Genomic DNA, 57,671 nt, shown 5'->3' on the forward strand with positions numbered 1-57,671 from the left:
CATAATAATAAACTTAAAAAAGCTATAATAAAAATATCAACAATACCTGAAAATAGATATAGTCTATATTTATTAATTGTTTTTGCATCCTTTGATAATTCTTCAAGAAGAGTATCAATATCACCAAAAGATTTAATGGCATTGTTAAAAGCTTCTTTTTCATCTTTTCCATTATTAATATATTCTTCAGTTTTCATATATAAATAATTTCTAAGCTCTTCAATCTGATCACTAACTTTTTGGGTATTAGGATATTTATTTTTTAATTCATTACAAAAATCATCTATCATAATATTTTCTCTTTTATACAAGATATACGATATCTATTCAATATCAAGAAGTTTATCTATTATCTTTTTGGTAAAAAGCCATATATCTCTTTCTTCTTTCAAAAACTTTTTACCTTCTTCTGTAATCTTGTAATATTTTCTTCTTCCGCCCTGACTTTCATCTCCCCAGTAGCCTTCTATCATCTTTTTACTTTCAAGCCTTCTTATAGCACTGTACAAAGTCTGACCATTAATCTCATATTCTCCATTAGTTTTATCAGTTATCAATTTAGAAAGCTCATAACCGTAAGAATCATTATCTTTTAAAAAAATGCAAAACTACAGCATCTATATGACCTCGTATAATATCGCTTTCTATATACATTATATTCTAAATCCTCATCAAATTAATAATTATAAATAAAAGTAAAGTAAATGTATAAATTTGTCAATAGCTATATTTTATAGGCTATATAACAATTTTTATTAATACAAAAAATAGGCCTGAAATTTATAACAACTTCAAGCCTATTTAGTACACAATTATAATATAATGATAATTACCACCATTTTTTATTTAAATCTGGTTTTCTTATATATTCTGGAAGAACTAATTCTTTTTTATCATCATTAGTAGTAGTATTGTTATTATTTTCAGGTATATACCTAGAATCACCTCTCAAATAAGAAGCTATATTTTCATATCCATTATCATAAGCCAAATCAGCAGCTGTATAACCGTCTGTGTCTTTTATATTTTTATCAGCATTACATTTTTCTACCAATGCCATAACACTGTCCATATTACCATAGGCAGCTGAATAATGCAAAGCAGTATCCCCAGTAGAATCTTTTATATTAACATCAGCTCCTCCATCCTGAACCAAAGACACTAAAGCATCAGAATTATCTTCCAAAGCAGCATAATGTATAGGGTACATACTTTCATTGTTAGCTATATTAACGCTTGATTTATCAGAAGAAACTATATTTTTTATAACATCAGAAGAAGCATACATTGCAGCATAATGAAGTGCAGTATTTCCGTCAGAGTTTTGTATTTTTGTATCAGCACCATATTTTAAAAGTACAGTAACTGTAGAAGGATTATCTTTCATAGAAGCCCAATGCAAAGGAGTATCATTTCCATTATTATCTGTTTCATTAACTAATGTTTTATCTTTTTCTAATAATAATATAACCGCATCATCATTTCCATTAGCTGAAGCTACATGTATAGGCATAGCTCCGTCTACATCATCTCTTGCTCTTATATTACATCCAGCCTCTATAAGAGTATATATTATATCAGCATTTCCTATATATGAAGCAGTTATTAAAGGAGTAGCTCCTCCCAAATACCAATTATCAAAAGTAGCCTCATAAGGAAGTTTTACTTCTTTATTAATATCTTTATAAGAAAGCAAAGCCTCTACAGAATCTAGGCTATTATTAATAACAGCTAAATGCAAAGGAGAATATCCGTTTTCATCTACGAAGTTAGGATTAACACCCTCTTTTATTAAAGTATTTATAGCTATTATATCATTATTTTTTACAGCAACTAAAAGTTCAAGCTGTTTAACATCAAGAGGCTTTTGTTCATTATTTTGTGTATCATATCCAGCAGTAGCGGGCTGTTCTGGAACAGATTCTTCAGCTATTTCACCTTGCATATTTTCATCTATAGCTTCTCTCTCCTCTGCCTGAGCAATTGTATCTCCTTCTAAAGTTTCTTCTTCCACATTTTCTTCTGTATTATTATCAGCAACAGATGTTTCATCATCAGTTACTTCTTCAGCGTCCTCTCTTGCTATATTTCCAGTTAAATAATTTCTAACATCATCACGTCTTGCATAATATACAGGATTATTTCCATCTTTAGTTAAACTCTCTTTATCAGCACCCAAATCAACAAGAGCCTGAACGGTCTGAAGTGAAGAGAAAGCAGCAGCATAATGAAGAGCAGTCCAGCCATCTGCATCTTTTGCTTCTATATCTGCACCATTTTCCATTAATAATTTAACTGTATCTGGCTTATCTTTCATAGCAGCCCAATGCAAAGGAGTATTTCCTCTATTATCTGTATCATTTATTGTAGTAGGGTCTTTCTCTAAAAGTATTGATACTACTTCATTGTTTCCGTTAGCTGATGCCATATGTATAGCCATACTTCCGTCAACATCATCTCTGGCTTTAATATCGGCGTTATTATCAAGCAAAGCTTTAACTATATTTGCATCGCCTATATATGAAGCTAAAATCAAAGGACTTGCTCCGCCTAAATACCAGCCGTCTATACTTACCTTCATATCTAGTTTGGAATTAATATTTATATTTTCATCTTTAAGCAAAGTATTTACAGTGTTTAAGTCTTTATTATAAATTGCTCTATGTAAAGGAGTATACCCTTCTCCGTCCAATACATTTATATCTATATCTGGAGAGCTAGATAATATATTTGATACATTATCTGCGTTTTTTTCATTAATAGCATTAAACAAGCTAGTTTCATTGGTTGTTAATGCGAATATAGAATAACTAAAAGTTAAGAATATAGCTAAGAATTTAATACGTTTCACTTCTGATACTCCAATTTTATAAATTATCAATAATAAGTATATTAGATAATAAATAAATATCAAGTACAATAAAAAATTTATACATAAAATTTTACTTTAATTAATTTTTTTATAATAATTAATTTTTTATAAAAACAATAATTATAAAAACTTGAAATAAAAAGTAATTATGATAAAATATTTCATAAAAATAAGGAATGAGGTCTCCTTAGATTATTTACATTATCAAATAATCAAACCGCTTAATATTTATTTCCAGATAAAATATAAAAGCTGATGACTTCTGCAAATTTATGATTTTTTTATGTATTTGCAGACAGCAGTTTTATATTTTCTAAAATCTTAAATTCATAATAAAAAATCAAATACTATTAAAAAGGATTTAATCTTATGCTTCTTAGTTTGGCATTAATATTTTTATGCGGAATGCTTTTAGGAAAAATATTTTCTCTATTAAAACTTCCTTCTCTTTTAGGGCTTATTATAACTGGAATTATATTAGGTCCATATTGTTTGAATTTATTAGACAGTTCAATACTTTCAATATCAGCAGATTTAAGAGAATTGGCTCTTATTATAATTCTTACGCGTGCGGGTCTTAATCTTGATATAGATGACTTAAAAAAAGTAGGACGTCCTGCAATACTAATGTGTTTTCTCCCTGCAAGTTTTGAGATAATAGGAATGGTTTTAATAGCTCCAAAATTTTTTAATATTACTTTATTTGAAGCAGCTTTAATGGGTTCGGTTGTAGCTGCTGTTTCTCCTGCTGTACTTGTTCCTAAAATGCTCAAACTTATTGATGAAAGATATGGTACTAATAAAAGTATACCTCAATTACTTATGGCAGGTGCTTCTGTTGATGATATATTTGTAATAGTGTTATTTGCTTCTTTTACTTCCTTAGTTAAAGGCGGAAGTATTTCAGCACTTGATTTTTTGAAAATACCTACTTCTATAATATTTGGGCTTTTAATAGGTGTTATAATAGCATTAATACTCACAAAATTTTTCTCACGCTTTCATATAAGAGACAGTGCCAAAGTTGTTATAATATTAAGTATATCATTTATACTTGTAACAATAGAGAACTCAATCTCAAAATTTTTTAATGGTATTATAGGATTTTCTGGTCTTCTTGCTGTTATGAGTGTAGGAGCATCTTTAAAAGCTAAAAGATCAGAATTATCAAAAAGGCTTTCTTTAAAATATTCCAAACTTTGGGTAGCTGCTGAAATTATGCTTTTTGTACTTGTTGGTGCTGCTGTAAATATAAAATATGCTCTCAATACTGGCTTTACTGGTATTTTACTCATATTCGCTGTATTAATTTTTAGAATGCTTGGGGTTTTGATTTCTCTAATAAAAACTAATTTAAATAAAAAAGAGAGAATATTCAGCATGATTGCCTACTGTCCGAAAGCAACTGTACAGGCTGCAATAGGCTCAATTCCTTTATCTTTAGGTTTTGCTTCAGGAGAAATCATACTCACTATAGCAGTACTTGCAATACTTATAACTGCCCCTTTAGGATCTTTTGCAATAGAGTTTTTTTATAAAAGATTATTAGAGCATGAATAATTATTATAAAGACTTCTTAAAAAGAATTTTTATATACCTAGATAACTATAATTTGGCAAATTTTAGTTATCTATGAATGTAATTACCATATTATATATTTTTATTAATAAACAAAATATGTTTTAAATATATAATAGTTATCTTATTTCGTATAATAATAGTTAATCAGCCGCATATCACTTCAGATACTTCCTCACTTCGTTCGGTAGCGTTGACATTTTATAAGAATAAACAGTGCTGTGAGAAAAGCTGCCTGCAAAGCGTCACGAATGAAGATGAAGGAAAGCTCGCTTTTGACAAACTTAAAAATTTTAAGAATATCCTTTTTTAGGAAAATACTAAAAAAGAATATTCTGACTTATTTAATTATTAACTTTAAATAGTAAAAATTATTCTTCTGCACCCAATTCTTTAAGTTTTTCTATTGCCTCATCTTCATCAGCATAATATAAAACTCCGTCTCCGTCCTCATCTGTACTATTTATATCAAAACCTAAATCTCTAACTAAATATTCAAATACTTCTGTATTATTATTCAAAGCAGCCATATGAAGACCGTTTGCATCATACATGTTTTTAGAGTTTACAACATCAGGATCAGCCTGCACAAGCATTTTTATTACATCAACATTTCCAGTACCGCAAGCCCATAAAAAGGCATTCCAGCCGTCATCATCTTTTACGTAAGGGTCTGCTCCATTGTCAAGCAAATATTTCATTATACCTAAATCTCTGTAGAATACGGCAAATATCAAAGGCGTAGCACCATTAGCAGCATAACTATCATTCATAAAATCGCTGTATATACTATCATCGCCATAATAAGACTCATCAATATCTTCACCTTCTTCTATCAATTCCATTACTCTCTTTAAACTATGATTTTCTATAGCCTCAAATATATCATAGTCTTCGCTGTATTCCCCTTCCTCTCTGTTGGCATAGGATAAGGCAGAGTTCATATTAACAAATTTGCCCTGTATCTTTACAACATTAGTATAAGTTTTATGATAAATATTATCTGGATTACTTACATACACAGAATTATTGCTTATACTTACACTAACCTCTTCTTTTTTCTTGCATGATATAATAAAAATAATTGATAATAAAGAAATTAACAATATATTTTTTAAAACTTTTATTCTTTTCATAAACACCGCCGTATAGTAATTAATAATTTGTGAAGTATTATACAATAAAAACAAATTATTTTCTATAAAAAATTAAAAAATCTCGCTTCAAGGCTCTAGCAATAGACATTGCTAGACGCTTGATTTTTTAATATATTTATCTTGAAACGCGAACTATTTTTTATTAATTATTAATAAAAATTGCCTAATTAAAAAATTAAAAAATCTCGCTTCAAGGCTCTAGCAATAGACATTGCTAGACGCTCGATTTTTTTATATACTAAAAATTTTTAACTTTGTCAACTGATGCTCTTTATATAGAATTATCAACTTTTTTGACGCACAAAAAAGTTGCTGCCACAGGCACGCTTCGCGAAAACGCAAATACTACAACCTTATATTATTACAATACGTATTAAATGTATAGTAATACCTGAAATTTAGGTTAAAAATGCAGTCTTTTTGGTTCTTTTGGTCACAAAAAGAACTAGGGGTGTGGGGGCAAAGCCACCACAAACAATAAAATTAAAAATCTAAATTTTGACAAACTTAAAAATTTTCAGTATATATTAATGTATTACACAATTTATATTATTTGGCACCAAGTTCTTTTAATTTTTTTATTGCCTCGTCTTTTTCAGCATAATCTAAAACTCCGTCTCCATCCTCATCTGTACTGTTTATATCAAAACCTAAATCCCTAACTAAATATTCAAATACCTCTGTATTATTATTTAAAGCAGCCATATGAAGTCCGTTTTCATCATAGACATGTTTAGAATTAACTAAATCAGGATAAAACTTTACAATCATTTTTATTACATCAACATTTCCAACAGCGCAAGCCCATAAAAAGGCTTTCCAATTGTAAGGGTAATCATCTTTAGTATAAGGATCAGCACCTTTATCAAGCAAATATTTCATTATACCCAAATCTCTATAAAATATAGCAAACATTAAAGGAGTAGCTCCGTCAAGATAATAATAATCATTGAAAAAATCGCTATATTTTCTCTCACCGCTATAAGTTTGATTTATATCTTCACCTTCTCCTATTAATTCCATTACTCTTTTTAAGCTATGATTTTCTATAGCTTCAAATATATCATAGACTTCGCTGTATTCTCCTTCCTCCCTGTTGGCATAATAGAAAGCAGAGTTAATATTAATAAATTTACCTTGAATCTTTACAACATTAGTGTAAGTTTTATGATAAATATTATCTGGACTGCTTACATACACAGAATTATTGCTTATACTAGCCTCTTCTTTTTTCTCGCATGATGTAATAAAAATAATTGATAATAATAAAGAAATCAATAATATAGTTTTTAACACTTTTATTCTTTTCATAAACACCGCAATATAGTAATTAATATAATTTGAGATATTATAGCATAATGATTAAAGAATTAAAAATAAAAAAATACCACTCATAAAATGAATGGCATTAATTTTCTATTATCAAAAATAAATTATATAGCCTCAGAACCGCCTATAATATCAAGAAGCTCATTAGTAATATGTTCCTGTCTTGCTCTGTTCGCTTTATTTTTCAAATCAGTAATTAATCTTTCAGCATTATCAGTAGCATTTCTCATAGCAATAGAGCGTTCAGCATTCTCTGATAAAAATGAACTTGTAAGCATAAAATAGAAATATGTTTTTATAGCCATAGGCACAATCTCTTTTAATACATCTTCTATATTAGGCTCTATCACATAATCAAGTTTTTTCTTAATTTTATGACCTTCTATATCCTCTTCATCAGGTATCATAGGTATTAAACTTTTTATTTTAGGTATATGAACCACCCTTGTATAATACCTAGTATATATTACTTCAACTCTCGAAGCATTATCCACAGCATATTCATGCATGAAACGCTGAACTACTGTAGCACAGTCATCAAAAGTAGATTCTTCATCTATACGGGGATATTTTCTAGCTATTGGTATACCTTGCTTTTCAAAATATGCCTCCCCCTTTTTACCAAGCACATGAAGCTGAACCTCTCTTCCATGTCTGTGATGATGTCTTATCCTCTCCATAGCCTCATCAAAAATTTTAGTATTATAAGAACCGCACAAACCTCTACTTGAAGTTACAACAAAAAGTATAATATTTTTTATTTTCTTTTTCGGAGCAAGAAGCGGATGCACATGATCCATATCAGAATGCGAAAGGTCTTCTACTATTCTGTTGAGTTTTTGAGTAAAAGGACGCATACCCTGCTCTACTGTAAGTATTTTAGCAGTTCTTGAACGTGCTATCATATCCATAGTCTTTGTGATTTTATGTGTGCTTGTTACAGCTTTAATTCTTGCTTTTAATACATTAAGTTTCTCTGCCATAATCAAAACTCCAAATTAATTAGAATTTTCTAAATCTTTATATAGTTTATCTATTATATCATTATCAATATTTTCATCAAACTTGCGTGCAAATAAATTATCATTAATATTATTCTTTAATTCTTCATAATCTTCTATAGTAAAAGTTCTTGGTGAAAACCCGCCTGTATTTGGACGAGACCAGTTTATATATCTAAGTTTATCACTTATTATTTTATTTTGAAAATCAGTATTAAGAAGCAAACTCTGGAAAAAACTTTCATCAGCAAAAATTGTAAAATAAAATCTTCTTACAAACTTTGGATTTAATTTAATATAATTTATTATATATTCGGCAGCATTTTTAGTTAAATTCCACCACTGAGAACCATAATATATACCATTAGCAAATTTATATCTAAATATATTTTTTGTTAAAAGTGCAAAAATATCCAATATTCTTTTATTTATCAATTTTCTTACAATATCACTAAAATAATAATTTTCAACTCTATCTACAAAAAACTGATGTGAATATATATTTCCATCATTATCTTTTATTTTTGCATAATCCAAATATTCGTTATTATTACCATCAAAAAACTTTATGATATCATAGTTACTTTTAAGAGGCACATCCTGACCACTTATAAAAATATATCTGTCATAATCATTTTTTAGAGCTTCTTTCATCAAAAATAAAGTCACTTTTATTGATGAAAAATCAGCATAATATAATTTATATTTTTTATATATTTTTACATTATCAAAACTTTTTATATTTAATTTTGACTTTTTATCAATATGCACATAAATATCAAAATCTTTTTTAAGATGATTAATTAATCTTAATAATTGACTTTGATTTTTATGTGCCGATATTAAAATACAAATTTTACTCATAAATTAAAACTTAGATTTAAACTCTTCTATAACCTTATAAAGGCCGTCCATATCTTCTATATCTTTTTTCTCTCTAATATTATCAAGTACACTAGGCTTATCAGCTTTAATGTATTGTAATAATCTCCATTCAAACTCATGAACTCTGTCAACTTCAATATTATCCAAGAAACCTTTAGTAGCTGCAAATATAACAACAACCTGTTCTTCAAAAGGTATAGGACTGTATTGTTTCTGTTTTAATAATTCAACCATTTTAGCACCTCTGTCTAATTGTGCCAAAGTAGCCTTATCAAGCCCAATACCAAGCTGAGAGAAAGCCTCCAAAGATCTGTAAGAAGCAAGGTCAAGCCTTAAAGTACCAGCAACCTTTTTCATAGCTTTAGTCTGAGCATTACCGCCTACACGAGAAACGGATATACCAACATCTATGGCAGGACGCACACCGCTCATAAACAAACTGGTAAGCAAATATATTTGTCCGTCAGTAATAGAAATAACGTTAGTAGGAATATAAGCTGATACCTCATTATCCTGAGTTTCTATGATAGGAAGTGCTGTTAAAGAACCTCCTCCTAATTCATCACTAAGTTTAGCTGCTCTTTCAAGAAGTCTTGAATGCAAATAGAAAACGTCTCCGGGAAAAGCCTCTCTTCCGGGAGGTCTCCTAAGAAGTAATGATATCTGCCTATAAGCATTAGCTTGTTTAGTTAAGTCATCATATATTATTAAAGTATCTTTTTTCTGCTCATACATAAAATATTCAGCCATAGCACATCCTGCATACGGAGCTATATAAAGAAGCGGAGCAGAATCAGCTGCAGTAGCTGCAACTACTATAGTATAATCCAATGCCCCATGCTGTCTTAATGTATCAACAACACCTGCAACAGTGGAAGCCTTTTGTCCGATAGCTACATATACACATATTACCCCAGTACCTTTTTGATTAATTATCGCATCAAGAGCAATGGAAGTTTTACCAGTACCTCTGTCACCAATAATAAGCTGTCTTTGACCTCTTCCTACAGGAGTCATAGAGTCAATAGCTTTAATACCTGTCTGAAGCGGCTGTTTTACCGCCTGCCTATCAGCAATACCAGGAGCTGGAAACTCTATCACTCTTCTTTTATCGGTAGTAACTTCACCATGTCCGTCTATAGGTACCCCCAAAGGATTAACAACTCTTCCTAAAAGAGCTTCCCCTACTGGAACTTCTAATATTCTTTTAAGTCTGCTAACTTTACTTCCCTCTTTAATGCCGTAATAATCGCCCAAAACTATAGCACCGATAGTTTCTTCTTCCAAGTTAAAAGCAAGTCCTACCGCACCGCTTTCAAAAAGTATCATCTCATTAGCCATAACATGCGGAAGTCCAATTACTCTTGCAATACCGTCTCCTACTTCTACAACTACCCCTACTTCATTCGGAGTAAAATCAGCTTTATAATTCTTAATCTCTTCTTTAAGAACTGCTGCAATTTCACTAGCTTTTATATTCATAATCAATTCCCCAAATGTAAAATATAATCAATTATCATTAGAAATAGAAGTTTTTAATTCTCTAAGTACTCTTCTTATACTGTAATCATAAACAATATCTTCTATCTCTATTACAATACCGCCTATAATATTTTCATCTGTATGAAATATAAAATGAACATCTCTGTCCTTAATCATATTTCTAATACATTCTTTTAATTTTTCTATATCATCTATATTATTTATATCAGATGCCATTGTAATTCTAGCCACTGCTATATTATAGTATTCATTGCATAAGTTTTCATACTCTACTATTACAGCAAATAAAGTATGAATTAAATCTCTTTCTATTAATATAGCAATAAGATTAAAAGTCTCTTCTGATATTTTATCTGCATATACCTTTTTTAAAATACGCATTCTCAAATTGCCGTCTATAAAACTAGATTTAAAAAAATCATATACATCTTTATCAACAAGCAAAGAAGAATAAACAATATCCAAATCGCTTTTAATTACTTCTATTTTTCCAGCATCAGAAGCTACATCAAACATTGCCTTAGCATAATTTTTAGCACTGGATTCATTTTTTGTTATACGTGTGAATCTGCTAACCTTTTCTTTGGTGCTCTCTTTCATCACCTCTTTTTTTAAATCTTTTAGAATGCTATCAGCAATGGACTCCATAAGCATAATCTCCTACAATATTTAAGATTAATTAATTACCGCGTGTAAATTTACTTTGCAATAAATCTATCTGATTTTTTATACTATAATCATAAACTGTAGAACCAATATATACTATTATGCCGCCTATAATACTCTCATCAATCTCTGTTTCATAAGATATTTCATTACTGGAAAAACATTTCACTGTATTAATAATATCTTCTATTGTTTTATCATCAATAGAATAAGCTGTAATAATACGTACTCTCACTATATTATTATAATCGTCTACTATATCTTTGTATAAATTAACTATATCAGGCAGTACATCTATGCTGTCATGTTCTGCCAATATAGAAACAAAAGCATAAGTTTCTTTAGAAAGCAAAGGTTTTAATCTTTTATCTATTAATTCTTTTTTATCTTTCTTAGAAATAAATTTATCAAAAAAATAATTCCTTATATCAATATCCTGAAATAATTTAGAGCATTCACTAAGTTCATTATATATTTCTCTTATCATTCCAAGCTCTCTGGCTATGTCAAATATGGCATTAGCTGTGGGCTTTAGTATTTCTAATTTTTCACTTTCTCTCATGATACACTTCCTAAACACTTATGCTTTTTATAAGTTTATTATTTATTGTTATCTTTTCCTGCATTATTAATAAACTCATTAATTATAGCCTGATTATCTTCCTTATTGATATTTCTTTTAAGAATAGTCTCCGCCATAACAACAGCAATATCAAGTGCCTGTTTTTTAACACTATTCATAGCCTCTTCTTTAGACCTGTCTATTTCAGACATAATTTTGTTTTTATTAACTTCTGCTTCTTCTCTAGCATTATTAATAATTTTATCTCTAATTCTATTAGCCTCCACTCTTGCATTTTCTATAATAGCACTGGCTTCAGCTTTAGCATTATCAATCTGCTCTCTGTATGCTGCCAAAGATTTTTTAGCATTTTCTCTAGTTTTTTCTGCTTCTTCCAAATCTTCCTGTATTTTATCAGCACGGGCATTCAAGCCTTTCAAAATTATTTTCCAAGTAGAAGCACCTAATATAGCAAGAACTAGTAAAAATGTGATCCAAGTCCAAATAATAATACCGGGATCTATTTTTAAAAGTGCCATACATATACCTCCAAATATTTTTATTTAATTATTTTGTGAATAATGCAAGAATACAAATAACTAAAGCAAATAAACCTACACCTTCTATCAAAGCTGCCGCTATAAGCATTGCTGTCTGTATTTTTCCAGAAACTTCAGGCTGTCTTGCTATGCCCTCAACTGCTCTAGAACCTATAAATCCTATTCCTAATCCTACTCCTATAGCTGCAAGTCCTGCTCCAATTGCTGCTCCTAATATAGAAAGTTCCATTTTTTTATTCTCCTTTTTATCATAAAATTATAATTATTTAAATTAAAATTATTTATTATTAATGCTCATCACTAATAGCAATTCCAATATAAACTGCTGATAATAATGAGAATATATAAGCTTGTAAAACCGCTACAAACATCTCAAGTACATATATAAATGCCAAAAATAATACGGCAAAAGGTGAAACAAGTAAAGTTCCAGACATAATAATCAAGTATGGTATTACTATCATCATTATGTGTCCGCCTGTAATGTTTGCAAAAAGACGTATAGCAAGAGCAAAAGCCCTGTTAAATAATGTAATAACCTCTAATACCCATATTATAGGTATAAGCGGTATAGGAAGCCCTTTAGGTACTAACGAAGTCCAATATCTTATTATACCTTTCTTTCTAATACCTGCAAAAATATAAACTATAAATACAATTACTGCTATAGAAGCCGTAAACCCTATATTTGCACCAAGACCGCCTGCTATATATGAATGACCTCCATTTTCTGTAGGAAACTTTACAGATGCTGGTATAAGCCCCAATATATTTGAAAATAATACAAATAAAAACACTGTCAGACAAAAAGGCACATATTTTTTGCCCTCTTCTCCCAGTGTAGCCCCTATTACATCTTTATTCATATAGTCTATTAAACCTTCTAATATACTTTGTAAATAGGTAGGTCTTCTGAAAGGTCTTTTTAACTTATGAGCTAAATATTTCATACTTAAAACAGATAAAATACCTGCTAAAGTTATTAATATAATATGCTTTGTTATCTTGAAATCAAAATTAATATAATGACCTAATCTTATAGGAATAGTATAAAACGGATCAGATGTATTATCTGTTATCTCTTCCATTATATAATCATTAATACTTTCAGCCCCATATACTATATCAGATGTAAATATAGCCGCAACAATAAATGTTAATACAAAAATTTTCCTTAAAAAAATTACTTCTTTAATCATAATAAACAATTACTACCCTTAAACTTAAGAAAATTTCTTTGATTCAATTAAAAAATAAAAATAATTTCAAATAATTGTATAACTATTAAATAAAAAATCAACTATTATTACCTATTTTTATTTTTTAATCAAAATAAAAAAATCAAAATTTATCCATAGCTTCAGTTTCACTTGTAAATATTGGGAAAAAACTTGTTATTTTTGTAAGCTCAAACACCTTTTTTACAGGTTCTGTAACTTTTACAAAACATATTTTACCATTTACCTTCTTAAAAGTACCAAGTGCCGAAATAAATACTCCTATTCCGCTGCTGTCTATATAATAAACATCTTCCATATCTATTATTATTTTCTTGGCACCAAGCTCTATTTGGGAAAAAATAACATCTTTTAAATCTGATGAAGTATATACATCTATATCTCCATCTAATTTTAGTATAGCAGTGTTATTTTCAAGTTCTTTAACAGAAACTTCCATAAAAAACTCCATTTAATTCTCTTAAACTTCTTATATGTTAATATTAACCTAAATAATATTTTTTACAATAGTTAATTCAAAATATTTTTAATATGTATAAAATGTATAATTATTCGTACGTATAAATAGTATGATATCAATTTATACAAAAATTTTGTAAAATTTATCATACAATATCTATTGACAATAAAAACTAATTGTAATAATATTGATTCTAAAATAAAAATGACACTAGTATCATTTTTATTTTTCATATTAAATTTAAAATTAAGAGGTGAACGCCAAAATAATACAATGCCTAAAGTAAATCAAGAGTATTTTGAAAACAAAAGAAAGATAATATTAGAAGCAGCTATGAAAGTTTTTCTAAAAAAACCTGCTTATAGTGTTACAATGAAGGATATTATTAAAGAAGCAGAGTTAAGTCAAGGAGGGGTTTATAAATATTATTCAAATATAGATGATATTGTTGTTTCACTTTTAAATAGCAAAAAAACTAATATAAATCCTAAAGATATCATAGAAAAATATAATAATGAACCTGAAAAAGTTATATTTGAATTATTTGAATACTTTAAGAAGTTTTTTTTCATTACGGCAAGCGAATTTGGTAAAATAATGTTTGAACTTCAGCCAATCTTTTTTAATGATAAAAAAAGATTTGAAAAACTTAAAAAAAGCATAAATAAAGATGTTAATTTATATTTTTGGCTTACTGAATTATTTTTATTTATAGATAAAAAGATAGAAGAGAAATATTTTGTGCCAATAGCTGAACATAATGATATTTATATGCAGATTATAGTAACTATAGCAGGTATAGGAACTGAATTAATATTAACTAAATATTATGATTTTGATAGAAAACTCTATTATTATAGAGATAACATGGAACAAAATAGAAATTTAGAGATTAATTTGAACAATTTAATTGATAATTTGTGTAAAACTGTATTATATTTACTTGGAAGCAAATACAGTTTTGAGAATTTAAAAAAAACAGAAGAGTAACTTACGTATATTTAGATAAGGAGTGCTAATGAAAATTAAGATAGAACTTACAATATTTTTATTAATGTTTTTTACTGTGAATATTTTATATTCTCAGACCAATACATTAACTTATGCTGCATATATGGAAACTATAAGGGATCAGATTCCAGAATTAAAAATAAATGCTGTTACTGAAACTAATGCTGAAATGAATCTTCTTAGTGCTAAAAGTTCAGGAGATGTTAATTTATCTGCTCAGCTTGGTGCTGTAGGAAAATACGGAAGTTTATCAAGCGGAAGTACTGCTTCAACAACAGCAGGTCCTACTGTAGAAGCGGCTGGAATACAGGCTGGAATCGGTGTAGGATCATTAATACCATATAGCGGAACTACTTGGTCTGTTAATTTAACTCATAGCTCTTTTTTGGGTGGGAAATTATACCCAGACGGTGTTAATTCTGTAGATTTTAATAATTATCTGCCTTCTCTAACAATAGAAGTTACCCAGCCTCTTTTGAGAAATTTTTTCGGTAAATTAGATAGATATCCAATTAAAGATGCAGAATATGCTCTTGCCATAGCAAAACTTCAAAGAAAATTAGATGATGCAAGTGTTATAGTATCATATCAGAAAATTTATTATCAATGGATAATGTATGAAAAACTACTCGCATACTACAGAAGTATGTATATCACTGCAAAAAGATTTGAAAATCAGATGAGAGACAGATATAACAACGGACTTATAGATAATGACTCATATCAGAATGCAAGAACTCAAACTATGGTATACAGTGATTATTATGCTCAGAATCAGGTTTATTTAGAAAGTCTTTTAGCAACTGTGAGTTTCTTTATGCCAGTAACTAATATAAAACCAGATCATACCACTTGGGATGCTTATTTAGATTTGGGAAGCAATATGCAGATGGAAAGCGTACCTTTTGCAGACAGTGTAAACGGACAAATTGCATATCAGTCAAAAATAAGAGCAGAATATACACTTGAGGCTATGAAAAATGGAACTTTACCTAATTTAGACTTAGTAGGAAGTGTTAGTTTAAATGGACTTAGCCCAAACAGCGACGGATATTTTCAGTCTTTTGGAAGTATGACAAATGTTGACTTCTTTGCAGGAGTTCAGTTCTCATACCCTATAGGAAACAGAGCAAATAAAGCTCAGTATCAAATGGCTGAAAACTCTTTATACGGAATTATAGCTCAGTATGATCAATTAGAAAAAGATTTTAATACTCAATTACAAACATATATTTCAAGATTTAATGCCTACAAAAATTTAATAGCAAGCAAGCAAATGCAAATAAGGGCTATTAATTCTAGAATAGCAACTCAGCTTCAAAAATTAGATCAGGGACGTTTGGAAATTGATGATTTGCTTACATCAAGATTAGACTTAGTTGCTACGCAAACAGAACTTTTAAATCTTCAGTACGAGTTTATAACAACTATATTTGATTATAGGGCTCTGCTTGCAATTGATTATGAATAAAAAAACTTTTTAGCAATTTTCATAAGGATTTAGAGGAATAAAATAAAAAATCATCTGGAGGTTAATTAAATCATTAGCCTCCAGATGACAAAATCTTTTAAATTTTTAATTTAATAAATAAAATAAAAAATAGGAGTGCAGTAATATATGGAAAAAATTATAGTATTTTTTGCCAAAAAAACTATGCTTGTAAATATAATAGTATTAGCTATATTATTCGTTGGAGGTTATTACTATTTTAACTTACAAAAAGAATCAATACCTTCAACTGATTTAGACAAAATGCTTGTGGCTGTAACATACCCCGGAGCTACTCCTCTTGATGTAGAGCAGAACGCTGTTATACCTATAGAAGAAGAACTTCAGGCTATAGCTGGTATAGATGAATATGAAACTACAATTATTGAAAATGTTGCTATAATATTAGTAACATTAGATGAAACTCTTCCAGACAGACAGCCTGTTAAAGATGAAATATTCAGACAAATGCAGAACGTTCCAGACTTGTCAGAAGATGTTGAAGAGGTTACAACTTATGACTTAAACCCTAATAAAATGTCTATATATACATTAGCTGTACACTTTAAAGAGGGTATGGAAGGTGATGAGAGAGAATTATTTGATGTAAGCCAGTGGCTTGAAAATGAGCTTGTAAGGCTTGAAGGTGTAGGCGAAATAAGAATAGACGGAAGAACTGACCCTGAAATTAAAGTTTATGTAGACCCAATAAAAATGAGGCAGAACTATATAGCTTTAAGTGATGTTGTAAATGCTCTTAGTGTAAGAAATGTAAGAGCTACAGGCGGTGATATGGAATCTGGAGGAAAAGAACAAACTGTTGTAACTTACGGAGAGTTCCAAAATCCATTAGAAGCAAGCAATGCTGTTATACGTTCTACTTTTAATGGTCAAAGAGTAAGAGTTAGTGATATAGGACATGTTGAAGAAGGATTTGAAGATAAAACCGTTTATATGAGAGTAAACAAATCTCCTGGTTATTCTTTATCAGTAGTAAAAAATGAAAATGCGGACATTCTTAAAACTATTAATGTGGTAAACCAATACTTAAAAGATAATGCTGACTTAATACCAGATAATATTCAGGTATCTGTTATGGGAGATAATTCAAGAACTATAAAATCTCTTTTAAGTATTGTAACTTCAAACCTTATTCAAGGATTTATAATCATATTTATAACATTAATAATATTCTTAGACTTTAAAAGTGCTATGTTTACAAGTTTGGGTATGATTATTACTATGTTTTCTTGTTTTATATATATGCAAATAGCAGGAATAACATTTAATACTATGTCATTAGCAGCTATTATTACCGTACTTGGTATGATAGTAGATAACTCAATAGTAGTATCAGAAAATATATTCAACTTCAAACAGGCTGGATATAAAGGACTTGAAGCAACAAGGCTTGCTGTAAGCGATGTTGTTATGCCTATGGTAGCTTCTACTCTTACAACAGTTGCAGCATTCTTCCCTATGCTTACAATAAGCGGTATGATGGGTAAAATATTAAATCTTTTCCCTAAAATAGTTATATTTACTCTTGTTGTAAGTATGCTTCAGGCTACTTTGCTTTTGCCTAATCAATTGCAGGACAAAGAAGATAAATATAAATCATATAAGCCTAAAAAGAAAAGTAAATTTAAAAACCCTCTCGATTTTGACAAAGATGCACTATTTGATAAAATGAAAATACCTTTTGGTGTAGCATTAGAAAAATTAATTCATATAAGATATATTGTAATAGGTTTCTTTGTTGCCCTTCTTATAGCTTCAATATTTTTGGCACAAAGTAGTTTCAAAAATTTTGTACTTATATACGACACAAGTGCTGATACTATAGTTATCAATATAGAAATGCCTACTGGTACTACTAAAGAAGTTACAACAAAAGAGATTGCAAAAATAGAAGATGCTGTTTTAAATGTAGTAAAACCAGAAGAGCTTGTTGCTTTATATTCACTTGTAGGAAAACAGGTTGACCAAGAGGTTGTTTCCGAAGAAAAAGGAAGTTTGGCTGGTATTATGGTTTATTTAGTACCTGCTGCTGAAAGAAACAGAACTGCTGATGAGCTTGTTGCTTTAATTAACGATGAAATAGATAAAACTGATATAAGACAGACTGTCCCTATATTTAGTATGAATACAAAAGGAAGTATTGACCCAGGAGATCCTGTAGATATAAAAATAGTAGGAAACGATACTGAGCTTGCTAAAAAAGCTAAAGAAGATATAAAAGCATTTTTAGCTACTGTTCCTGGAGTTATTAACATTGATGATGATGACAAAGTCGGTAAAGAAGAATTAAGAATTATGCTTGATTATGATAAAATAGCAGAACTTGGCGTTAATGTAGCTACTGTAGCTAATGAAGCTAGAACTGCCTATTATGGTACCGAAGCTACTTACATACAGGAGCTTGAAAATAAATTAAACTTCAGAGTAGTATTTGATGACAAATATACTTATGATACACAATATCTTACTAATCTTCTAATACCTAACACAAGCGGAAGACTTCTTTATCTTCATAATTTAGCAACTATAGAACCCGCAGACGGTCTTGCAACATTAATGCACTATAATGGACAGAGAACAATAACTATTACAGCTGATATTGAATATGGACAAAATACATCTCAGCAGGTTATGAATGCTGTTAGAGAAAAATATAAAGACTTCTCAAAACAATACAGAGGATTAAAGCTAGAGTTCGGTGGTGAAGCTAAAGAAACTGTTAAAGCGTTAAAACAGTTAGCTTTCAGTTTTGCTATGGCATTTATATTCGTATATATTGTATTGCTTTTACAGTTAAACAGGTTTATACAGCCTATTATGATAATGATAATTATTCCATTTGGTTTAATTGGGGTATTATTAGGTTTTGCTATACACAGAATGCCTTTATCATTTATGGGCGTAGTAGGTATTATTGGTTTGGCGGGTGTTGTAGTAAACAATGGTATTATACTTGTTGACCTCATTAACAAAATCATAGATGAAGGGGTAGAAGGAGGTAAAAAAGGGGTTGCCAAAGCTATTGTTGATGGTACTAAACAGCGTCTTCGTCCTGTATTTTTAACTACAGTTACTACTGTTGTAGGGCTTTTACCTACTGTATATGGTATAGGCGGCAGAGCCGACATTATTATTCCTATAGTTATGGCATTAGCTTATGGGCTTTTATTTGCTTCACTTCTTACACTCATATTCTTACCTTGTATGTTTATGATTATGTTCGACTTGAAATTAATAAAAATTCCTCCTACTAAAAATCCTTCAGATGAGATTACCACTACTATAACAACTACGGCAAATTAATTTAATTCTTATAAAAAATAATTATTAATTAATCCCTGATATTTTAATAAATATCAGGGATTATAATTTTCATATAAAGTTTAATTATTATTTATTTATGATAGTTGACAATTTTTCTATTTATAAATATTATTATTAACAAAAAATTAATATACTTTGAAGCTGATTAAATGAAGGAGCTCAATAAAATTATGGCTAAGACTATTAAATGCAAATCTTGTAAAACTGTAAATGATAAATATGCAAAACAATGCCGTTCATGCGGTACATTACTTTATCCTGAAATATCATATAAAAATGCAGCAATAGTTACAATTGTGTTAGACATTTTTTTTACTTTTGTATATCTTTTTGGAATATATCTTTTTATTGTTAATGCCAATAATAATGAAATACCTAAATATATTACTATACTTCCAGCCCCAAATACACTGCCTTATTTTTTAATAATAGTTCTATTTTTAGTATTTGCTGTTACTAAGATACTTTATATATTAAATGTATTTGTATTAAAAAAAGATATCATATTTACTATAAGACGATTTAGTATGTTTATTGAAGCGGTTATAATGTTTCCTATTCAAACGATACTGGCATTATATTTTTATGAGCCTGCTACAAATCAGGATAAAATAGTAAAAAAAATGGATTAAACTTATGCCTTTAAATATATTAAAAAGCATAAAAAGTGCTTATAAATTTATCAATGAAAATAAAAACTCTTCTTCCATTTCTTCAATTGCATTAATACCGACTATGGGAGCTTTGCATGAAGGGCATGTTTCATTAATAAAAAAAGCGAAAAAAGAATGTGATGTAGTAATAGTAAGTATATTTATTAATCCGCTTCAGTTTACAAAAGTAGAAGATATAGAAAAATATCCAGAAGATATAAATAAAGATAAGCAAACTTTAGAAGAATTAGAAGTTAATGCACTATTTTTGCCGTCAGTAGAAGAAATGATACCTGATAATTATAGCACATATATAAATATGGATAATATATCTTCAATAAAAAGACCGCTATATTATAAAGGAGCAGTTACAATAACAGCCAAACTTTTTAATATATTCTATCCCACACATGCTTATTTTATAGAGCATGATTATCAAAAAATATTTTTAATAAAAAAAATGATAAAAGATTTTGGATATAATATATCAGTAAAAACTATACCTATAGTAAGAAATGAAAACATGCTCGCTTTAAGCAGTTTAAATAGCCTATTAAGTGAAAGAGAAAAAGAAGAAGCATCAGTAATATACAAATTATTAAAAGAAGCAAGAGAAGAGTTTAAAAAAGCAAGTACAAAATCATCTTACTTAATGGATATAATAAAAAATAATCTACGTTCTCATAAAATGTTAAAATTAGAATATATTGATATTGTTGATAAAGATACTTTAACTAGCGTAGAAACTGCCGCAAAAAACTCTATTATATTAATATCCTGCTACTGCGGATCTACTAGATTATTAGATAATATGCCTTTGAAATAATATTATATAGTTTCATATTTTACATCTATAATAATTATAGTAAAATAAAAAGTAGAAAATAAATACAAAATACCAACTGACAATTCAAAAAAATATTATATTATATTTTTTTACTTCCGAATACTAAAAAAGATTATTACTACAAAATAATTATGAGGTGTATTATTTATGTTTAAAATTATTATTCAGAGAGAAAAAGAATATCAAAATGTTTCTAAACCTAAGTCCGATAAAAAACCTGAAGGTTCTACCGTTGGAATTTTGTATATATTAGATGAAAAATGCAACAATATTTTCAACTGTTTTACTTTAGAAAATATAGGTCCTTCCACCGATGAAAAAGAAAAAGATAGAAGAATTATTGCTAGAAATTATAAATTAGAATGGACTGTTACATCGCTTAATGGTGTTGTACCAAAAGAATATAATAATAAAGCACTTCTTATCACATGCGATGATGTACTTCCTTCTTTTAGGAATAGAAGAATATTAATACATGTAGGAAATTATCCTCAAGATACTTTAGGGTGTATACTTCTCGGGGCTGTAAATAATGATAATGGAACAATAGAACAGAGTGTCAAGGCAGTAACAGAATTTTATAATATAATAAATAAATATGGAGCAGAAAATTTTGTTATTGCTATAAATGAGATAAAATAATAACTTGCTGAAAAACAAATAAATATTTATACTATAGTATTTTTATAAAGAGTGAGCTATTTTTTTAATTAGTAAAAAATAATACATACTTATATTTTAATTAAAAGAATATAAGTAGTTTAAAAACAAGTATATTATAAAAGCTGGGATTCCCAGCTTTTTATTAAATCTTTTACACATTATTAAATATTCTTACCTAGCCCCTTTATCATAAGGAACTCCTGATGCTTTTGGTGCCTGTGAATTTTTAGAAGTAAATGCAAGCACTATTATAGTTGTTATATAAGGTATCATTTTATATATATTATTCGATATAGGAAGATTTGCAAGTATAGGTATTCCAGAATAAGCAGAAGCTAAAGTTTTCATAAGTCCAAAGAAAAATGCAGCATATAATATCTTCATAGGTTTCCATTGTCCAAATATTAATACTGCCAAAGCCAAGAAACCATATCCTGCTACAGTGGCATTAAAGTTTGTAGAAGTAGGTATAACAAATACTAATCCTCCTAAACCACCCAAAGCTCCTGATATGGCAACACCTATATAACGCATTTTATAAACATTAATACCTACAGAATCTGCTGCCTGAGGATGCTCTCCGCAGCTTCTTAGTCTAAGACCAAATCTAGTTTTATAAAGCAAAAACCAAGATAATGCCAATATTATAAAACCTATATATGTTGTTATATATGTATTTTTAAAAAATAATCCACCTATTATAGGAATGCTTCCAAGTATAGGTACAGACTCTATTCTAAAATTATTAACAAAACTTATCTGCTGAACTGTTTGAATAGCTCTTGTTACATATATAGCAAAAGCAGGAGCAAATATATTTAAAGCAGTACCGCTTATAACTTGGTCGGCACTCATACTAATAGCAGCATATGCATGAAGAAGAGAAAATATTATACCAGCTAAAGCAGATATAATCATAGCAAGAAATAATGTAATAGCAGGAGGAAAATTAGCCCCTAATCTGCTTATAAAAAATATACCCGCAAAAGCTCCTATTATCATTATTCCTTCAAGAGCAATATTAACAACACCGCTTCTCTCAGAAAACATCCCCCCCAAAGCTACAAGTAAAAGCGGAATAGAAAAAAACATTGTCTGCTGAACTAAAAAATAAATTGTATCCATTGAAAATCTCCTTTTATCTAAAGTAGCTTTAAATATTTACTCATTAGCATTTTTCTCTTTTTTATTTAGCTTTTTAGATATAAACCCAACAATGGATTTAAAAAGCAAAGCAAAAGCACTAAAATATATAATAGAAGCAATAATCATCTCTATAATCTCTGGGGTAAAATTATATATCTGCATATAAAATCCTCCCACAGTAATATGAGCAATAAAAATCCCCGCTATTAATATACCTATAGGGTGAGAAAGTCCAAGCAAAGCAATAGGTATACCCATAAATCCTTCTTCAGCAAGTACATCAATAACCTCTATATGCTTACCTACACCAGAAAGATATAAAAGTCCTCCTCCTAATCCTGCCAAAGCACCAGCTATAACCATAGAAAGAATTATATTTCTTTTTTCGTTAATACCAGCATATTTACTGGCATCTTTATTAAATCCGCATGCTTTAAGCTCAAAACCAAATGTAGTTTTTGAAAGTATTATATATACTATTATTACAACTATCACAGCAATGAAAAAACCACCATTAGCACTTGAACCTTTAAATATCACATTAAGTCCCATAGTAGGCATTGTTGCAGAAGGCGGAATATTCTGAGACTGATTTTTAAGCATATCATAAACTGTAAGTGTAACAAGGTAATTAACCAAATACATACCAATATAATTCATCATAATGCTTGAAATAACTTCATTAACATTGAAATGAGCTTTCAAAAAACCGGGTAAATAAGCCCAAAGCCCTCCAGCTATAAAAGAAACAAGCAAAGCAATAACCCAATGTAAAGCAGGAGGAATAAATGTACATTTAATAGCAACAAGTACCGCAGCATAAGCACCAACTATAAATTGACCAGGAGCTCCTATATTAAAAAGACCATTTTTAAAAGCAAATCCTACAGAAAGTCCTGTGAGTATTAAAGGTGTAGCAGTATATATAACTTGCCCCATTCCTCTGCTTCCTCCAGAAAAACCACCCGAAAGTATTGTCATAAAGGCTGGAAAAGCATCATAAACATTACTTACTAAAAGTATTATAAGCCCCAGAAGCAACCCTATAATAATAGCAAGAAAAGAAGAGAATATATTAATAAATCCTTCTTTCTCCAAAATACTAGCCAATTTGTTTTTGAAATCCATTAAGTACTCCTTTTATAACAATACATTATTAATATTTATGAAACTTGTTCGTTAATAAGCTTATGGCATTCTAACGAATGTCAGGAACTCACAAGTTTTTTACTTCTTCTATACTCAAGCCTGTTAATTCGCTAATAAGATTAATATCCATATTTTTATTTTTCATATTGATAGCCAATGAATATTTTTCCTTTTCTATACCCTCTTTTATACCTTCCTCTCTTTCTCTTTTAAGCATTATAGTCTGTCCGTATAAAAAAGCATCTCTGGCATTATAAACTTCCATCTCTTCTTTACTTGATATAAATCTCTCATATTTATCTATTACTTTAGGCATAATACTATTAACCTCCTTCAATTTATCTTTTACTTCTTCCAAATCTTTTACAGTAAAAAACTCTATCCAAGATAATATTTTATTTTTCTTAATATCATCTGTATTTGAATTATATAATATTTTTATAAATCTTGGTATTTCTATAATATGCATTTGAATAATATCCAATGACACATTATGATTTTGAGTATCTATAAACTTAAAACATCTATGAGCTTTACCTTCATCATAAAAATCCATATTAAAATTTACAAAATTAATGCTTATAACCTGACTAATAATATCATAAGATTCATTCTCATTAAGTTCGCTTACTATATTTTTTGCTATATAATAATATATTCTCTTTACAAAATCTATATTTCCAGAAAGCTGTATCTCTATAATAATTTTTTTATTATCTTTAGTAATTGCTTTGACATCTAAAACAGACTCTTTAAGATTAATATTTTCAGGCAGATTATGAGGATTGATTATTTCTAAATTATAAACTTCTTCAAACCCTGAATCTCTAAGTACACAATTAACTATATTTTCAAGTATGTCTTCATTACCAACAGAACCTAAAAGATAACGTACGAAATAATCATTCATTCTATTTATGCTTCTCATAAAAAATAAACCAAAAATAATATAAAATTAAATATTATGCACTCCTCTTAGAGCCTGCCATATAAAGACCAAGTTCATTAATAGTTAAATCCTTATTAAGAACATTAGCTACTATCTCGCCCTCATATATAACTAATATCCTATCGCTTAAATTCATTACCTCATCAAGCTCTAATGAAACAAGTAAAATAGCCTTTCCATTATCTCTTTGAAAAATTAATTCTTTATGTATATACTCTATAGCACCAACATCAAGGCCCCTTGTAGGCTGAACTGCTATAAGTAAGTCTGGATTTCTGTCTATCTCTCTTGCTATAATTATTTTCTGCTGATTTCCTCCAGACATGCTCCTTGCTATAGTTTTAGAGCCTTCCGCACTTCTTATATCAAACCTTTTTATTAGTTCATCAGCATAATTATTTATTTCTTTAAACTTTAAAAATCCGTTTTTTTGAAAACTATCTGTAAAATATGTTTGAAGTATAGTATTTTCTGCAAGAGTATAATCAAGAACAAGTCCATGTTTATGCCTGTCCTCTGGAATATGCCCTATACCGCTTAATGTTTTTTTTCTTATAGATAAATTAGTAATATCTTTACCATTTAATGTAACAGTTCCGCTTGACATCTCCATAAGACCAGTAAGAGCATATATAAGCTCGCTTTGCCCATTTCCGTCAATACCAGCAATGCATACTATCTCTCCAGAATGTACATCAAAAGAAACATTTTTTACTAGATTTTTTTCGCTTTTATTATTAAGAGATTTAACATTTAAATTTTTTACAGAAAGTATTATATCTTTAGGCTTAGCTTCAGTTTTTTCCACTACTAAAGATACCTTTCGTCCTACCATCATTTCTGACATCTCTTCTTTAGTAGTGCTTTTTACATCAATAGTTCCTATATATTTACCCTTACGAAGAACAGAACATCTATCAGCAACCTCTTTAATTTCGTTTAATTTATGAGTAATAAATAGTATAGATTTACCTTCTTTTACCAATGACTTCATTATTTTCATAAGCTCTTCAATTTCATTTGGAGTAAGTACAGCAGTAGGCTCATCAAAAATAAGTATATTATTATTTCTGTATAGCATTTTTAATATTTCTACCCTCTGCTGCATACCTACAGTTAAATCGCTTATAAGAGAGTCTGGATAAATTTCAAGCCCATAAGTTTTGCTTAATTCCATTACTTTTTTTCTAGCATCATCAACCTGAAGTATTCCATGCTTCACGGTTTCAACTCCAAGCATAATATTTTCCAAAGCAGTAAAATTATGTACTAATTTGAAATGCTGATGTACCATACCAATACCTAATTCATTTGCCGTATTAGGATTATAAATATTTACCTCTTTTCCATTAACTTTAATAATGCCCTCTTCCTGCTTATAAAGTCCAAATAATACGCTCATTAAAGTGGATTTTCCAGCTCCATTTTCTCCAAGCAAAGCATGTATTTCACCTCGTTTTAACTGTATAGTAATATTATCATTAGCCACTATTCCCTTAAAACGTTTTGTAATATTAAGCATTTCAACTACATATTCTGAATTTTCCATATCTTTTATACCTATCTTACTATTAACTATTAAAAAAAATCATAAAAGAGATACCAACAATATAAAATGTCAGTATCTCCTAAAATTAACTAATCTCAATTATTGTATAAAATTAACTTTTACTGTATCTAAAGGCAATTGATTAATGTCTTTAGCATCTTTGTCCGTAAGAACTTTTATTTCTCCCACTACCATTCTTTGATATATAGCATCATAATCAGCTTGTGTAAATTTTTTAAATCTTGAAGTTTTCATAGGAAGCCCTATACCATTAACTTTAGCGTCAAGTACAACAGATTTTCCGCCCGGGAATTTACCATTATAAAAATCATCTATAGCATTATACACAGATTCACCTAGCATTTTCATAGCAGAAGTAATAACTGTATCAGATTCAGCACTTTGATCTATATCAACACCTATAACCAAAGCATTATTTTGTTCAGCAGCACTCATAACAGAGTTTCCAGCTCCTCCTGCAGGTGCAAATATTACCTGCACTCCGCTTTGATACCAAGAAGTAGCAAGAGTCTGATTTTCAGGAGTAGCATTAAAGTTTCCTATATATGTATAATTAATTTTCACACTTCCAGAAGACATTTCTTTAGCTGCATAATTAGCACCTTGTACAAATCCGTATCCAAATCTTATAACAGCAGGCACAGCCATACCAGCCATAACTCCCAAATTAGTATATCCTTCCTTTACTATAGCATATCCAGCTAAAAATCCAGCCTGCTCTTCAGCATAAAGCACAGAATAAACATTAGTTTCTATTCTAAAATCAGTATATGTTCCGTCCTGAGGAGTACCATCTAAAAGTACAAAAGCAACATTAGGGTGAGTATCCTGAGCTCTGTATACTGCAGGTTCAAATAAAAATCCGGGTGTTACAACTAGTTTTGCACCTGCTGCTACTGCCAAATCTATAGCATCAACATATGCGTCAGTTGTTTTTTGAGTAGGCTGATAATATTTATGAGATATTCCTTTTTCCTGAGCATACTGTGTCAAACCTTCCCAAGCACCTTGGTTAAAGGATCTGTCATCTATAGTACCAACATCTGTTATCAATGCTAGTTCATATCCTCCAGATTTTTTTCCGCCTCCGCATGAAACAGTTACTATAAAAGCTGTAACTATAATTATTGAAGTGAGAAACTTTTTCATATTTCTGTCTCCTATTTTTTATTATTTATTGCTCAATTTTTATTAAAGCCTAAATTAATATTTACTTTATATAATCTACGTTTACTATATTTAAAGGTAAATCCTTAACACTTTTTGCATCTGTATCTTTTAATACTTTAATATTTTTATTTACAAGAAGTTTATATATATAATCATAATTATCCTTAGTAAATACATTAAACTTTGAAGTTGTCATAGGAAGTCCTATTCCATTAACTCTTGCATCTAATATTACAGTCTTTCCGCCGTCAAATGTTTTATTATAGTATGAAGCAACAGCATTATAAACTGACTCTCTTATCATTTTCATAGCTGAAGTTATAACAGTAGGCGATTCAAAACTCTGATCTACATCAACTCCTATTACCAAGCCATTATTATTTTCAGCTGCACTCATAACAGAATAAGCAGCTCCTCCTGCAGGGGCAAATATTACCTGTGTACCGCTTTGATACCAAGAAGCCGCAAGAGTCTGATTTTCAGGAGTAGTATCATAATTACCTACATAAGTATATTTTATATTAATATCACCTTTTTTAAGTTCTAATTCATTTGCAGCATAATCAGCACCCTGTAGAAAACCATAGCCAAATCTTACAACTGCAGGGTGAGCAACTCCTCCTATAACACCTAAATTGGTATATCCTTCTTTAACTATAGCATATCCTGCTAAAAAACCAGCCTCTTCTTCAGCATAAAGTATAGCTATTGTATTATCTTCTGTTCTATAATCAGTATAAGTACCGTCCTGAGGCTCTCCATCTATTAATATAAAGTTTACATTTGTATAAATATCCTGAGCTTTATATATAGCAGGTTCAAACTGATACCCCGGAGTTACTATTAATTTAGCACCTCCTTTTACAGCAAGCTCTATAGTATTTAAATATGAATCTATATCTTTATCTGGAACTTTATAATATTTATGAGTTATACTATAAGTCTGAGCATAATCCTTTACCCCCTCCCAAGAGCCTTGATTAAACGATTTATCATCAACACTGCCCAAATCTATTAAAACAGCTATTTCAAAACTATTTGTGGTATTATTTTTTTCTTCTTTGCCGCATGAAAATAAAAACAAAGATACTGCTAATAATAATATTTTTTTATACATAATCCTATCCTAAACTATTATTTGTTTTTTATTTCTTATCTTTTGTTCTATTTCTTATCTTTTCTTATCTTTTTCTATTAAAATTTTAATAGATTCTATAATCAAATCTATTGCTTCTTCTCCTGTATAATCTTTTGAATCATTAATATTATTTTTCACCCTCTCCTGATTGTGAAGAACAAGCATAGCAGCACCAGTACGTACATTTTTGGAAGCTCCAACAGCAAAAAGCGTAGCAGATTCCATTTCAGAAGCCAAACAGCCTGCTTTAATATAACTATCCCATTTATATAAAAGCTCTTTATCAACAGCCATACTCTCTGGAGCATGCTGAGCATAAAAAGCATCTTTACATTGTACAACACCTACATGACTTTTTGTTTTTATTTTTTTAGAACCTTCAATCATAGCTTCAAGCACATCAATATTAGGCACACAAGGAAACTCTTTAGGTATATAATTATCCATAGTTCCGCCGCCTTTAACAGCACCATTAACTATTACGACATCCCCAGGTAAAACTCCAATATTCATACCGCCGCAAGTACCTACACGTAAAAAAGTATCAGCTCCAATCTTTATAAGCTCCTCTAATGCTATTGCAGTAGAAGGTCCTCCTATACCATGAGACACTGCAGAAACTTTAACTCCGTTTATATATCCTGTATAAGTGGCATATTCTCTATAATCAGCTATTAATTTTGCATTATCAAATCTTTTAGCTATTTTGGCACATCTTTTAGGGTCTCCAGGCATTATAATATATCTGCCTACATCCCCCTTTTTTAATTTTAAATGATGAACTAGATTTTCATTTTCTTCATAATAGGCTTTAGGAAACATATTTAATTACCTCTTTTATCTTTCTCATCTAATAAAACTATAGCTTCTAATGCAGTTAATATCATATTTTCTATATTATCGCTATATTCAAGATGAGTACCCATTCTCTCTATCATGGTATTTTCTACTATATGCATTATTCCTCCTGCACGCACTTTTCTTAAAGAAGCACATGCAAAAAGGGCAGCACATTCCATCTCTGAAGCTATTGCCCCGCATAATGTATAGTATTTAAGATTATTTTCAAATTTCTCTCTGAAAAAAGAATTCTCAGGCTCCAATTCTCCGTAAAAGCAATCCTTACTATGAACAACACCTATATGATAATTAGCATTTATTTTTTTAGCAGCGTCTCTTAAAGCAAACATAACATCAGTATCAGCAATAGCAGGATATTCAAAAGGTATATATTCTCTTGTAGTGCCTTCATCTTTGATTGCAGCCTGAGCTATAGCTAAATCATTAGGCTTTACCTTAAGACTAAGTCCTCCAGCTGTACCTACTCTTATAAAAGTATCCGCACCTATATTTATAAGCTCTTCCATAGCTATTGACGCAGAAGGTCCTCCAATCCCTGTAGAAGTTACAGAAACGCCTATACCTTTATATTTGCCTGTTACAGTAACGTATTCTCTGTTATCAGCTTTAAGAACTGCATCATCTAAAAACTTAGCAATATAGCCTACTCTTTTAGGGTCGCCTGGAAGAAGTACATATTTAGCAGCATCACCTTTTTTTAATTTTATATGATACTGAAGAAGTCCCTGTTTATTGGCCTCTTCATCATAAAAAGCCTTTATTTCTTTTGCTGATTCCATAATTTATACTCCATTTTTATTAGAGAAATATTTTATTTTTTTTCTGCATTTACTATAGCAATACCGCTGCTTGTACCAAGTCTGTTTGCTCCAGCATTTATCATTTTTATAGCATCTTCATATGTTTTTATTCCGCCTGACGCCTTTACACCCATTTCATTTCCTACAGCCTCACGCATAAGTTTTACATCATGCTCAGTAGCTCCTGCTGAAGAAAATCCTGTAGAAGTCTTTACAAAATCAGCCCCGCATTCTTTAGCTATTTTGCATGCCAAAACCTTCTCTTCATCTGTTAAAAGACAAGTTTCTATAATAACTTTTAATACGCTTGCAGAACAAGCATCACGCACCTTTTTTATATCACGTTCAAAAAGGTCTATTTTTCTGCTTTTTAGAAAACCGATATTTATAACCATATCTATTTCATCTGCACCACTGTCAATAGCAAATTTAGCCTCATAAGCCTTAGCCTCTTTCATCATAGCTCCCAATGGGAAACCTACAACTGAACAAACTTTTACATCAGAATGCAGAAGAAAATTATAAGCAACATTTACATAAGCGGAGTTAACGCATACAGAATAAAATCCATATTCTTTTGCTTCTATACATAACTTCCTTATATCATCTAGTGTTGCCTCTGGTTTAAGAATGGTATGATCGATTAATTTACTTATACTGTTCATTTTTTTCACCTCTGTTTCATATCATATAAAATATCACTCTATTTGTCAAATTTATTATGTATAAAAGACGAATTTATATATCTTATACACTTATAGTATAATAAATTAATTTGTTTAAATCATGTAAAATATAGAAATAATTTATTGATTTTTGGTTATGATAAAATACAAAATGAAAGCATCAAACACTTTCATTTTGTATTTTATGTAAACATTATCCTTTTACAACTTTTTTTATTGCTTCTATAACAATATCCTGCTCTTCTTTAAGAATATCATTATCTATAGGCAAAGCTATATTATGTTTTGAAGCATACTCAGATACTGGCATATCTCCTTCTTTGTAGCCCAATTTTTTTACTAAAATAGGAGCTAAATGTATAGGATGAGGATAATAAAGTGCTGTAGGAACTCCTAATTCAGCTAATTTTGCCCTTATTTCATCTCTATTATTTTCTACCTGTATAACATATTGTGCATGAACACTTTGAGTATATTCTGCTATTTCTGGTACTTTCACAATGCCTTTTAACTGTTCATTATAATATTTAGCGGCATTTCTTCTATATGCCATATCCTCTTCAAAACCTTTAAACTTCTCAAGCAAAATACCAGCCTGCATATTATCTAGTCTTCCAGTAGTACCCAATTTTACATGATTCATACCGCCTTCATCACCATGATGACGTAATTGTTTGAGATTTTTATAGAACTCTTCATTATCTGTAAATACCATTCCACCGTCTCCGAAACAGCCCAAAGGTTTTGCTGGAAAAAATGATGTAACAGCAATATCTCCCAATTTTCCAGAGCATGATTTTATATTTTTGTAGCTTGCCCCAAATGATTGGCAGGCATCTTCTATTACAAAAATATTGTTTTTTCTAGCGATATCAAGTATAACATCAAAATTAGCACATTGACCGAATAAATTTACAGGTATAATAGCTGCTGTATTTTTGTTTATTAAACTTTCAAGTTTTTTTACGTCCATATTGAAATATTCATCAATATCGCATACTCTCACTTTCATACCTAAAAATGAAGGAGCTTCAGCAGTAGAAAAAAATGTCATAGCTGGTACTATAACCTCTTTATTAGAATGATCCTCACCAGCATTAAAGCCTAATGCCAAAAGTGCAAGAACCAAACCAACATGTCCAGATGAAACACCTACCGCATATTTTGCCCCTGTATAATTTGCCAATTCTTTTTCTAATGTTTCTAATTCTTCACCAAATACAAACTGACTTCTCTCTATAATAGAAAATATTTTTTTATCGATTGCTTCTTTTCTTTTTTCATATCCCCTGTAAAGATTCATATATTTCATAAAAAATCCTTTATTTATATAAATAAATTGAAATTAAAATTTATATAAATTGTATTCAAATTATAATTATTGTCAATAGATTTATTAAAAAAAATATTATTAATAGTAATATTTTAAAAATACAGAGTAATAATTCTTGAAATACACGTTTTATTTTACTATACTATAATGTACTGATAATTTAATAAGAACAAGCGGAAATTGATTATGAATATGTATGTTAAGGATTGTCCCAAGCGAACAGAAAAAATATTATTTATGAAAAAAATACCCAGTGATAAATTATTAATACCAAAAATTTCTAAAGACTTTTTGGATATGCTCCATTCAAACGGTATAGAACAATGTGATGCTCTGCAAATAGCATTTGAAGAAGCACTTACCAATGCCATAATACATGGAAACAAAAACAATTATAATAAAAATGTATATTTCAATATCAATATAGATAATGAAAAAATAGAAATTATAATAGAAGATGAGGGTGAAGGATTTGATTATTTTACGGCTATGATAAACCTTACAGAATCACAGGAAAATATTTATAAAGACAGCGGAAGAGGTATATTCTTAATTTCTCTATATACAGATGATTTTTACTTTGAAGATAATGGAAGAAAAATAGTAATGATTAAGTATAGAAATTAAGAGGCAAATCTTTTTTATTATTTTTTATAAAATAGAGTAAAGAAAATAAACTGCTTAAAATCTCTGACATAGGAAAAGAAAGCCATACCCCAGTCATATCAAAAATATATGATAAAATAAATATTAATGGCATTATAAATATAAATCCTCTTAAAATTGATATTATAAATGAAGGCTTGGCATTATCCATAGCACTGAAATATACACAAGTTATAATATTATATCCTGCAAATATAAAAGCTGTAAAATACATACGAAGTCCATTAACTGATATATTCTGAAGAGTTACATTGTTATCTTTGTTAAAAATAGAAGTTATACTGTCTGCAAATATGAAAGTAAAAATATACACTATAATAGAAACTAAAGATGATAAAATCAAAGCGTATTTATATATTTTGTTTATATTATTGATATTGCCGTAATTAATGCTTATTATAGGCTGTATACCCTGACCTATACCCGTAAATATTGCTATAATCACCAATGCTATATTAGCTATTATTCCATATGCTGCTACCCCAACATTTCCAGCTATATTAAGTATTACTATATTAAAGGCTATCATAACAAAACCTGATGACACTTCTGTAATTAAAAAAGAAATACCTAATAAAGATATTTCAAAAATATTTTTTAAGTTTATATTAGGTTTTACTATAAAAAAAGTATTTTGCTTTTTAAAAAATATACTTGATAATATAATAATACTTACAATAGGAGAAAAACCTGTGGCAAGAACAGCCCCGAATATACCCATTTTTAGAGGAAATATAAATATATAATCAAAAATAATATTAAATAAACTCCCCATCACCATAGCAAGCATTGCAAGTTTTGGGTGATTGTCATTTCTTACAAAGCCTAATAAAACATTATTAAGCATAAACATAGCTGAAAATATAAATATCACTTTTATATATATGTCTGTCATGGCAAGTATTTCATCTCTAGCCCCAAGAATATATGCAATATCTTTTGTAAAAAATAAAGCTATAATAATAAAAAATAAATAAGCTGCAAATACATATATCAAAGCATTGGTAAAAACAGTATTTGCTTCATTATCTTTACTTTGAGTTTTTAATATAGCATACTTTGTAGCAGAACCCATACCAATCATCAAACCCAATCCGTTTATAAAGTTAAAAATAGGTATAGCTATATTTAAAGCAGTAAGCCCATCGGCACCGATTCCCCTAGCTACAAAAAAAGTATCCGCAAGTATATAACATGAAAGCCATATCATTCCAAGTATATTTAAAGATACATATTTTATAAATAAATTAAATATATTCATAAGTAATACTCCGTAAAATGCATAAGTATTCAATAATAAAAAAACGTTTGCTTTCATGCTCTCAAAATATACAGCATGAAACAAACGTTTTAAAAAATTTATCTTGTGACAAATTATTTTAATATTTATAGCAATAAATAAGAATCAAAATTACAAGCTATTTTTTATAATTATAAATAAAAAAAATTATAAGTCAAGAATTATGATTAATAATAGAGTTGTTTTTTAAATACTTGACAAGATTAACTATAAAATCGTATAAATTACATATTAGACATCAAAATATTGTTATTTTAAAATATTTTTATAGTAATTACAATTATTTATGTAATACTTTATACAAGAAGTCTTTAACTCTTTCATGCTTAGGATTAGAGAACAACTCATTAGGCTCTTCATCTTCAAGTATTTTTCCGTCATTCATAAAAAGTATTCTAGTAGCAACATTTTTTGCAAATCCCATTTCATGAGTAACTATAAGCATAGTCATACCTTCTCTTGCAAGCTCAACCATAACGTCCAAAACTTCTTTAATCATTTCAGGGTCCAATGCTGAAGTAGGTTCATCAAAAAGCATAATGTCTGGTTCCATTGCCAATGCCCTTGCTATGGCTATTCTCTGTTTTTGACCGCCTGAAAGTTTATTAGGGTATACATCTTTTTTATCTACTAGTCCTACTTTTTCTAACAATTCAATAGATTTTTTTTCTGCATTCTCTTTTGAAATCTTTTTTACTTTCATAGGAGCTAAAGTAATATTTTTCATAACTGTTTTATGAGGAAACAAATTAAAATGCTGAAATACCATTCCAAGTTCCTGACGCATAAGGTTAATATCAGTATCTTTGTCCATAATATTTTTGCCGTTTATGATAATGTCTCCTTCCGAAGGCTCTTCAAGACGATTAATGCATCTTAAGAATGTTGATTTACCGCTTCCAGAAGGTCCTATTATAGCAATGATTTCACCTTTTTTTACATCAACATCTATACCTTTAAGAACTTCCAGTTTACCGAATTTTTTATGTAAATTTCTTATCTTAATCACTTTCTCTCAAACCCTCCTCAACTTTTCTCATAAACATAGCAAATATTGAAGTTAGTATAAAATATATTATCCCTACAGCAATTAAAGGTTCAACTCCTCTGTAGGTTTGGCTTGTAATGATATTAGCAGATCTAAGAAGGTCAACTCCTCCTATAAACCCTACAACAGAAGTTTCTTTAAGAAGTGCTATAAACTCACTTACAAGCGGAGGAAGTATCTTTTTTATTGCCTGCGGTATTATAATTTCCTTCATAGAAAGAGAGTAATTCATACCCAAAGCTCTGGCTGCTTCCATCTGTCCTTTATCCAAACTCTGTATACCAGCCCTTATAATTTCAGCAACATAAGCTCCAGAGTTAATACCGAAAGCAATGGCTGCTATAATAAGTATAGGTGTGTCTCTTAAACTATCAACAAATACCACATTAGCCCATATCATAAGCTGTACAACAACTGGAGTTCCTCTTAAAATATTGACATATAAAAATGCTATTTTTGAAAGAGGATTAAAATTACTAAATTTTTTCGAGTTTTTGAATGGATAAAATTCTGAAAGCTGAAGCAAAGCTATAAAAATACCTAGTATAATACCTATAATAGTAGCAAGGGCAGTTGTTCCTACAGAAAATATCAATCCTTTTATAATATAGATGTATCTACCATTGGATATGAATATTACTTTAAGAAGTTCCAAATATTCAAGCATATAAACAAACCTTTATAGAAATATATCTTCTCTTTAAGTTTTTTATATATAAATATTTTAATTTATATTATCAAAATTAATTAAAAAATAAAGAGAAGACATATATATATTTTAATTATAATTAATTTGCAAAATATTTATTGAGTAAAGTTTCATAAGTTCCGTTTTCATTAATAGTTTTTAGAGCATCATTTACTTTAGTGAGAAGTTCGGTATCATCTTTTCTCATGGCTATAGAATACTCTTCAGTAGCAGAATCAGTTTCTATTAATTTTAATTCTTTATTTTGAGCAACATAATTTTTAGCAGGTTCATAGTCTAAAACCACAGCATCAACTTTTTGTGATTTTAATGCTAATATAGTTTCAGAAGTAGCATTGAATTTTTGAACTTCTACATTAGTCATTTCACTAACCAAAATATCTCCAGTATATCCTAATACAACCCCAACTTTTTTGCCTGCAAAATTATCAAAAGATGATATATCAGTATTATTTGAAAGTACGACTATAGACTGTTTAGAATTATAATAAGGTTCAGAGAAATTAACAAACTGTTTTCTTTCTTCTGTTGCAGTCATACCTGCTACTATAAGGTCTATTTTTTTAGCTTCTAAAGCTGGAAGAAGTCCGTCAAACTGCATGTCTACAACTTCAATTTCAGCTCCTATTAATTTTGCAATTTCATTTATCAAATCTATATCAAAACCAACAATATTATCACCTTCTCTATATTCGAAAGGTTCAAATTCAGCATTTGTTCCTACATAGAGTTTATTTTTATCCTCTTTTTTCTGACAGCCTATAAATACGGTTAAAATAATAGATATGGCTATAATTATTCTAAAAAGATTATTTTTAAACATGGCGGGCTCTCCTAAATTATTATAGTGTGAATTAATTAAAAAATACTATATGTAAAAATTTTTTATTTCAAATAATTTTATATAATAATATAAAAAAGTCAAGGTAAAAATAAAAATACTAATCATATAACAAAATATATTATTAACTGTTTAAAATATAAAGAAAATAAATAAATTTGTATAAAAAAACTATATAATATATAATTCTAACAATTTATAAAAAACAGGAGTATTAATGCGGGGTTCTGCTGTAGCAATAATATTTATAGTAGTAAACATAATAGCAGTAAGTATATTTTTAATAGTATCTACAACATCTATTAAAACTTCTATATTAACAGAGGAAAAATTATCAAGAGAATCTTTAAACACTATTATAGATATATATTATAAAAAAATATAGCATCTCAAAATTATTATAATGCAGTATCTGTTATACCAAGAATAGATATATATACGCTTCATTCATTAAGTAATTATATACAGAGGGTAAAAACTATAGAAGCCGATGCTACACTTATAGAAAAACCATTAACATTTCAGGAATATCAGTATCTTCAGGCTAGAATAACAGAAAATATTGATAAAATTAATTATACAGCAAGAAACTATCCAGTTCTTAGAACCAATCAGAATTATATAACAGCATTAAGCGAAATGCGTCCTATAATAGAAGATGAGAAAAAATCTATTTCACTTTATAACAATTATGTTGCTGAATATAACAAATTAACTACAACTCCTCCTTCAAGTATAGTGGCTGGAATAATGGGAAAATTTCCTTTTTTAAGATTTGAAACGGGTACTAATATTATAGCACAAACCGCACATATGTTTCAATAATTATTAATAAAATATAAAAAATAATATTTATTGTATGTTATTGTATTTGCAAAAAATGTAAGTTTTACTATAATATAAACATGATGCAGAGCAAATATATGGAAACATACAAACTTTATGAATAATATAGAAGATTTAAAAAATCTAAAAAGAGTAACTCAGAAAGAAATAGCAAAAAGACTTGGAATAAGCAGAACTACTGTTGCAAGGGCTATAAACGGCAGTGAGTTTATTAAAGAAGAAACAAAATCAAAAATACTTGAATTAGCCTCAAAGCTCAATTATGAAAAAAATTATATAGGAAGTTCTTTAGCAAATCAAAAAGAAAAGATTGTTCATTGTTTAGTAGCATATTCTTTCAATGAGTTTTATACCAGCGAAATTATACGCGGATTAAATACTGTATCGAAAGAGTATTCAATATACAATTATAATCTAAAAATAACAGCTACAGAAATACATTCCCCAGATAAACAAATAGAACTACTTAAAAAAATATTAAAAGAAGATGATATAGACGGACTTATAATAACACCATTAAATAGAGATGTTATTTATGATATTTTAGAGCCTTATTTTAATAAGATAAAAATAATATCTATAGGAACAAGACTTTCTGAAAAGATTGCCCATGTTGGTCCTAATCATATAAAACAAGGTGCTATGGCAGCTGGTATAGTTTCTAATATGCTTAGAGATGATGAAGGACTTCTTATAATAGATAATGGTGATGATAAAATATCTTCTGGAATGTATTTAGAAGGTTTTTTAGAGAGAATAAAACATACAAATATAAGTATATTAGGTCCCATATTATGCGGTAATATAGAAGACAGTATTTACACAATCAAAGAAATGTGTGTTAAATATGATATTAAAGGTATTTATATAAATAGATACGCTCAGGAAATATACGATATAATAGACAAAAATATATTAAATGGTAAAAAAATAGTTACACATGGTATGGCAGGAAGTATAAAATCATTAATAAAATCTGGTATAATATCATTTACTATTATGGAAGAAGTATTTATGGAAGGATATGATGCGGGTAAAATGATGTTTGAAATGATATATAAAAATCATATAACTAATAATTGGAAAGTATCTGATTCTAAAGTGATATTTTTTGAGAACTTAAGTATTTAATTTTATTAGACAACTATATATTCATACATTACACTTACTGCTTGCATAAAAAATTTATTTGATAATTTCACTTGATAAAATTAACATATTGTGATAATATATTTAAGATATATTATATGATGTTATATCTGTTTACTTTTTCAAAATTAGAAATTAAATAATATTAATAAATTTATTAGGAGATATAAAATGGAGCAAAAGATAAGATTAGTAGAAGCAAAATATAAAAAAGAAGCTATTTTGCCTTTTGAAATAGGTGATACAGTAAAAGTATGGGTTAAAATTATAGAAGGCGACAGAGAAAGATTACAAGCCTATGAGGGTACTGTTATTTCTATACGCGGTAAAGGAATTAATAAAAGTTTTATAGTAAGAAAAATCTCTTATGGTGTAGGTGTTGAGAGAATATTCCTTCTTAATTCTCCTAGAATAGATCATGTTGATATTATACGTAAAGCTAAAGTAAGAAGAGCTAAACTCTACTATTTAAGAAAGAAAGTTGGTAAAAAAGCACGCTTAGTAGAAAGATTAGGCGTGAAAATTCCTAAACATTCAGATTTGATTAAAAATACTGCAGAAGAAAATAAAGCTGAAGAAAGCGATTCTTCAAAAGCAGAATAATGTTTTTTAATTTTGTTATTTTTTAAGGAGAATTTTTATGGGTTATAAAATAGTTGCCAAAGAACAATGGTCAGAAAAAGTATTTATGATGAAAGTTGTAGCTCCTGATATAGCTAAGCATCGTAAAGCAGGTAACTTCATCATTTTCAGATTAGATGAAAAAGGCGAAAGAATACCGCTTACTATAGCTGATGCTGATACAGAAGCTGGAACTATTACTATAGTAACTCAAAGTATAGGATATTCTACTTCTAAACTTATGCAGCTTAAAGTAGGTGATGAAATATTAGACGTTATAGGACCTTTAGGTCAGCCTACTCATATCGAGAAAAAAGACGGTATAGTTTTAGGTGTAGGAGGCGGTGTTGGTATTGCACCTTTACATCCTATAATGGAAGCTCATCATAAAGCTGGAAATAAAGTTATCTCTATATTAGGTGCTAGAGATAAATCACTTATCATTATGGAAGATATGATGAGAAAAATATCTGATGAAGTACTTATTTGTACTGACAATGGAAGCTATGGAGAAAAAGGGGTTGTTACAAATATGATAGAAAGAATCTATGACAGAGGAGATAAAATATCTGAAGTTATAGCTATCGGACCTGCTATTATGATGAAATTTGTAACTATACTTACTAAAAAATATAATCTTCCTACAGTTGTTAGTTTGAACCCTATTATGATAGATGGTACTGGTATGTGTGGATGCTGCAGAGTAAAAGTTGGCGATCAAACTAAATTTGCATGTGTTGAAGGTCCTGAATTTGACGGACATTTGATTGATTTTGATCTTCTTATGAAAAGACAGGCTATGTACAAAAAAGAAGAGCATGAATGTAATTTAAAATTGGCTAATTAATTTTTATTAAATTTGTATTTAAAAGTTATAGTCCAAATTGGGCTATAACTTTTTTATTTATGCGGTATATACCTAAACAACTATAATTTGTCAAAAATTAATTTTTTAATTTTAAATATTTGCAAGGTTTCACAGTCATAATACAGTTCTTTTATGACGTCTATACACCACACTCTGCGTGCCACAACTGCAAACGAAGGAAATACTATTAAGTATAGGTGTATGCGGCAAAAAAGCTGATAATTCTATATAATATGCACCAATTGACAAAATAAAATCATTCCAATATAAAATATAATCTTTCGCTACTACGCAGAACGAACCACAACTATAATTTAAAAATAATAAATTAAAAACTTATAAATATTAATAAAACAAGTCTAATAAAAAATATTAATTTTTTACAATTTTATGTAAATTCTAGGCTTAAAATGATAAAAAACTTTGTTTAACTATAAGCATATAAATAATAATGATTAAATAACGGAGTTTTTATATGCATACAAAAATATATTCAGAAGCTCTTTACGGAATAGAAGGAATACCTATTGTAATAGAAGTTAATATATCAGAAGGATTGCCTAAATTTGATGTTGTAGGACTTCCAGACCAAGCAGTTAATGAGGCTAAAGAAAGAGTAATAGCAGCAATAAATAACAGTGACAGATTTTTTCCGCCAAAAAGAATAACTATCAATTTAGCACCTGCCGATATAAAAAAGACTGGGAGTATGTATGATTTGGCATTTGCTTTGGGAATACTATCATCAAGTGCTCAGGTATTTTTTTCAGATTCTATGGAAGATACTATTATACTTGGAGAGCTTGCTTTAGATGGAAGTGTGAGAGAAGTAAAAGGAATATTTTCAATGCTACTAAATGCCAAAGAACTAGGGATAAAAAATGCTATTATACCATTTAACAATATGGAAGAAGCTAATATAATAGAAGGGCTTAATCTTTATCCAGTAAAAACACTTAAAGAGGCAATAGATGCTGCAGAAGGAAAAAAGGCTTATATAGTTTCAGAAGGAAGATTTAATTTTGATATTTCTGATGATGATAAAATAGATTTTTCAGATGTTAAAGGTCAGGAATATGCCAAAAGAGCCGCAATGATTGCAGCTGCTGGCGGGCATAATTTTATAATGATAGGAGCTCCAGGATGCGGAAAAACTTTAATAGCAAAAAGAATACCTACAATACTTCCGCCTCTCACTTTTGAAGAAGCATTAGAGATAACAAAAATATATTCTTCTTACGGGCTATTGTCAAAAAATATGCCTATAGTAAAAAAACGCCCATTTAGAATACCACATCATACTTCATCTTATGTAAGCCTTGTAGGAGGGGGAAGAAATATAAAGGCTGGAGAAATTACATTAGCACATAATGGTGTTTTATTTCTTGATGAGTTTGTAGAGTTTCAAAGTTCAGCATTACAAACTTTAAGAGAGCCTATGGAAGAGAAAACTATAACTATAAGCAGAGCAAATGGCAGTATTTCTTTTCCTGCTAACTTTACATTGATTGCAGCTATGAATCCATGTCCCTGCGGTTATTACGGAGATGAAAAACATACTTGCAGATGCTCTGACATAGCTAGAAAAAAATACATTGCAAAACTTTCAGGACCTATACTAGACAGGATAGATATATCAATAGAGGTGCGTGCTGTTGATTATAATAAAATGACTTCAAAAGCTGATGGAGAAAGCTCTAAATCTATGCGAAAAATAGTTACAAAAGCAAGAAAAATACAGGAAAAACGATTTAAAGAAAACTCACTTAAAATATTTTCAAACTCTTCTATGGGTATAAAAGACACTGAAAAGTTCTGCATATTAGACGATAAAGCAAGAAATTTACTTAATCTAGCTATGGAAAGATTTTCAATGAGTGCAAGAAGCTATAATAAAATATTAAAAGTATCAAGGACTATAGCCGATTTGGAAGAAAAAGAGATTATAGGAGTTGATCATGTTACAGAGGCACTTCAGTACAGATTTAATTTGAATTGATTATTATTAAAAGTATAAAATATACTTGTTTCAAAACTACTTGACAAGATTATATATAAAAATTTAATAATTTATCAATTATATAAATAATGTTTTATATGTTGTACAAATTATTATTTTAGTATATAAATATCCAGTCTTTCATGTCTGCGGACAGTACCCACTTATTTGTGCAACCTATACCTGACGGTACTTATATGACCGAAAAAGAAGTGGGCTTTAAGAAGTACTCAGAACGGCGGACTGTGTACTTTGTAAGGACAAATCAACTCTTATAAAATAAAAAACACTAAAAATTAAAACAGTATAATTATCTATTGGTTTAATTTTTAAACAAGTCTAATATATAAAAATAACTATAAAGAAAAAATAGTAGTGTATATTTTTATATTAGCTGTATAAAAACAAAAGATTACAACACATCTAATATTTAAATATTTTTATATACTTTTTACAAAAAATATATTTTTTTAAATAATACTTTAATAATATACCGTATATATGTAATTTTAACCATTTTTAATATATTGAGGTTGATATATATTAAATATATGTTATCATAACATGTATATAGGACTTTTATATGGATATGGTATGAAGATTGTATCTGGCAGATTCTTCTCTAAATCTGAGTTAAGAAATAGAATATTAAGAGATGTGATTATATTAGTATTGTTCTTATTTATAGCTTTTTTGGTGTATATACAGATGAGAAGCCCTATACCTATTAAATTTATTTTTAAATCTCTATTTCAGGACGTAAAAACTTCTATAGTAGAAGAATATTCCAAAATATTTTACCCTACATACTACTTCTCTATGCAGATGACGCCCATATTTGATATAGTAAATCAAGCACCTGAAGCATATAAAATACTTATAACAAATTTCTTTCCAAAGCATACATTTATAGAAAAAGCTGCCATGAAAGTCGGAAATAATTATATGTCTATTACCAAAGAAGGAAACGGATACAAGGTTGTAGGGCATATTGTAACCAATAGCAATGAAAGCAATCAGTATGCTTCTGTACCTTTTGAACAATTAAGTATAGATTCTTTCTATGTAAAAGACGGAAAACCTTATATACATTTAATATACATAGCAAATGAAAATATAGCATTTGAATATATATCTCAGTTTAATGTTAATTTTAATGATGTTGAGCTTAAAAATATAGAAAATATTTACGCTTATTTAGTTACTGGAAACAGCAAAATTACTTTTCCAGTATCATACAATAGTACAAACAGCAATACAAACAATAATATAACAGCACTTGATTATAATGCTATAGCCGATATTATGACTAAAGAATTTAACGGTACTAATGAAGACATGATAAAAGTATATTATAAAGATAATGTATATTGGGGATATAAGGGTTCATTCTCTGTAGCGGACAATAATATAGAAATAGGCATCATCATACCAGAAAAAGCACTTATAAATAAAATACAGGTTCCTATTATACTATTCTTAATAGTATTTATTGCTGTTAGTGTAATACTTGTTGTCATATTAGCAATACATTATATTAGAATTATAGAAGACCTTAAAAGAAATCACATGAATATAAAGAAAATCATTGAAGAAGGCGAAAACACTAATGTAGAGTTCAAATCTACATTAAGATACGACAGCAATACAGAAAAAATCAATAAAGCATTAGAAGAAGTAATCATGAAATCAATCGCCGCATTCAGTAATACAGAGGGCGGAAGATTATTTATAGGTATATCGAATGACGGCGAAATATTAGGTCTTGAGCATGATTATAGCACATTAAAACATGCCAACAGAGATTTTTTTGAGCTTCATTTAAGAACACTCATTGAAACCTATTATGGAAATGCTTTCTCTGCTGAGGGAATAAGAATCGATTTTGTTACCGAAGATGAAAAAGATATATGTATAGTTTATATTAGTAAGGGAAAAGAGCCTGTATATACTAAAATTACAAATAAACAAGGGGCAAAAGAAGAGAAATTCTATATACGTGTAGGAAACTCTTCAAGAGAAATAGCTAATGCCAGCGAAATAATAGCTTATGTTAAAAAGCATTTTAAATAATTAAATGTTTTATATATCTAACTTGACTATTTATAATTAATACCATATAATAATTATTATTAATAATAAAGGAGTGTTTATATATGTCTGTATATGATAGTATTATAATAGGCGGAGGTCCTGCTGGGCTTTCTGCTATGCTGTATTTGGGCAGAGCTTTAACAAACTCTCTTCTGATAGAGAAAAAAGGAGCTGGCGGTCAGATGATGAGTACTGATACAGTTGAAAATTACCTAGGCTTTCCAGAAGAGATAAGCTCTTTTGAACTTGTTGCCAAAATGCAGCAGCATGCCGAGAAGTTTTCAAAAAATGAAATAGTTTATGATGAAGTTATAAAGATAGAAAATATAAAAGAAAAGGTAAAAAAGGTTATCACAGCTGACGGAAAAACTTATGAAACAAAAACTATAATACTTGCTATGGGAGGCTTTGCCAAAAAATTAGGAACTAAAGGAGAGGATACTTTTTCAGCAAAAGGTGTTTCATACTGTGCTACATGTGATGGGGCTTTCTACAGAAATAAAACTGTTGCTGTAGTAGGAGGAGGAAACAGTGCTTTTGATGAGGCTTATTTCCTTACAAGATTTGTTAATAAAATATATTTAGTTCATAGAAGAAAAGAGTTTAGAGCTGAACCTATAAACGTAAAACATTTAACAGATACTGGAAAGGTAGAATATGTACTTGATTCTGTTATAGATGAAATTTGCGGAGACAGTAAAGTTACAAGCATAAAAATAAAAAATGTACTAGACGGAAATATTCATGAACAAGCCGTAGACGGGGTATTTGTATTTGTAGGACAAGAACCTGCAACTCATTTCTTAAAAGATACTGGAATAGAATTGAAAGAAACTGGTCATATAGTTACAAATATGTCTACAATGGAAACTAATATTGAAGGCGTATTTGCATGCGGAGATTCTGTATTTAAACCTATACGTCAGGTTGCTAATGCTGTAGGAGAAGGTGCTGTTGCTGCTGTAAGTGCCACAAATTATATAAACAAAGCATAATAAAAATAAATTATAAAAAATAAATGAGCATAACTTAAAACATTATGTTCATTTATTTTTTAAAATATCTCTTATAACATTAGCTCTAATTTCATCTATATTTTTGTAATAGCTGCTTTTCTGATATAACTGCTTTAAATGTCCGCTTTTTCCAGCTGCTATAATATAATATAAAGTATCAAGCTCCAAATCCTCAAGTATCCCGTAATCAATACCTACTCTAAGCCATAAACTATACTTTATAAGCTCTCTATATTTTAGAGTTCTTGCTGATAATAATATTGCTCTACTTCTGTATATTCTATCTTCAATTTCTATTCTATCCAATTTTTTTATTCTGCTTCTGATTCTTTTCTCTTTTTCTGATATTTCTTTAACTTTTTCGATAATACTGTCAAGTATAAACCTCTCAGTAACTCCTATCATAATATTATTTTTTATATACATAAGCCCATTTTTTATACTAGCTTCAAATCCCATTTTAGCACATTCATTAACAAAATAATCTATATTATCAGGAGTTTTCCAAATAAGACAAGGTATAGCCAAACATACATTTACACTCATAGCAGTACCTATTACTTCAGGGGAGCTAGTTAAAAATCCGAACTTTTTATCATAGGCAAAATCTATTTTTTTGTCTAATTCATTTTCTATCTTGTATGCCCTATTAAAACAGTCCTCAAGTTCTAATCCCCTTGCTATAGTCTGTATTTCCAAATGTTCATTAGAGTTTATAAGTAAAGATGAAGATTCATTTATATCGGTATATAATGAAGCATTAACTAAATTTTTATTTTTTGATATTGTAAGATTTTCTATTAGTATGCGTATATTCAAATTAGGTTCATTAAAAAGTTTTATATATTCAAACTCATGATTTAAATCTTCTATATTTGTTCTTAAAATAGTTTCAGTTTTATCAAAATCATCTTTATCCATATGATAAAAAAATCTGACATTATCCAAATTTCTATAAATTGAAACTTTTGAATATAATACTATATTATCATCATTTCCTTTCTGATATATCCAATTTGCTATGCTGTTATTAACGGACATCTTTTTTTTCGCTCTTAGTTTTTTTAGATATTAAATCATGCTGCAGAGTTTCAAGTTTGTCTCTTATTAAGGCAGCCTCTTCAAAATTTTCTATTTTTATTAACAGTTCTATTTTTTCTTTATACTCTTCTATTTTTGATTCTATATCTCTGAAACTTAAATTTTTATTAGATATTTTCCCTATATGCTTATTCTCTCTATGCATCTTTTTAACTGCTTTAGATAAATCTGATTTTAAATATTCATAACATTTAGGACAGCATACTGCTCCTGTCTTTAAAAAGTCTTCCAAAGAATATCCGCAAACTTTGCATACTTTATTAGAATTAGAAACTTTCTTCTTTTTCTTTTTTGAAGGTAGAGATCTGTAATTAGGAAATACTGTATCAATATTATCGAATTCCAACTCAAGACATTTCTCCATAATATTGCCGTTAATCTCGCATTCTTTACATATATTTATCTGATGACGCTCATTACCTATAATTTCCTGAATATATAATACAGCCTTCTCTTTACCACATATATCGCATTTCAAAATATATAAACCCCTAAATAACTTAGTTACAAAATTTTATCATTTAATAAGAAAAAAAGCAAATAATTTATATACTTTTACCTCAATTTAATAAAAATATTCAAGTCTTCCTTGTTGGTAATCTTTATATTATTAGATGAACATAACACTATTTTTACATTTCCAAAATATTTGCTATATATTTCAGCATCATCTGTAGCTAAATTGGAATTTTTATCGTTAATATATTTTTCAATGGCTGTAATATAATTATCAAATTTAAATCCTTGAGGAGTAGCTGCCCTATAAAGATATGTTCTGTCTATAGTCTCTATTATATTATTATTATCATCAGCTTTTTTTATAGTATCAACCACTTTTGAAGCCAGTATTGCAGCATCATGCTCCAATACAGTCTCATATAAAGATTTTATTTCATTTCTGCTTACAAGAGGTCTAACCCCATCATGAATAAATACATAATCAGTCTTTATATTATCTTTTATAAAAACAACAGCATTATATACAGAATATACCCTCTCACTTCCGCCTTCTATGTAATGCATATTCTTTTTTGATTTTTCTTTTATGCTGTCTTCTTTTTCTATATATTTTTTTATATTTTTTATATCGTCTTTGGAGCTTACTAAGACAATATTATCAAAATTAAATTTAAGCATATTTATTAAAGTATGTACAAATATTGGCTTTTTATCTACTTTTATAAACTGCTTTTTTACTTTACCGCCGAAACGTTTAGAACTTCCAGCTATTAATACTACTAAAGTTGTATTCATAAATATTATATCTCTTAATTATTTTCTGTATTGTCTTTTTTATTATTTTTATCTCTAAGCATTCTTCTCTCTTCTCTTCGTTTTTCTTTTTCTATATTTCTTTCATCTCTAAGTTTATGTCTTGCATCTCTTCTAGCCTGAACTTCCTGTTTCATCTTCAATTTTTTCTCTTCTTTCTCTCTTTTTCTATTTTCATTATACTCTTTTCTTTCTGCATTCATCTTTTCTCTTTTTTCTTTTATCTCTTCAAGCTGCATCTTCCATTCAGCTCTTTCAAGTCTTTTCATCTCTTCACGTTTTTTAGCCTTTTCCTCTCTTTCCTGCATTTTTTCTATTTTTTCTATTTCTTTTTCTCTAAAGAGTACAAGTTTCACTGGGTCTTTTATTTTGCTTAATTTATTTCTCATCTTCTGAATATAATCTTTTCTTTTACCAATATTTTTAGGAAAAAGTTTAGCCCCCAAAGCATCTATAAAAAGTCTTGTTCTTAAAACAACACTATTTTGAGTTTTCAAATTAATAACAGATATCCAAGGAACTTTTGATATAATAATAAGTGCTATAACTCCAGACATAGTATTAGAAAATAAATTACCCCAGAATACTGACCAATAAGATAAATACTTTGTAGTTACAATGATAAATATAAATCTTAAAAACCATATTCTAAGTATACTAATTATAAGAGGAACCCTAGTCCTTCCAAGCCCTATTAAAGCACCCTGTACAACCATAGTAATACCGAAACCTAATACCCCTAATGCAAATATGGGCAAAGCACCATTAGCAACATATAAATCTTCGGCCTCCCTAGTAAATAGTATAGTTATATGAGGAGTAAGAGGTATAACAATAGCTATAAGTATAATAGCTGTAATAGCACTTAATACCATACCTGTATAGCATGACTTTTTAGCTTTATCAGCATATTTAGCTCCTATATTCATACTAACCATAGTTGTAACAGCAGAACCAAATGCCGCTGGAAGATTAAAACATACAGTAGTTATATTATTGGCTATACCCTGACCATTTAATATAGTAGCTCCGTATTTTTCTACTTCAGTATTAATTAAAAAGAAGCCTAAATTGCTTAAAAAAGTAGTAAGCATTGAAGGAACACCTATTATCATAAGTTCTTTTAAAATGGATCTGTCAAATTTAAAATCTTTTAAAGATAATTTATCATCGCTCTTTTTTATAAATAAATCATAATACATCCAAGCTGTAACTATAAGGTATGTAGAAAATGATGCTAATACGCTTCCTAGTATCTTTAAATGCATAAAATAAACATATATAAAATTAAATACTATTTTTAAAAGAAGAAGTATAACACTTCTTATAAAAGTAGCTTCTGGCTTACCATTGGCATTTTTTATACCATTATATAAAGCAGCCAAAAATGTCATAGGCATAACAAAACTATATAATGATAAATACTGATATACATTTTCTTTAATGCCTGGCTGTAAATTCATAGAGACTAATATACTTACAATATAAAGTGTAGGCCCCATAGCAATACCAAATAAAACACCTGTAACTACTATTTGAGTTGATATCTTTTTAGCATTTGTAAAATCCCCAAGTCCATTATACTGCCCAACTATTGCCATAGCAGCAACCCCCAAACCTTGAGATAATGCTGTCATCATATTAATAATAGGTTCAGCAAAGTTTACACTGCTTGCTATAATAGTACCTGTAACATTATTAAGAAAAAGTCCGTCCATTAATGGTATTAACGACTGAACTAAACTCATCATAAGTGTTGGTATAGAAAGCATTATTAATGTATTAGTAATAGAGCCATGAAGTATTAAATCACGCCTTGCTTCTGTTGACTGACTTTTAAAAAAATTGACCATAAATAATTTCCTTTTACTTATAAAAAAGCACTATAAATATTATATACTTAATAAAACAATAAATACATATAATACAAAAAATTATATTGATAAAAAATTGATATAATATTTTACCCGCATATAAAGGCTATATTATACCAATAATAATAAAACTTTTAAAGATTATTTTGATAATATTTAAAAAATTATAATAATTTCATTCATAACTTAATATAAAAATACTGAATATATATTGTACTTGTTTCAAAACCTATTTTAATAATTATTTATAATGATTTAAAATATAATGTTTTTAAATTATAGCGGTACTTTACCATTACGAAGCAGACATCGTGACTGCTCTGCATGCTTAGCAAAAAACCAATTCTTTTATGACGAATGCCTACTGCAACCAAAGAAAGTACCGTTAGGTTGGTATGATAAAAAGAACCATACACTTCGAAAGAACTGCATTTTTCTAGTTTAAATATATAATTTACACAACATATAAAACATTTATTTATAAATAATTAATATTATGTAATTAAAAATAATAAACTGGTAATTTTTTATCAAGTACTTTTGAAAAAACTCTTATATATCCAAATAAATTATCTTAGCACCACTTCCACCCAAATGAAGAGGAGCATCTGAATAATACTTTATATGATTTTTCCCGTCTGTTTGTAAATAATATTCCACCATATTTTTTAACACAGGTATTTTATTTTCGCTTCCAAAACCTTTACCATGTATTATAAGAATAGGACTTATTTTATTTTTCTTACATTCATAAATAAAATGCTTAACTTCTATCAAGGCTCTATCGCTAGTAAGTCCATGCAAATCCAACCTGTCTTTAGGGGTGGCATTTTTTATATTAGGCTTAAATTTAGTATTAATCTTTCTATCATGAATAGATTTTTTAGAATGATTAGTGCAATCGAGATTCTCAATTGCACTTAAAAACATTTCTTCATCTTCTTTTGTATAAGGCTTATTTTCTTTTGAAAAATTAATTTTTTCTAATTCTTTATTATTGTAAATTTCAATATTTTTTTTATTTATATTTTCTTTTTTTGTGTATTCAATATTTTTTTTATAATCAAAATCGTCAGGAAAATATCCATGTTTTAAATAAAATAAAAACAGTTTTCTATCTTCTTCTTCAGATTTTTTTGACATATAATGAATCCTAAAATAATAATATTTATGAATTTAATAATTTCAAAAACTCAGCATTATCTTTAGTAGAATTCATTTTATCAATAACAGTTTCTATTAATTGATCCTCATCTATACCCTGAGACTGCATATATTTTCTTAAAGCCCACATCTTATTTTTTTCCTCTTCAGTAAGAAGTAAATCCTCTCTTCTAGTAGAAGAAGAATCAATATCAATAGCAGGGAAAAGTCTTCTATTTGCAAGTTTTCTATCCAAATGAAGCTCCATATTACCAGTACCTTTGAACTCTTCGTATATATAATCGTCCATTTTACTTCCAGTATCAACCAAAGCAGAAGCTATTATAGTAAGAGAGCCGCCTTCTTCTATATTTCTGGCAGCACCGAAGAATCTTTTTGGTTTATGAAGAGCATTAGAATCTACACCCCCTGTTAACACCTTACCACTTGCAGGAACAACCAAGTTATAAGCTCTTGAAAGTCTTGTAATAGAATCAAGTATTATAACAACATCATGTTTATTTTCTACTAAACGTTTAGCTTTTTCTAATACCATTTCAGAAACCTGACAATGTTTATCTGGAGTTTCATCAAATGTAGATGCAATAACCTCAGCTTCTGGAACTTGTCTTTTCATATCGGTAACTTCTTCAGGACGCTCATCTATAAGAAGTATAAAAAGTTTAATATCTGGATAGTTTTTACATATAGCATTAGCAATCTCCTGAAGCATCATAGTTTTACCAGCTTTTGGAGGAGCTACGATTAAACCTCTTTGACCTTTACCTATAGGGGAAACAAGATTAATAATACGTGTAGATATTTTATTAGGAGCAAACTCCAAGTCTATACGTTCATTAGGGAAAATAGGGGTTAATTTATCAAATTGAGGTCTTTTATAAAGATTATTAGGCTCTTCTCCATTAACTGTTAAAATTTTAAGCAAAGCAAAAAATTTTTCTCCAGCATTATCTTTAGGAGGTCTTACTTCACCAGTAATTATATCCCCCGTTCTAAGACCAAAAAGTCTAATTTGAGCAGGTGAAATATATATATCATCAGGACCAACCAAATAATTACTATTTTGAGACCTTAAAAAACCAAAACCGTCTTGCAAAGTCTCTAAAGTACCCTCAGCAATAATTTTACCTTCCATAGCATGCTGTGCTCTCACTATAGCCTGCATAAGTTCTTGGCGTCTGATATTATTAGAAGTGTCTTTTTTTATACCATAACCTTCAGCAAATTCCAAAAGTTCCTCAAAAGTTAAACAACTTAATTTACTAATATGAATATCCTCAACAGGTTTATTCAGTTTTTCACCATTTAGATCATTATCATAATTTTCATTAATATTAACATCTTGTTCATCTTTTGAAACTATATCATTATTATTATTATCTTGCAAAGTCTCAATCTGTTTCACAACTTTTTTTCTGACAACTTTTTTAGGCTGAGAAACAGGAGTTTCAATTTCTTCATTTTCATTAGATACTTTTACACGTTTTTTTTGGAAAGGCATAATAATTCCTCCATAAACAACATCTATGTAAAGTTATAGCGAACATTCGCTATAACAAAACTATAGATATTATTTATATAAAATTTGCTTATATTAAGATTTATAAACCGATTTGTCTATTTTTATTTAATTAATTTATTTATTTTCAGTTTTAACAGAAGAGCTATCAGATTCACAAAGCATAACTACACACATATCTGCAGCATCACCGAATCTTTTATATGACAAAATTTTTCTTACATAACCGCCATTTTTATCAGCATATCTAGGAGCTATATCTTTAAAAAGTTTAGTAAGTATAGTCCTATCTTTAACATACTTAGCAGCCATTCTTCTATTGTGAACATTGTCAACTTTAGCTTTATATATAATTTTATCAGCTAATTGCTTTATAGCTCTGCCTTTTTCTTTAGTAGTTTCTATTTTTTCATATTTCAAAAGAGAAGTAAGCATGTTAGAAAGCATAGCTTTTTTATGTGCACTTGTTCTATTAAATTTTTTTACTGTAACTCTATGTCTCATTTTACTATCCTTAAAAGTTTATTACCTTTTATATTAACCTCTCATACCAAGATGAGCACCATACTCTGCAAGTTTTTCTTTAATTTCTTCAATAATCATTTCATTAGCACCCATAAGTCTTAACAAATCAGATTCAGTTTTTACAGCAACCTTATCCAAAGTTTTAAGATCAGAAGCCATCAAGAAATTAGCAGTTCTAACAGAGAATTCCACTTCTTCAATATGTTTTCCCTTAAGAGAATCAAGAACAGAATCTTTAGGGGTTTCTTCTATTTTTTCATCATCGCCATTAGCCTCTTCAGGATCCATAAAATGTTTTAAATTATCTCTTAAGATTTTAGCAGCTTGTGAAAGAGCTTTTTCTGGAGCTATATTACCTTTAGTTTCTATTTCAAGAGTAAGTTTTCCGTAATCTATACGCTGTCCTACTCTTATAGGGTCAACATTATATTTAACACTTACAATAGGTGAATATATAGCATCTATAGCTATAGCATTAACATCTTCTACCAATTCAATATTCATTTCTGCAGGCACATAACTATATCCGCCTTCTATTTGAATATCCATTTCAAAGGTATAGCCTTCCGCAATAGTAGCAATATAGTAATCAGGGTTATGAACCTGAGCCTCATTATCATTAGCCACCAAATCGCCGGCAGTAATAGTGCAAGGACCTTCTTTTTTCATATGAATAGTTTTTGTTTCCAAACGATCTGGAAGCGAAACTACAACATTTTTAAGATGCATAATCATCACTATAGTGTCTTCTTTCATGCCGGGTACATTTTCAAATTCGTTGCTGACACCATCTATTTTAATAGCAGTGATAGCATAACCAGGTATAGAAGATAATAATACTCTTCTTAAAGCATTACCAACAGTAACCGCATATCCTCTTTCAAAAGGCTGAGCAATAAATTTGCCGTAAGTAGGAGTCAAGTCTTTCTTCTCAAAAGTAACCCTATGAGGATGTTTAATAGATTCTAATATTTCTTTTAATGCCATTCTTATAATACCCCTTATAAAAGAGTTCCATTACTTAGAATAGTACTCAATGATGAGCTGTTCATTGATAGGATACTCTATATGATCTCTTATAGGCAAAGTAACTATTTCTCCTGTTTTAGAAGAAAGATCCAAACTTAACCATGCTGGAACATATTCACTTTTTAAACCTTCTGCTATAGTTTTAACTTCACCTACAGCATTGCCATTTTCAGTAAAAGAGATTTTATCTCCAACTTTTGTACTGTATGAAGGAATTGACATTTTTTTACCATTAACTGATATAAAACCATGAGCTACAAATTGTCTAGCCTGATTTCTACTTTTAGCAAAACCAAGTCTATAAACAACATTGTCCAAACGTAATTCTAATAATCTAAGTAAGTTTTCACCAGATACACCAGCTACACGTATAGCCTCATGATAATAATTTCTAAATTGTTTTTCTAAAACACCGTAAATACGTTTAACTTTTTGTTTTTCTCTCATCTGAATACCATATTCTGACAACTGTTTCATTTTACGGTTAACAGGACCTGGTACTTCTCTCTTTTTTGTTATAGCACATTTAGCAGTAAGACATCTTTCGCCTTTCAACATAAGTTTCATTTTTTCACGGCGGCATAATCTACAACTAGCATCTCTATATCTTGCCATATTATTTATCTCCTATTAATACAACTTAAATACAAATATTATATTCTTCTTCTTTTTCTAGGACGGCAGCCGTTATGAGGCATTGGAGTAACGTCCTTAATAAGTTTAACTTTAAGACCTGAAGCTTCAACTGCTCTGATAGAGCTTTCTCTTCCCATTCCAGGACCTTTTACATAAACTTCTACTTCTCTAACACCCATTTCATAAGCCTTTTTCGATGCTTTCTCACTAGCAACCTGTGCAGCGAAAGGAGTAGATTTTTTACTGCTTTTATAATCTCCATCTAAACCTGCACTAGCCCAAGATAGAGTGTCTCCATTTCTATCTGTTATAGTAACTATTGTATTATTAAAGCTAGCTTTTATATGTACTATACCAAAAGCTTCAACTTTTCTATCTTTTTTAATTTTTTTATCTTTTAGAGTTTTTTTACCTTTTTGAGTAGCCACTATTCTCCCCCATTAATTATTTTTTACCTGGTGCTTTTTTCTTACCAGCAATAGCTTTTCTAGCTCCGCCGCCTCTAGCATTACGCGAATTAGTGCGTGTACGCTGACCATGCACTGGAAGCCTTTTAATATGACGCATTCCACGATATGAGTGAATATCTTTTAAACGCTTTATATTATTGTAAAGCTCTGTACGTAAATCACCTTCTACTTTAGTAGTGGCTTCTATAGCATCTCTTAAAGCTGTAATTTGTGCATCTGTTAAATCTTTAGCTTTAATAGAATAATCTATATTAGCTTTATCACAAATAACATGAGCAAGAGTGCGACCTATACCGTATATATCAGTAAGGGCTATTTCTATTCTTTTATTGTTTCTAATTTCAACACCCATTAAGCGTGCCATATTAATTATCTCCTTAAATTAATTACTTCTGTTTTTGTTTATGTCTTGGGTTTTTCTTACATATAACTCTAACTACGCCTTTTCTTTTAACTATCTGACAGTCATTACAGCGTTTTTTTATAGAACTTTTTACTTTCATTGTAACTAATCTCCAATTAATTTATTACTTATAACGATAAATTATTCTGCCCTTTGTTAAATCATAGGGAGACATTTCTATAGTTACTTTATCACCGGGAAGTATGCGAATAAAATTCATACGCATCTTACCTGATATATGAGCCAATATCTTATGACCATTTTCTAGCTCTACTCTAAAAGTAGCATTCGGAAGAGGCTCTACAACTGTACCCTCTACTTCTATAGTTTCTCTATCAGCCATATTGTTTACCTTCTAACCTTAGATTTCTTCAATATACCATCATAGTTATGCATTTGTAAATAGGATTCTATTTGCTTTAATAACTCAACGGCAACACTTACACTAATCATTACTGATGTTCCGCCCATCAAATAAACAAGAGAATTATTTGTACCTCTGAAAGGTGCAAATATAGGTATCTTAGACATTAAATCTGGGAATACTGCTATAGCCGCCAAGAATATTGAACCGCCTATAGTTATTCTGCTTAATACTGTCTTAAGATATTCTGCTGTTTGAGTACCAGGTCTATAACCGGGTATAAAACCGCCAGATTTTTTAAGATTCTCTGCTATATCGTCTGGATTAAATTGTACTGATGTATAAACATAGGCAAACATTATAACTAAAAGACAATAGAGAATAATGTATGCCCAGCTTCCATAAGAGAAAAATCTAAGCAATGCATCAAGCCATCTCCATTGAACACCTCTAGTTAAACTAGCTATCTGAGCTGGAATTGCCATTAAAGCAGAAGCGAATATTATAGGTATAACTCCAGATGGATTGATTTTGAAAGGTATATGAGTTGATTGAGCTCCGAATACTTTTCTTCCAACCACACGTTTAGCATATTGAACAGGTATTCTTCTCTGTCCGCTTTCTTCATAAACTACACAGAATATAACTATTGCGAAAATTATGAAGAAAAGAACTATAACTAAAGAGTTTAAATATTCACTTTCTCTTTTCTGTATAACATCGTAAACACCAGCAGGAATACGAGCAACAATACCAGCAAAAATTATAACAGATATACCGTTACCAAGGCCGCGTTCTGTAATTTGGTCACCTAGCCACATTAAGAACATGGTACCAGCAGTAGCTGTTACAACTACTAATAATATAAATCCTATACCAGGATTCATAAATATCATAGCACCTTCATTTATGCTCTGTATCCAACTAGCCATAGCTGCAGATTGTACTATACAAAGAACAAGTGTTAAATATCTAACATACTGATTTATCTTTTTACGACCGCTTTCACCTTCTTTTTGCATTCTTTCGAGTGCAGGTATTACTACCCCAAGAAGCTGCATTATGATAGAAGCAGAAATATAAGGCATTATACCAAGTGCCAATATAGAAAATCTAAATAAAGCACCGCCTGAAAATAAATCCATTATAGTTAAAAGTCCTGCACCGCCTTGCGATGAGGATAAAAAGCCCAAAAGAGCTGTAGGATCTATACCAGGTGTAGGAATATGACTTCCTATTCTATAAACTAAAATAGCTATAACAGTAAATAATATTCTGCTTCTTAATTCCTGTACCTTAAATATATTAGCTAATGATTTCAACATTATTATTTACCTTAAGATTTTTTATCTTCTTTTTTTCTAATATATTTTTTACGTTCATGTATTATAACTTTACCGCCAGATTTCTCGATTTTTTCTATAGCTTTTTTACTAGCCATATCAACTGTAATAGTAACAGCATTTTTAACTTCACCCATAGAAAGAAGTTTAATATAATCTCTTTTAGATGAAAGGAAACCTAATTTTAGTAAAA

The 57,671-nt window shown here is 29.2% G+C and carries 59 protein-coding genes (1 of these 59 cut by a window edge); 16 read left to right on the forward strand and 43 right to left on the reverse strand.

All coding sequences use genetic code 11. The features are described from left to right. From KQ44_RS01090 to KQ44_RS01100, 3 genes are all read right to left on the reverse strand, one after another. A partial coding sequence (locus KQ44_RS01090) for a permease prefix domain 1-containing protein (RefSeq protein WP_240516408.1) occupies nucleotides 1-290 on the reverse strand: 290 nt, incomplete at its 3' end. Between the two features lie 33 nt (nucleotides 291-323). After that, the gene (locus KQ44_RS01095; protein ID WP_240516409.1) at nucleotides 324-557 is read right to left on the reverse strand and encodes a helix-turn-helix transcriptional regulator; all 234 of its coding nucleotides are present in this window, start codon (nucleotides 555-557) and stop codon (nucleotides 324-326) included. 272 nt (nucleotides 558-829) lie between these two features. Continuing rightward, nucleotides 830-2,851 carry an ankyrin repeat domain-containing protein gene (locus tag KQ44_RS01100; RefSeq protein WP_096735876.1) on the reverse strand — a complete coding sequence of 674 codons (2,022 nt, stop codon included), beginning with the start codon at nucleotides 2,849-2,851 and terminating at the stop codon, nucleotides 830-832. Nucleotides 2,852-3,241: 390 nt separating this feature from the next. Here KQ44_RS01100 and KQ44_RS01105 point away from each other — a divergent pair, with 390 nt between their 5' ends. Beyond that, nucleotides 3,242-4,432 carry a cation:proton antiporter gene (locus KQ44_RS01105; RefSeq protein ID WP_096735877.1) on the forward strand — a complete coding sequence of 397 codons (1,191 nt, stop codon included), beginning with the start codon at nucleotides 3,242-3,244 and terminating at the stop codon, nucleotides 4,430-4,432. A gap of 389 nt (nucleotides 4,433-4,821) precedes the next feature. Here the strand turns inward: KQ44_RS01105 and KQ44_RS01110 are convergent, their stop codons facing one another. The 11 genes from KQ44_RS01110 to KQ44_RS01160 all read right to left on the reverse strand — a co-directional run bounded on the left by KQ44_RS01110 (nucleotide 4,822) and on the right by KQ44_RS01160 (nucleotide 13,790). Then, on the reverse strand, nucleotides 4,822-5,586 hold the full coding sequence (locus tag KQ44_RS01110) for an ankyrin repeat domain-containing protein (RefSeq protein WP_096735878.1): 765 nt from the start codon (nucleotides 5,584-5,586) through the stop codon (nucleotides 4,822-4,824). 570 nt (nucleotides 5,587-6,156) lie between these two features. Continuing rightward, nucleotides 6,157-6,918 carry an ankyrin repeat domain-containing protein gene (locus KQ44_RS01115; RefSeq protein WP_096735879.1) on the reverse strand — a complete coding sequence of 254 codons (762 nt, stop codon included), beginning with the start codon at nucleotides 6,916-6,918 and terminating at the stop codon, nucleotides 6,157-6,159. 122 nt (nucleotides 6,919-7,040) lie between these two features. Further along, nucleotides 7,041-7,919, reverse strand: a complete 879-nt coding sequence (atpG, locus tag KQ44_RS01120; protein ID WP_020004470.1) for an ATP synthase F1 subunit gamma — start codon at nucleotides 7,917-7,919, stop codon at nucleotides 7,041-7,043. 15 nt (nucleotides 7,920-7,934) lie between these two features. After that, nucleotides 7,935-8,801: a beta-1,6-N-acetylglucosaminyltransferase gene (locus KQ44_RS01125; protein ID WP_096735880.1), complete on the reverse strand. Its 867-nt coding sequence runs from the start codon at nucleotides 8,799-8,801 to the stop codon at nucleotides 7,935-7,937. Between the two features lie 3 nt (nucleotides 8,802-8,804). Next, on the reverse strand, nucleotides 8,805-10,304 hold the full coding sequence (atpA, locus tag KQ44_RS01130; RefSeq protein ID WP_096735881.1) for a F0F1 ATP synthase subunit alpha: 1,500 nt from the start codon (nucleotides 10,302-10,304) through the stop codon (nucleotides 8,805-8,807). 27 nt (nucleotides 10,305-10,331) lie between these two features. Further along, a complete protein-coding gene (gene atpH, locus KQ44_RS01135) occupies nucleotides 10,332-10,973 on the reverse strand; it encodes an ATP synthase F1 subunit delta (RefSeq protein ID WP_096735882.1) in 642 nt (213 codons plus the stop codon). A gap of 31 nt (nucleotides 10,974-11,004) precedes the next feature. Further along, entirely contained in the window at nucleotides 11,005-11,553 is a 549-nt protein-coding gene (gene atpH, locus KQ44_RS01140) for an ATP synthase F1 subunit delta (protein WP_096735883.1), read from the reverse strand. Nucleotides 11,554-11,591: 38 nt separating this feature from the next. Beyond that, nucleotides 11,592-12,092, reverse strand: coding sequence for a F0F1 ATP synthase subunit B (atpF, locus tag KQ44_RS01145; RefSeq protein ID WP_096735884.1), 501 nt, complete (start codon nucleotides 12,090-12,092; stop codon nucleotides 11,592-11,594). A 28-nt stretch (nucleotides 12,093-12,120) separates the two neighbouring features. Beyond that, entirely contained in the window at nucleotides 12,121-12,342 is a 222-nt protein-coding gene (atpE, locus tag KQ44_RS01150) for an ATP synthase F0 subunit C (RefSeq protein WP_008723511.1), read from the reverse strand. 58 nt (nucleotides 12,343-12,400) lie between these two features. Beyond that, the gene (gene atpB, locus KQ44_RS01155; RefSeq protein WP_096735885.1) at nucleotides 12,401-13,312 is read right to left on the reverse strand and encodes a F0F1 ATP synthase subunit A; all 912 of its coding nucleotides are present in this window, start codon (nucleotides 13,310-13,312) and stop codon (nucleotides 12,401-12,403) included. Between the two features lie 142 nt (nucleotides 13,313-13,454). Next, nucleotides 13,455-13,790 (reverse strand): STAS domain-containing protein, encoded by a 336-nt coding sequence (locus tag KQ44_RS01160; protein ID WP_096735886.1) that lies wholly within the window; start codon nucleotides 13,788-13,790, stop codon nucleotides 13,455-13,457. Nucleotides 13,791-14,084: 294 nt separating this feature from the next. On the opposite strand from KQ44_RS01160, the gene KQ44_RS01165 reads away from it, so the two are divergent. From KQ44_RS01165 to KQ44_RS01190, 6 genes are all read left to right on the forward strand, one after another. Then, the gene (locus tag KQ44_RS01165) at nucleotides 14,085-14,801 is read left to right on the forward strand and encodes a helix-turn-helix domain-containing protein (RefSeq protein WP_096735887.1); all 717 of its coding nucleotides are present in this window, start codon (nucleotides 14,085-14,087) and stop codon (nucleotides 14,799-14,801) included. A gap of 28 nt (nucleotides 14,802-14,829) precedes the next feature. Beyond that, nucleotides 14,830-16,293 (forward strand): TolC family protein, encoded by a 1,464-nt coding sequence (locus KQ44_RS01170; RefSeq protein WP_096735888.1) that lies wholly within the window; start codon nucleotides 14,830-14,832, stop codon nucleotides 16,291-16,293. Between the two features lie 147 nt (nucleotides 16,294-16,440). Then, the gene (locus KQ44_RS01175; protein WP_096735889.1) at nucleotides 16,441-19,635 is read left to right on the forward strand and encodes an efflux RND transporter permease subunit; all 3,195 of its coding nucleotides are present in this window, start codon (nucleotides 16,441-16,443) and stop codon (nucleotides 19,633-19,635) included. A gap of 191 nt (nucleotides 19,636-19,826) precedes the next feature. Beyond that, complete coding sequence (locus tag KQ44_RS01180) at nucleotides 19,827-20,288, forward strand: hypothetical protein (RefSeq protein ID WP_096735890.1); 462 nt, start codon at nucleotides 19,827-19,829, stop codon at nucleotides 20,286-20,288. A gap of 4 nt (nucleotides 20,289-20,292) precedes the next feature. Further along, nucleotides 20,293-21,135: a pantoate--beta-alanine ligase gene (gene panC, locus KQ44_RS01185; RefSeq protein WP_096735891.1), complete on the forward strand. Its 843-nt coding sequence runs from the start codon at nucleotides 20,293-20,295 to the stop codon at nucleotides 21,133-21,135. A 168-nt stretch (nucleotides 21,136-21,303) separates the two neighbouring features. Then, nucleotides 21,304-21,798: a DUF5675 family protein gene (locus KQ44_RS01190; RefSeq protein WP_096735892.1), complete on the forward strand. Its 495-nt coding sequence runs from the start codon at nucleotides 21,304-21,306 to the stop codon at nucleotides 21,796-21,798. 192 nt (nucleotides 21,799-21,990) lie between these two features. Here KQ44_RS01190 and KQ44_RS01195 read toward each other — a convergent pair whose 3' ends face one another. The 10 genes from KQ44_RS01195 to KQ44_RS01240 all read right to left on the reverse strand — a co-directional run bounded on the left by KQ44_RS01195 (nucleotide 21,991) and on the right by KQ44_RS01240 (nucleotide 32,600). Then, entirely contained in the window at nucleotides 21,991-22,944 is a 954-nt protein-coding gene (locus KQ44_RS01195; RefSeq protein WP_096735893.1) for an ABC transporter permease, read from the reverse strand. A gap of 36 nt (nucleotides 22,945-22,980) precedes the next feature. Continuing rightward, nucleotides 22,981-24,093: an ABC transporter permease gene (locus KQ44_RS01200; protein ID WP_096735894.1), complete on the reverse strand. Its 1,113-nt coding sequence runs from the start codon at nucleotides 24,091-24,093 to the stop codon at nucleotides 22,981-22,983. Between the two features lie 88 nt (nucleotides 24,094-24,181). Beyond that, nucleotides 24,182-25,042, reverse strand: a complete 861-nt coding sequence (locus KQ44_RS01205) for an Rpn family recombination-promoting nuclease/putative transposase (RefSeq protein WP_205676536.1) — start codon at nucleotides 25,040-25,042, stop codon at nucleotides 24,182-24,184. Between the two features lie 34 nt (nucleotides 25,043-25,076). Continuing rightward, the gene (locus tag KQ44_RS01210; RefSeq protein WP_096735895.1) at nucleotides 25,077-26,612 is read right to left on the reverse strand and encodes an ABC transporter ATP-binding protein; all 1,536 of its coding nucleotides are present in this window, start codon (nucleotides 26,610-26,612) and stop codon (nucleotides 25,077-25,079) included. A 99-nt stretch (nucleotides 26,613-26,711) separates the two neighbouring features. Continuing rightward, entirely contained in the window at nucleotides 26,712-27,782 is a 1,071-nt protein-coding gene (locus KQ44_RS01215) for a BMP family ABC transporter substrate-binding protein (RefSeq protein ID WP_096735896.1), read from the reverse strand. A 61-nt stretch (nucleotides 27,783-27,843) separates the two neighbouring features. Continuing rightward, nucleotides 27,844-28,920 carry a BMP family ABC transporter substrate-binding protein gene (locus tag KQ44_RS01220; RefSeq protein WP_096735897.1) on the reverse strand — a complete coding sequence of 359 codons (1,077 nt, stop codon included), beginning with the start codon at nucleotides 28,918-28,920 and terminating at the stop codon, nucleotides 27,844-27,846. 54 nt (nucleotides 28,921-28,974) lie between these two features. Then, a complete protein-coding gene (locus KQ44_RS01225) occupies nucleotides 28,975-29,763 on the reverse strand; it encodes a nucleoside phosphorylase (RefSeq protein ID WP_096735898.1) in 789 nt (262 codons plus the stop codon). A 2-nt stretch (nucleotides 29,764-29,765) separates the two neighbouring features. After that, a complete protein-coding gene (locus tag KQ44_RS01230) occupies nucleotides 29,766-30,581 on the reverse strand; it encodes a nucleoside phosphorylase (protein WP_096735899.1) in 816 nt (271 codons plus the stop codon). A gap of 32 nt (nucleotides 30,582-30,613) precedes the next feature. Beyond that, on the reverse strand, nucleotides 30,614-31,267 hold the full coding sequence (gene deoC, locus KQ44_RS01235; RefSeq protein WP_096735900.1) for a deoxyribose-phosphate aldolase: 654 nt from the start codon (nucleotides 31,265-31,267) through the stop codon (nucleotides 30,614-30,616). Nucleotides 31,268-31,481: 214 nt separating this feature from the next. Further along, nucleotides 31,482-32,600, reverse strand: coding sequence for a DegT/DnrJ/EryC1/StrS family aminotransferase (locus KQ44_RS01240; protein WP_096735901.1), 1,119 nt, complete (start codon nucleotides 32,598-32,600; stop codon nucleotides 31,482-31,484). A gap of 207 nt (nucleotides 32,601-32,807) precedes the next feature. On the opposite strand from KQ44_RS01240, the gene KQ44_RS01245 reads away from it, so the two are divergent. Beyond that, on the forward strand, nucleotides 32,808-33,248 hold the full coding sequence (locus tag KQ44_RS01245; RefSeq protein ID WP_096735902.1) for an ATP-binding protein: 441 nt from the start codon (nucleotides 32,808-32,810) through the stop codon (nucleotides 33,246-33,248). On the opposite strand, the gene KQ44_RS01250 is transcribed toward KQ44_RS01245, so the two are convergent. The 4 genes from KQ44_RS01250 to KQ44_RS01265 all read right to left on the reverse strand — a co-directional run bounded on the left by KQ44_RS01250 (nucleotide 33,232) and on the right by KQ44_RS01265 (nucleotide 37,167). After that, complete coding sequence (locus KQ44_RS01250) at nucleotides 33,232-34,548, reverse strand: MATE family efflux transporter (protein WP_096735903.1); 1,317 nt, start codon at nucleotides 34,546-34,548, stop codon at nucleotides 33,232-33,234. The genes KQ44_RS01245 and KQ44_RS01250 overlap by 17 nt on opposite strands. A 319-nt stretch (nucleotides 34,549-34,867) precedes the next feature. Then, entirely contained in the window at nucleotides 34,868-35,596 is a 729-nt protein-coding gene (locus tag KQ44_RS01255) for an amino acid ABC transporter ATP-binding protein (protein ID WP_096735904.1), read from the reverse strand. Beyond that, nucleotides 35,589-36,302: an amino acid ABC transporter permease gene (locus KQ44_RS01260; protein ID WP_096735905.1), complete on the reverse strand. Its 714-nt coding sequence runs from the start codon at nucleotides 36,300-36,302 to the stop codon at nucleotides 35,589-35,591. The genes KQ44_RS01255 and KQ44_RS01260 overlap by 8 nt, the downstream gene beginning before the upstream one ends. Before the next feature lie 121 nt (nucleotides 36,303-36,423). Further along, nucleotides 36,424-37,167, reverse strand: a complete 744-nt coding sequence (locus KQ44_RS01265; protein WP_096735906.1) for a basic amino acid ABC transporter substrate-binding protein — start codon at nucleotides 37,165-37,167, stop codon at nucleotides 36,424-36,426. 235 nt (nucleotides 37,168-37,402) lie between these two features. Between KQ44_RS01265 and KQ44_RS14660 the strand changes: the two genes are divergently transcribed. The 8 genes from KQ44_RS14660 (at nucleotide 37,403) to trxB (ending at nucleotide 45,757) form a co-directional block, all read left to right on the forward strand. Further along, a complete protein-coding gene (locus tag KQ44_RS14660; protein WP_240516411.1) occupies nucleotides 37,403-37,570 on the forward strand; it encodes a hypothetical protein in 168 nt (55 codons plus the stop codon). A 164-nt stretch (nucleotides 37,571-37,734) separates the two neighbouring features. Continuing rightward, a complete protein-coding gene (locus KQ44_RS14665) occupies nucleotides 37,735-38,010 on the forward strand; it encodes a LemA family protein (protein ID WP_240516421.1) in 276 nt (91 codons plus the stop codon). 117 nt (nucleotides 38,011-38,127) lie between these two features. Continuing rightward, complete coding sequence (locus KQ44_RS01275; protein ID WP_096735907.1) at nucleotides 38,128-39,162, forward strand: LacI family DNA-binding transcriptional regulator; 1,035 nt, start codon at nucleotides 38,128-38,130, stop codon at nucleotides 39,160-39,162. A gap of 189 nt (nucleotides 39,163-39,351) precedes the next feature. Further along, the gene (gene rplS / locus KQ44_RS01280) at nucleotides 39,352-39,783 is read left to right on the forward strand and encodes a 50S ribosomal protein L19 (RefSeq protein ID WP_096735908.1); all 432 of its coding nucleotides are present in this window, start codon (nucleotides 39,352-39,354) and stop codon (nucleotides 39,781-39,783) included. Between the two features lie 37 nt (nucleotides 39,784-39,820). Then, on the forward strand, nucleotides 39,821-40,648 hold the full coding sequence (locus KQ44_RS01285; RefSeq protein ID WP_020004631.1) for a sulfide/dihydroorotate dehydrogenase-like FAD/NAD-binding protein: 828 nt from the start codon (nucleotides 39,821-39,823) through the stop codon (nucleotides 40,646-40,648). A gap of 496 nt (nucleotides 40,649-41,144) precedes the next feature. Continuing rightward, complete coding sequence (locus tag KQ44_RS01290; protein ID WP_096735909.1) at nucleotides 41,145-42,668, forward strand: YifB family Mg chelatase-like AAA ATPase; 1,524 nt, start codon at nucleotides 41,145-41,147, stop codon at nucleotides 42,666-42,668. A 594-nt stretch (nucleotides 42,669-43,262) separates the two neighbouring features. Continuing rightward, the gene (locus tag KQ44_RS01295) at nucleotides 43,263-44,741 is read left to right on the forward strand and encodes an ATP-binding protein (protein ID WP_096735971.1); all 1,479 of its coding nucleotides are present in this window, start codon (nucleotides 43,263-43,265) and stop codon (nucleotides 44,739-44,741) included. An 83-nt stretch (nucleotides 44,742-44,824) separates the two neighbouring features. After that, nucleotides 44,825-45,757 (forward strand): thioredoxin-disulfide reductase, encoded by a 933-nt coding sequence (gene trxB, locus KQ44_RS01300; protein ID WP_096735910.1) that lies wholly within the window; start codon nucleotides 44,825-44,827, stop codon nucleotides 45,755-45,757. A gap of 48 nt (nucleotides 45,758-45,805) precedes the next feature. Here trxB and KQ44_RS01305 read toward each other — a convergent pair whose 3' ends face one another. From KQ44_RS01305 to rplO, 15 genes are all read right to left on the reverse strand, one after another. Beyond that, the gene (locus KQ44_RS01305) at nucleotides 45,806-46,819 is read right to left on the reverse strand and encodes a guanido phosphotransferase (RefSeq protein WP_096735911.1); all 1,014 of its coding nucleotides are present in this window, start codon (nucleotides 46,817-46,819) and stop codon (nucleotides 45,806-45,808) included. Next, nucleotides 46,809-47,357 (reverse strand): UvrB/UvrC motif-containing protein, encoded by a 549-nt coding sequence (locus tag KQ44_RS01310; protein ID WP_096735912.1) that lies wholly within the window; start codon nucleotides 47,355-47,357, stop codon nucleotides 46,809-46,811. The genes KQ44_RS01305 and KQ44_RS01310 overlap by 11 nt, the downstream gene beginning before the upstream one ends. Before the next feature lie 77 nt (nucleotides 47,358-47,434). Continuing rightward, a complete protein-coding gene (ispD, locus tag KQ44_RS01315) occupies nucleotides 47,435-48,133 on the reverse strand; it encodes a 2-C-methyl-D-erythritol 4-phosphate cytidylyltransferase (RefSeq protein WP_096735913.1) in 699 nt (232 codons plus the stop codon). A gap of 14 nt (nucleotides 48,134-48,147) precedes the next feature. Continuing rightward, the gene (locus KQ44_RS01320; protein ID WP_096735914.1) at nucleotides 48,148-50,004 is read right to left on the reverse strand and encodes an MATE family efflux transporter; all 1,857 of its coding nucleotides are present in this window, start codon (nucleotides 50,002-50,004) and stop codon (nucleotides 48,148-48,150) included. A 573-nt stretch (nucleotides 50,005-50,577) separates the two neighbouring features. Next, the gene (locus tag KQ44_RS01325; protein ID WP_096735915.1) at nucleotides 50,578-51,168 is read right to left on the reverse strand and encodes a Smr/MutS family protein; all 591 of its coding nucleotides are present in this window, start codon (nucleotides 51,166-51,168) and stop codon (nucleotides 50,578-50,580) included. Between the two features lie 25 nt (nucleotides 51,169-51,193). Then, the gene (gene rho / locus KQ44_RS01330; protein ID WP_240516422.1) at nucleotides 51,194-52,462 is read right to left on the reverse strand and encodes a transcription termination factor Rho; all 1,269 of its coding nucleotides are present in this window, start codon (nucleotides 52,460-52,462) and stop codon (nucleotides 51,194-51,196) included. A gap of 363 nt (nucleotides 52,463-52,825) precedes the next feature. Continuing rightward, entirely contained in the window at nucleotides 52,826-53,212 is a 387-nt protein-coding gene (rplQ, locus tag KQ44_RS01335) for a 50S ribosomal protein L17 (RefSeq protein ID WP_096735917.1), read from the reverse strand. Nucleotides 53,213-53,245: 33 nt separating this feature from the next. Then, nucleotides 53,246-54,220 carry a DNA-directed RNA polymerase subunit alpha gene (locus KQ44_RS01340; protein ID WP_096735918.1) on the reverse strand — a complete coding sequence of 325 codons (975 nt, stop codon included), beginning with the start codon at nucleotides 54,218-54,220 and terminating at the stop codon, nucleotides 53,246-53,248. Nucleotides 54,221-54,250: 30 nt separating this feature from the next. After that, the gene (gene rpsD / locus KQ44_RS01345; RefSeq protein ID WP_020004620.1) at nucleotides 54,251-54,877 is read right to left on the reverse strand and encodes a 30S ribosomal protein S4; all 627 of its coding nucleotides are present in this window, start codon (nucleotides 54,875-54,877) and stop codon (nucleotides 54,251-54,253) included. Nucleotides 54,878-54,915: 38 nt separating this feature from the next. Continuing rightward, nucleotides 54,916-55,284 carry a 30S ribosomal protein S11 gene (rpsK, locus tag KQ44_RS01350; protein WP_047117487.1) on the reverse strand — a complete coding sequence of 123 codons (369 nt, stop codon included), beginning with the start codon at nucleotides 55,282-55,284 and terminating at the stop codon, nucleotides 54,916-54,918. 58 nt (nucleotides 55,285-55,342) lie between these two features. Then, nucleotides 55,343-55,732 (reverse strand): 30S ribosomal protein S13, encoded by a 390-nt coding sequence (gene rpsM, locus KQ44_RS01355; protein ID WP_008723417.1) that lies wholly within the window; start codon nucleotides 55,730-55,732, stop codon nucleotides 55,343-55,345. A 22-nt stretch (nucleotides 55,733-55,754) separates the two neighbouring features. After that, nucleotides 55,755-55,871 (reverse strand): 50S ribosomal protein L36, encoded by a 117-nt coding sequence (gene rpmJ, locus KQ44_RS01360; protein WP_008723415.1) that lies wholly within the window; start codon nucleotides 55,869-55,871, stop codon nucleotides 55,755-55,757. 24 nt (nucleotides 55,872-55,895) lie between these two features. Next, complete coding sequence (gene infA / locus KQ44_RS01365; RefSeq protein ID WP_008727096.1) at nucleotides 55,896-56,114, reverse strand: translation initiation factor IF-1; 219 nt, start codon at nucleotides 56,112-56,114, stop codon at nucleotides 55,896-55,898. Nucleotides 56,115-56,119: 5 nt separating this feature from the next. After that, a complete protein-coding gene (secY, locus tag KQ44_RS01370) occupies nucleotides 56,120-57,460 on the reverse strand; it encodes a preprotein translocase subunit SecY (protein WP_020004619.1) in 1,341 nt (446 codons plus the stop codon). Between the two features lie 11 nt (nucleotides 57,461-57,471). Further along, nucleotides 57,472-57,671: the 3' portion of a 50S ribosomal protein L15 gene (rplO, locus tag KQ44_RS01375; RefSeq protein ID WP_096735919.1), read on the reverse strand. 289 nt of this gene lie beyond the right edge of the window; the window shows 200 of its 489 coding nt (coding positions 290-489); its start codon lies beyond the right edge, outside the window — the gene reads right to left on this strand; it ends in the stop codon at nucleotides 57,472-57,474.

The organism is Brachyspira sp. G79 (genome assembly GCF_002379365.1).
Lineage (GTDB): Bacteria > Spirochaetota > Brachyspiria > Brachyspirales > Brachyspiraceae > Brachyspira.

Excerpts from the sequence above, each read along its gene's own strand:
- KQ44_RS01105 (WP_096735877.1), top strand. The coding sequence starts at position 3,242 with ATGCTTCTTAGTTTGGCATTAATATTTTTATGCGGAATGCTTTTAGGA.
- KQ44_RS01110 (WP_096735878.1), bottom strand. The coding sequence starts at position 5,586 with ATGAAAAGAATAAAAGTTTTAAAAAATATATTGTTAATTTCTTTATTA.
- KQ44_RS01115 (WP_096735879.1), bottom strand. The coding sequence starts at position 6,918 with ATGAAAAGAATAAAAGTGTTAAAAACTATATTATTGATTTCTTTATTA.
- atpG (WP_020004470.1), bottom strand. The coding sequence starts at position 7,919 with ATGGCAGAGAAACTTAATGTATTAAAAGCAAGAATTAAAGCTGTAACA.
- KQ44_RS01125 (WP_096735880.1), bottom strand. The coding sequence starts at position 8,801 with ATGAGTAAAATTTGTATTTTAATATCGGCACATAAAAATCAAAGTCAA.
- atpA (WP_096735881.1), bottom strand. The coding sequence starts at position 10,304 with ATGAATATAAAAGCTAGTGAAATTGCAGCAGTTCTTAAAGAAGAGATT.
- atpH (WP_096735882.1), bottom strand. The coding sequence starts at position 10,973 with ATGGAGTCCATTGCTGATAGCATTCTAAAAGATTTAAAAAAAGAGGTG.
- atpH (WP_096735883.1), bottom strand. The coding sequence starts at position 11,553 with ATGAGAGAAAGTGAAAAATTAGAAATACTAAAGCCCACAGCTAATGCC.
- atpF (WP_096735884.1), bottom strand. The coding sequence starts at position 12,092 with ATGGCACTTTTAAAAATAGATCCCGGTATTATTATTTGGACTTGGATC.
- atpE (WP_008723511.1), bottom strand. The coding sequence starts at position 12,342 with ATGGAACTTTCTATATTAGGAGCAGCAATTGGAGCAGGACTTGCAGCT.
- atpB (WP_096735885.1), bottom strand. The coding sequence starts at position 13,312 with ATGATTAAAGAAGTAATTTTTTTAAGGAAAATTTTTGTATTAACATTT.
- KQ44_RS01160 (WP_096735886.1), bottom strand. The coding sequence starts at position 13,790 with ATGGAAGTTTCTGTTAAAGAACTTGAAAATAACACTGCTATACTAAAA.
- KQ44_RS01165 (WP_096735887.1), top strand. The coding sequence starts at position 14,085 with ATGCCTAAAGTAAATCAAGAGTATTTTGAAAACAAAAGAAAGATAATA.
- KQ44_RS01170 (WP_096735888.1), top strand. The coding sequence starts at position 14,830 with ATGAAAATTAAGATAGAACTTACAATATTTTTATTAATGTTTTTTACT.
- KQ44_RS01175 (WP_096735889.1), top strand. The coding sequence starts at position 16,441 with ATGGAAAAAATTATAGTATTTTTTGCCAAAAAAACTATGCTTGTAAAT.
- KQ44_RS01180 (WP_096735890.1), top strand. The coding sequence starts at position 19,827 with ATGGCTAAGACTATTAAATGCAAATCTTGTAAAACTGTAAATGATAAA.
- panC (WP_096735891.1), top strand. The coding sequence starts at position 20,293 with ATGCCTTTAAATATATTAAAAAGCATAAAAAGTGCTTATAAATTTATC.
- KQ44_RS01190 (WP_096735892.1), top strand. The coding sequence starts at position 21,304 with ATGTTTAAAATTATTATTCAGAGAGAAAAAGAATATCAAAATGTTTCT.
- KQ44_RS01195 (WP_096735893.1), bottom strand. The coding sequence starts at position 22,944 with ATGGATACAATTTATTTTTTAGTTCAGCAGACAATGTTTTTTTCTATT.
- KQ44_RS01200 (WP_096735894.1), bottom strand. The coding sequence starts at position 24,093 with ATGGATTTCAAAAACAAATTGGCTAGTATTTTGGAGAAAGAAGGATTT.
- KQ44_RS01205 (WP_205676536.1), bottom strand. The coding sequence starts at position 25,042 with ATGAGAAGCATAAATAGAATGAATGATTATTTCGTACGTTATCTTTTA.
- KQ44_RS01210 (WP_096735895.1), bottom strand. The coding sequence starts at position 26,612 with ATGGAAAATTCAGAATATGTAGTTGAAATGCTTAATATTACAAAACGT.
- KQ44_RS01215 (WP_096735896.1), bottom strand. The coding sequence starts at position 27,782 with ATGAAAAAGTTTCTCACTTCAATAATTATAGTTACAGCTTTTATAGTA.
- KQ44_RS01220 (WP_096735897.1), bottom strand. The coding sequence starts at position 28,920 with ATGTATAAAAAAATATTATTATTAGCAGTATCTTTGTTTTTATTTTCA.
- KQ44_RS01225 (WP_096735898.1), bottom strand. The coding sequence starts at position 29,763 with ATGTTTCCTAAAGCCTATTATGAAGAAAATGAAAATCTAGTTCATCAT.
- KQ44_RS01230 (WP_096735899.1), bottom strand. The coding sequence starts at position 30,581 with ATGGAATCAGCAAAAGAAATAAAGGCTTTTTATGATGAAGAGGCCAAT.
- deoC (WP_096735900.1), bottom strand. The coding sequence starts at position 31,267 with ATGAACAGTATAAGTAAATTAATCGATCATACCATTCTTAAACCAGAG.
- KQ44_RS01240 (WP_096735901.1), bottom strand. The coding sequence starts at position 32,600 with ATGAAATATATGAATCTTTACAGGGGATATGAAAAAAGAAAAGAAGCA.
- KQ44_RS01245 (WP_096735902.1), top strand. The coding sequence starts at position 32,808 with ATGAATATGTATGTTAAGGATTGTCCCAAGCGAACAGAAAAAATATTA.
- KQ44_RS01250 (WP_096735903.1), bottom strand. The coding sequence starts at position 34,548 with ATGAATATATTTAATTTATTTATAAAATATGTATCTTTAAATATACTT.
- KQ44_RS01260 (WP_096735905.1), bottom strand. The coding sequence starts at position 36,302 with ATGCTTGAATATTTGGAACTTCTTAAAGTAATATTCATATCCAATGGT.
- KQ44_RS01265 (WP_096735906.1), bottom strand. The coding sequence starts at position 37,167 with ATGTTTAAAAATAATCTTTTTAGAATAATTATAGCCATATCTATTATT.
- KQ44_RS14660 (WP_240516411.1), top strand. The coding sequence starts at position 37,403 with ATGCGGGGTTCTGCTGTAGCAATAATATTTATAGTAGTAAACATAATA.
- KQ44_RS01275 (WP_096735907.1), top strand. The coding sequence starts at position 38,128 with ATGAATAATATAGAAGATTTAAAAAATCTAAAAAGAGTAACTCAGAAA.
- rplS (WP_096735908.1), top strand. The coding sequence starts at position 39,352 with ATGGAGCAAAAGATAAGATTAGTAGAAGCAAAATATAAAAAAGAAGCT.
- KQ44_RS01285 (WP_020004631.1), top strand. The coding sequence starts at position 39,821 with ATGGGTTATAAAATAGTTGCCAAAGAACAATGGTCAGAAAAAGTATTT.
- KQ44_RS01290 (WP_096735909.1), top strand. The coding sequence starts at position 41,145 with ATGCATACAAAAATATATTCAGAAGCTCTTTACGGAATAGAAGGAATA.
- KQ44_RS01295 (WP_096735971.1), top strand. The coding sequence starts at position 43,263 with ATGAAGATTGTATCTGGCAGATTCTTCTCTAAATCTGAGTTAAGAAAT.
- trxB (WP_096735910.1), top strand. The coding sequence starts at position 44,825 with ATGTCTGTATATGATAGTATTATAATAGGCGGAGGTCCTGCTGGGCTT.
- KQ44_RS01305 (WP_096735911.1), bottom strand. The coding sequence starts at position 46,819 with ATGTCCGTTAATAACAGCATAGCAAATTGGATATATCAGAAAGGAAAT.
- ispD (WP_096735913.1), bottom strand. The coding sequence starts at position 48,133 with ATGAATACAACTTTAGTAGTATTAATAGCTGGAAGTTCTAAACGTTTC.
- KQ44_RS01320 (WP_096735914.1), bottom strand. The coding sequence starts at position 50,004 with ATGGTCAATTTTTTTAAAAGTCAGTCAACAGAAGCAAGGCGTGATTTA.
- KQ44_RS01325 (WP_096735915.1), bottom strand. The coding sequence starts at position 51,168 with ATGTCAAAAAAATCTGAAGAAGAAGATAGAAAACTGTTTTTATTTTAT.
- rplQ (WP_096735917.1), bottom strand. The coding sequence starts at position 53,212 with ATGAGACATAGAGTTACAGTAAAAAAATTTAATAGAACAAGTGCACAT.
- KQ44_RS01340 (WP_096735918.1), bottom strand. The coding sequence starts at position 54,220 with ATGGCATTAAAAGAAATATTAGAATCTATTAAACATCCTCATAGGGTT.
- rpsD (WP_020004620.1), bottom strand. The coding sequence starts at position 54,877 with ATGGCAAGATATAGAGATGCTAGTTGTAGATTATGCCGCCGTGAAAAA.
- rpsM (WP_008723417.1), bottom strand. The coding sequence starts at position 55,732 with ATGGCACGCTTAATGGGTGTTGAAATTAGAAACAATAAAAGAATAGAA.
- rpmJ (WP_008723415.1), bottom strand. The coding sequence starts at position 55,871 with ATGAAAGTAAAAAGTTCTATAAAAAAACGCTGTAATGACTGTCAGATA.
- infA (WP_008727096.1), bottom strand. The coding sequence starts at position 56,114 with ATGGCTGATAGAGAAACTATAGAAGTAGAGGGTACAGTTGTAGAGCCT.
- secY (WP_020004619.1), bottom strand. The coding sequence starts at position 57,460 with ATGTTGAAATCATTAGCTAATATATTTAAGGTACAGGAATTAAGAAGC.